At 64.0% G+C, this 43,902-nt stretch carries 35 protein-coding genes and 1 pseudogene (1 of these 36 running past the window's edge); 18 read left to right on the plus strand and 18 right to left on the minus strand.

Translation table 11 applies throughout. The features are described 5' to 3' along the window. Together ABID26_RS28520 and ABID26_RS28525 are read right to left on the minus strand one after the other, a co-directional pair. Positions 1-870 carry the 5' portion of a DMT family transporter gene (locus ABID26_RS28520; RefSeq protein ID WP_292372007.1) on the minus strand. 81 nt of this gene lie to the left of the window's left edge, so the window shows 870 of its 951 coding nt (coding positions 1-870); the start codon lies at positions 868-870; its stop codon lies off the left edge, out of view. Between the two features lie 168 nt (positions 871-1,038). Further along, positions 1,039-2,487 (minus strand): helix-turn-helix domain-containing protein, encoded by a 1,449-nt coding sequence (locus tag ABID26_RS28525; RefSeq protein ID WP_292372009.1) that lies wholly within the window; start codon positions 2,485-2,487, stop codon positions 1,039-1,041. Positions 2,488-2,733: 246 nt separating this feature from the next. Here ABID26_RS28525 and aceA point away from each other — a divergent pair, with 246 nt between their 5' ends. The 3 genes from aceA (at position 2,734) to ABID26_RS28540 (ending at position 4,993) form a co-directional block, all read left to right on the plus strand. Continuing rightward, entirely contained in the window at positions 2,734-4,023 is a 1,290-nt protein-coding gene (aceA, locus tag ABID26_RS28530; protein ID WP_126101974.1) for an isocitrate lyase, read from the plus strand. A 52-nt stretch (positions 4,024-4,075) separates the two neighbouring features. Further along, entirely contained in the window at positions 4,076-4,318 is a 243-nt protein-coding gene (locus ABID26_RS28535; protein WP_059186117.1) for an SMc00767 family acetate metabolism repressor, read from the plus strand. Positions 4,319-4,576: 258 nt separating this feature from the next. Continuing rightward, positions 4,577-4,993, plus strand: coding sequence for a response regulator (locus ABID26_RS28540; protein WP_245460091.1), 417 nt, complete (start codon positions 4,577-4,579; stop codon positions 4,991-4,993). Between the two features lie 156 nt (positions 4,994-5,149). Here ABID26_RS28540 and ABID26_RS28545 read toward each other — a convergent pair whose 3' ends face one another. Further along, the gene (locus ABID26_RS28545; RefSeq protein ID WP_126101975.1) at positions 5,150-5,863 is read right to left on the minus strand and encodes an HAD family hydrolase; all 714 of its coding nucleotides are present in this window, start codon (positions 5,861-5,863) and stop codon (positions 5,150-5,152) included. A 148-nt stretch (positions 5,864-6,011) separates the two neighbouring features. Here ABID26_RS28545 and ABID26_RS28550 point away from each other — a divergent pair, with 148 nt between their 5' ends. From ABID26_RS28550 to ABID26_RS28560, 3 genes are all read left to right on the plus strand, one after another. Next, entirely contained in the window at positions 6,012-7,448 is a 1,437-nt protein-coding gene (locus ABID26_RS28550; RefSeq protein WP_292302963.1) for a glutamine synthetase family protein, read from the plus strand. Positions 7,449-7,554: 106 nt separating this feature from the next. Beyond that, positions 7,555-8,841: an NAD(P)/FAD-dependent oxidoreductase gene (locus tag ABID26_RS28555; RefSeq protein WP_292372011.1), complete on the plus strand. Its 1,287-nt coding sequence runs from the start codon at positions 7,555-7,557 to the stop codon at positions 8,839-8,841. A gap of 260 nt (positions 8,842-9,101) precedes the next feature. Continuing rightward, positions 9,102-10,001, plus strand: coding sequence for an SH3 domain-containing protein (locus tag ABID26_RS28560; protein WP_292372013.1), 900 nt, complete (start codon positions 9,102-9,104; stop codon positions 9,999-10,001). Between the two features lie 175 nt (positions 10,002-10,176). Here the strand turns inward: ABID26_RS28560 and ABID26_RS28565 are convergent, their stop codons facing one another. After that, entirely contained in the window at positions 10,177-10,923 is a 747-nt protein-coding gene (locus tag ABID26_RS28565; protein ID WP_292372230.1) for an SDR family oxidoreductase, read from the minus strand. 456 nt (positions 10,924-11,379) lie between these two features. On the opposite strand from ABID26_RS28565, the gene zwf reads away from it, so the two are divergent. From zwf to edd, 3 genes are all read left to right on the plus strand, one after another. Then, a complete protein-coding gene (gene zwf / locus ABID26_RS28570; protein ID WP_126101979.1) occupies positions 11,380-12,849 on the plus strand; it encodes a glucose-6-phosphate dehydrogenase in 1,470 nt (489 codons plus the stop codon). After that, positions 12,831-13,547 carry a 6-phosphogluconolactonase gene (gene pgl, locus ABID26_RS28575; RefSeq protein WP_292372016.1) on the plus strand — a complete coding sequence of 239 codons (717 nt, stop codon included), beginning with the start codon at positions 12,831-12,833 and terminating at the stop codon, positions 13,545-13,547. The genes zwf and pgl overlap by 19 nt, the downstream gene beginning before the upstream one ends. A gap of 64 nt (positions 13,548-13,611) precedes the next feature. Beyond that, positions 13,612-15,435 (plus strand): phosphogluconate dehydratase, encoded by a 1,824-nt coding sequence (edd, locus tag ABID26_RS28580; protein WP_126101981.1) that lies wholly within the window; start codon positions 13,612-13,614, stop codon positions 15,433-15,435. Positions 15,436-15,675: 240 nt separating this feature from the next. Here edd and ABID26_RS28585 read toward each other — a convergent pair whose 3' ends face one another. The 6 genes and pseudogenes from ABID26_RS28585 to ABID26_RS28610 form a co-directional block, all read right to left on the minus strand. Next, positions 15,676-16,239, minus strand: a complete 564-nt coding sequence (locus tag ABID26_RS28585) for a GMC oxidoreductase (RefSeq protein WP_292372232.1) — start codon at positions 16,237-16,239, stop codon at positions 15,676-15,678. A gap of 156 nt (positions 16,240-16,395) precedes the next feature. Further along, positions 16,396-17,262: pseudogene (locus ABID26_RS28590) on the minus strand (GMC family oxidoreductase); the annotation flags it as partial. A gap of 299 nt (positions 17,263-17,561) precedes the next feature. Further along, positions 17,562-19,217, minus strand: a complete 1,656-nt coding sequence (locus ABID26_RS28595; protein ID WP_292372018.1) for a vWA domain-containing protein — start codon at positions 19,215-19,217, stop codon at positions 17,562-17,564. Between the two features lie 89 nt (positions 19,218-19,306). Next, complete coding sequence (locus ABID26_RS28600) at positions 19,307-20,269, minus strand: GlxA family transcriptional regulator (protein ID WP_126101984.1); 963 nt, start codon at positions 20,267-20,269, stop codon at positions 19,307-19,309. Between the two features lie 52 nt (positions 20,270-20,321). Then, the gene (folD, locus tag ABID26_RS28605; RefSeq protein ID WP_292372020.1) at positions 20,322-21,221 is read right to left on the minus strand and encodes a bifunctional methylenetetrahydrofolate dehydrogenase/methenyltetrahydrofolate cyclohydrolase FolD; all 900 of its coding nucleotides are present in this window, start codon (positions 21,219-21,221) and stop codon (positions 20,322-20,324) included. Between the two features lie 200 nt (positions 21,222-21,421). Continuing rightward, entirely contained in the window at positions 21,422-23,731 is a 2,310-nt protein-coding gene (locus ABID26_RS28610) for a GumC family protein (RefSeq protein WP_292372021.1), read from the minus strand. Between the two features lie 199 nt (positions 23,732-23,930). On the opposite strand from ABID26_RS28610, the gene ABID26_RS28615 reads away from it, so the two are divergent. After that, positions 23,931-25,226: a lipopolysaccharide biosynthesis protein gene (locus ABID26_RS28615; protein ID WP_292372023.1), complete on the plus strand. Its 1,296-nt coding sequence runs from the start codon at positions 23,931-23,933 to the stop codon at positions 25,224-25,226. Between the two features lies 1 nt (position 25,227). Here ABID26_RS28615 and ABID26_RS28620 read toward each other — a convergent pair whose 3' ends face one another. From ABID26_RS28620 to ABID26_RS28630, 3 genes are read right to left on the minus strand one after another with little or no spacing between them, the layout of a single operon-like run. Continuing rightward, on the minus strand, positions 25,228-26,154 hold the full coding sequence (locus tag ABID26_RS28620; protein WP_292372025.1) for a DUF6492 family protein: 927 nt from the start codon (positions 26,152-26,154) through the stop codon (positions 25,228-25,230). Continuing rightward, positions 26,151-26,945, minus strand: coding sequence for a WecB/TagA/CpsF family glycosyltransferase (locus tag ABID26_RS28625; RefSeq protein WP_292372027.1), 795 nt, complete (start codon positions 26,943-26,945; stop codon positions 26,151-26,153). The genes ABID26_RS28620 and ABID26_RS28625 overlap by 4 nt, the downstream gene beginning before the upstream one ends. Next, positions 26,942-28,114, minus strand: a complete 1,173-nt coding sequence (locus ABID26_RS28630; RefSeq protein WP_354417211.1) for a glycosyltransferase — start codon at positions 28,112-28,114, stop codon at positions 26,942-26,944. Before ABID26_RS28630 ends, ABID26_RS28625 begins: the two co-directional genes overlap by 4 nt. Before the next feature lie 168 nt (positions 28,115-28,282). Between ABID26_RS28630 and ABID26_RS28635 the strand changes: the two genes are divergently transcribed. Both ABID26_RS28635 and ABID26_RS28640 read left to right on the plus strand, forming a co-directional pair. After that, complete coding sequence (locus ABID26_RS28635; protein ID WP_354417213.1) at positions 28,283-29,296, plus strand: glycosyltransferase family 2 protein; 1,014 nt, start codon at positions 28,283-28,285, stop codon at positions 29,294-29,296. Then, a complete protein-coding gene (locus tag ABID26_RS28640; RefSeq protein WP_292372033.1) occupies positions 29,265-30,584 on the plus strand; it encodes an O-antigen ligase family protein in 1,320 nt (439 codons plus the stop codon). Before ABID26_RS28635 ends, ABID26_RS28640 begins: the two co-directional genes overlap by 32 nt. A gap of 84 nt (positions 30,585-30,668) precedes the next feature. On the opposite strand, the gene ABID26_RS28645 is transcribed toward ABID26_RS28640, so the two are convergent. Further along, positions 30,669-31,139, minus strand: coding sequence for a nucleoside deaminase (locus ABID26_RS28645; RefSeq protein WP_292372035.1), 471 nt, complete (start codon positions 31,137-31,139; stop codon positions 30,669-30,671). A gap of 274 nt (positions 31,140-31,413) precedes the next feature. Here ABID26_RS28645 and proC point away from each other — a divergent pair, with 274 nt between their 5' ends. After that, entirely contained in the window at positions 31,414-32,229 is an 816-nt protein-coding gene (gene proC, locus ABID26_RS28650; protein WP_292372037.1) for a pyrroline-5-carboxylate reductase, read from the plus strand. Positions 32,230-32,240: 11 nt separating this feature from the next. On the opposite strand, the gene ABID26_RS28655 is transcribed toward proC, so the two are convergent. The 3 genes from ABID26_RS28655 to ABID26_RS28665 all read right to left on the minus strand — a co-directional run bounded on the left by ABID26_RS28655 (position 32,241) and on the right by ABID26_RS28665 (position 34,276). Next, positions 32,241-32,633 carry a type II toxin-antitoxin system VapC family toxin gene (locus ABID26_RS28655; protein WP_126101994.1) on the minus strand — a complete coding sequence of 131 codons (393 nt, stop codon included), beginning with the start codon at positions 32,631-32,633 and terminating at the stop codon, positions 32,241-32,243. Next, positions 32,633-32,875, minus strand: coding sequence for a type II toxin-antitoxin system VapB family antitoxin (locus ABID26_RS28660; RefSeq protein ID WP_126101995.1), 243 nt, complete (start codon positions 32,873-32,875; stop codon positions 32,633-32,635). The genes ABID26_RS28655 and ABID26_RS28660 overlap by 1 nt, the downstream gene beginning before the upstream one ends. An 87-nt stretch (positions 32,876-32,962) precedes the next feature. After that, complete coding sequence (locus tag ABID26_RS28665; protein WP_292372039.1) at positions 32,963-34,276, minus strand: NAD(P)H-dependent oxidoreductase; 1,314 nt, start codon at positions 34,274-34,276, stop codon at positions 32,963-32,965. 536 nt (positions 34,277-34,812) lie between these two features. Here ABID26_RS28665 and ABID26_RS28670 point away from each other — a divergent pair. The 4 genes from ABID26_RS28670 to ABID26_RS28685 are packed head-to-tail and all read left to right on the plus strand — an operon-like array spanning position 34,813 to position 40,371. Further along, the gene (locus tag ABID26_RS28670) at positions 34,813-36,270 is read left to right on the plus strand and encodes a TolC family outer membrane protein (protein WP_292302728.1); all 1,458 of its coding nucleotides are present in this window, start codon (positions 34,813-34,815) and stop codon (positions 36,268-36,270) included. A gap of 30 nt (positions 36,271-36,300) precedes the next feature. Next, entirely contained in the window at positions 36,301-38,433 is a 2,133-nt protein-coding gene (locus tag ABID26_RS28675) for a type I secretion system permease/ATPase (RefSeq protein ID WP_292372041.1), read from the plus strand. A 17-nt stretch (positions 38,434-38,450) separates the two neighbouring features. After that, complete coding sequence (locus tag ABID26_RS28680; protein WP_292372043.1) at positions 38,451-39,740, plus strand: HlyD family type I secretion periplasmic adaptor subunit; 1,290 nt, start codon at positions 38,451-38,453, stop codon at positions 39,738-39,740. After that, positions 39,730-40,371: a ribbon-helix-helix domain-containing protein gene (locus ABID26_RS28685; protein ID WP_292372045.1), complete on the plus strand. Its 642-nt coding sequence runs from the start codon at positions 39,730-39,732 to the stop codon at positions 40,369-40,371. The genes ABID26_RS28680 and ABID26_RS28685 overlap by 11 nt, the downstream gene beginning before the upstream one ends. 166 nt (positions 40,372-40,537) lie before the next feature. Here ABID26_RS28685 and ABID26_RS28690 read toward each other — a convergent pair whose 3' ends face one another. Next, positions 40,538-41,530: a transglutaminase-like cysteine peptidase gene (locus tag ABID26_RS28690; protein WP_292372047.1), complete on the minus strand. Its 993-nt coding sequence runs from the start codon at positions 41,528-41,530 to the stop codon at positions 40,538-40,540. Positions 41,531-41,854: 324 nt separating this feature from the next. Between ABID26_RS28690 and ABID26_RS28695 the strand changes: the two genes are divergently transcribed. Beyond that, a partial coding sequence (locus ABID26_RS28695; RefSeq protein ID WP_354417217.1) for a VCBS domain-containing protein occupies positions 41,855-43,902 on the plus strand: 2,048 nt, incomplete at its 3' end.

Consider the following 43,902-nt stretch of genomic DNA (forward strand, 5'->3'; position numbering starts at 1 on the left):
CAGCGCCGTGACGACGACGGCGCCGCCGATGATGGTGCGCACCGAAGGCACCTCGGCATGGACCAGCCAGACCCAGATGGGCCCAAGGATCGGCTCGAACGTGCCAAGCAGCGCCGCAACGGCGGCCGGAACGAGCCGCGCCCCCATCGCGAAAAATGCGAGCCCGACGCCAAGATTGAGGACGCCGAAGGCGAAGAGGAAACCCATGTCGCGCCCGGAAACGGCGAATTCCGAAGCTTGCGAGGCAGCGAATACGCCGGCAAGCAACGCAGCAAGGCAATTGGCCGGCACCATGCGCACATGCGCGAAACGCCGTGTGATGACGGTCGCCACCGAAAACATCACCGCAATCAGCAGAGCCAGCCCGTCGCCGATCGGCGAGACGGCGCCGCCAAGGGATTCCGAGACCATGATGGCGACGCCGGTGATGACCGCGGCAATGGCGATCCAAGTAGCCGGGCTCACGCGCTCGCGAAACAATACCCAGGCAAGCAGGGCAGCCAGAAGAGGCACGCCGGCCTGCATCAGCAGGATGTTCGCGACTGTTGTGTAGGCAAGCGCCACCACGAAGCTCGTCGAGGCAGTGGCGAAACAGAGAGCGACGCCGAGCCCGGGCAGCCCCATGCCGCGGAACAGTTTCAAGGTGCCGCGCCCGCCGTCGCGCCAAAGCATGAAGGCGATGAGGAAGGCCACCGCCCAGAGCGAGCGCCAGAACACCACGGTCCAGCTGTCGCCGACATGGATGAAGCGGGCGATGGTGCCGCCGAAACTCCACATCAGCGCCGACAGGAAGACCAGCAGCATGCCGATCCGCTCCTCACGCGGCGAGACGGCAGGCAAGGCAACACGGGGCGAGGCGGTATCGGTCATGGAGGGGACTGTCAGCGGTTTGCGGGCGGCACGATCCACCAAGGACGACCAGACTATATTCCATTCGCGTAGCGCAAAGACTGAAGCGCGGCGTGATCCAGCATCCGCTGAAATGTAGGACAAAGCCCAATGGCGCCCGCTGAGTCCGCTACACGCTTAGCGGCGGCACTATCCCTGGAAATCGAAGGCGCTGAGGCCCGTCACCATCTCGTCGAGACCGAGCGGGCGGGTCACAGGCGGCTCGGCGCGCGCCAGGCAGCCGACGCGCTCGCAGAGCCTGCAGGCCGGGCCGACCGGCGTCGCGAATGCCGTGCCCTGCGCGGCTTTGCCGGCGGACGGTCCGGGCAGCGCCGCGCTGTAAACGATCTCGTCGCGAAAGCCGACGTCGCAGCCGAGCAGAAGCGCGGTGCGCCGCGGCCGCTCAGAGAAGGCGCCTTGCGGCCCTTCGAGCGTGCGGGCGATGCAGAGGAACTCGGCGCCGTCCGGCATTTCCACCGCCTCGACCAGGATCCGGCCCGGCTGCGAAAAGGCCGCATGCACCGGAAGCTTCGGGCAGGCGCCGCCGAAGCGGCTTTGCGGATAGCCCAGGCTGCCCGCCTTGCGGAAGCGGTTGCCGGCATTGTCGACCTCCAGCATGAAGAACGGCACGCCAGAGGCGCCGGGCCGCTGCAGCATGGTCAAGCGGTTTGCCGCCTGTTCGAAGGACACGCCGAAGCGCGAGCGCAAGACGTCGATGTCGTAGCGGGCGCGCACAGCCGCCGCGTGGAAGGTCTGATAAGGCATCATCAGCGCATGCGCGGCATAGCGGCCAAGCTCGAAGCGGGCGAGCCGGCGCGCTTCGTCGGTGCCGAGTTTCAACGCCTGAATCTCGCCCGCCACGGCCACTGTCATGCGCATCAGGCTCGCCTCCATGGCGACCTCGCGCAACTGATCGAAGGGGGAGAGCCGCTCGGACAGGAACAGGCGCTGCGAATGACGGTCGTAGCGCCTGCGCCAGTTCGGCATGGTGGCGACCGGCAGCACCTTGACCACGATGCCGTGCTCGCGCCTCAGCCAGGCCTTCAGCGCGCCGAACAAGTCGTCTCCGGGATCGAGCACCGAAATGAAGGCCTCGGCTTCCTCCTCCAGCGTCGCGAAATGGTTCGGCCGACGCTCGAAGGTCTCGTGCACTTCATCGACCGGCAGGCGGGTGCCGGACAGGGCGGTCGCCCTGCCCTCCCGCGCCAGGAGCTCGTTGAGATCCGACAGCCGCTCGGCCTGCTCGCGATAGGCGCGAAACAATTTCACCATCGCGGCGGAAGCGTTGGGAGCAATCTCGGCGAGATCGATCAGTTCCTGGTCGCCCGGCAGTTCGCCGGCCAGCAGCGGATCGCCGAACACTTCCTTCAGCGCCGCGATCGACCCTTTGGTCTCGCCCTGCAATTCGTGCGGGTCGATCTTGTAGACGGAGGCCAGCTTGAGGATCAACTGCACCGTCAGCGGCCGCTGGTTGCGCTCGATGAGGTTGAGGTAGGACGGCGAGATGCCCAGCCCTTCGGCCATCGCCGTCTGGGTCAGGCCCTTGGCGTTGCGAAGCCGGCGGATGCGCGGTCCGGCGAAGATTTTCTGGTCGGCCAATCGGCTGCCCTTGACAAGATTTTACACGAAATGGCGCGACCTGCGGCCAACCGCCTTTTACAATCGTGACAAATTTACTGCGCTTGCCTGTCAAACACAATACAGGTTTTCCCTTATTTTCGTGTGTAATCTCCGGTTTTCCTGGCCCTTTTTGCGCCCCGATGTAAACGATGTCACACACCAGCGGCGCCGAAGGACTCCCACGAACGCGCCATCCGAGCAAAGCAGACCGACCTGGAGCAACCGATGACTGATTTTTACAACCTCGTCCCGTCCGCGCCGGAAGGCCGTTTCGACGGCATCGAACGGCCCTACTCGCCGGAGGATGTGAAGCGGCTGCGCGGCTCGGTCCAGATTCGCCACACGCTTGCCGAAATGGGGGCGAGCCGGCTGTGGAAGCTCATCCACGAGGAGGATTTCGTCAACGCGCTCGGCGCCATGTCCGGCAACCAGGCCATGCAGCAGGTCCGGGCGGGGCTGAAGGCGATCTACCTGTCGGGCTGGCAGGTCGCGGCGGACGCCAACACCGCGTCCGCCATGTATCCGGACCAGTCGCTTTATCCCGCCAACGCGGCGCCTGAGCTGGTCAAGCGCATCAACCGCACGCTGCAGCGCGCAGACCAGATCGAGACGTCCGAAGGCCAGGGACTTTCGGTCGAGACCTGGTTTGCGCCGATCGTGGCCGACGCCGAGGCGGGCTTCGGCGGCCCGCTCAACGCCTTCGAGATCATGAAGGCATTCATCGAGGCCGGCGCGGCGGGCGTCCACTACGAGGACCAGCTGGCGTCGGAGAAGAAGTGCGGCCACCTCGGCGGCAAGGTGCTGATCCCGACCGCGGCGCATATACGCAACCTCAACGCGGCTCGGCTCGCGGCGGACGTGATGGGCACGCCGACGCTGGTGGTGGCGCGCACCGATGCCGAGGCGGCAAAGCTGCTCACCTCCGACATCGACGAGCGCGACCGGGCTTTCGTCGATTACGATGCCGGCCGCACCGTCGAAGGCTTCTACCATGTCAGGAACGGCATCGAGCCCTGCATCGCGCGCGCCGTCGCTTACGCGCCGCATGCGGACCTGATCTGGTGCGAAACCTCGAAGCCGGATCTTGAGCAGGCAAGGAAGTTCGCCGAGGGCGTGCGCAAGCATCATCCCGGCAAGCTGCTGGCCTACAACTGCTCGCCGTCGTTCAACTGGAAGAAGAACCTGGACGACGCCACCATCGCGAAGTTCCAGAAGGAGCTCGGCGCCATGGGCTACAAGTTCCAGTTCATCACGCTGGCCGGCTTCCACCAGCTGAACTTCGGCATGTTCGAGTTGGCCCGCGGCTACAAAGACCGCCAGATGGCGGCCTATTCGGAACTGCAGGAAGCCGAGTTCGCGGCGGAGGCCCACGGCTACACCGCGACCAAGCATCAGCGCGAGGTCGGCACCGGCTATTTCGATGCCGTCTCGATGGCGATCACCGGCGGCCAGTCTTCGACCACCGCCATGCATGAGTCGACCGAGCACGCCCAGTTCAGGCCGGCGGCCGAGTGACGACAACATTGAGAGGAAACGCCCGAAGGGCATTACGTCAGGGAGAAGACCAATGGCATCGATAAGCCGCGTCAAGGAACGCGCCGAAGAACAATCGAGCGCAATGAGCGTCGATCAACAGGCGACGATCCGCATGCTGGCCAACGACCTGCACAGACTGAACCAATCGGTGATGAAGGCAGTCGAGGCAGGCGTGTCCGTGGAACTGGTGCGTTCGGCCAGGCACCATGGCGGGGACGGCAACTGGGGTGATCTTTTGATCCCAGTGATCGTCACCCACCAGAACCACGGTTGACGCTACGTCAACAATCTTCCGCGAATGTCTCCCGCGCGCTATACGTTCGGGAGACTTTCGGTTTTTTCGAATTCCGCTTGGGGTGACGGGGAGAACTTGCGCCGAATTTTAGCAATTCTTGCTATATTCTCATTTTCCACTATTTCTGCTTGACACCGCTGGCGATCTCACGCCAATTGCGCTCAGGTTTCAACCCTGCATTGAACCAGAGCATCCGCCAACATGTCTCCCGCCGATCATGACGACCCTCGAAAGCCAATGAAACCAGCGGGCCGCGGCCCGGCTGCCCGGCTGACGGCGGATTTCTCCAAGGTGCTTGTGGTCGGCAAATCGTCGATCAACCGGGTCGTGGTGTCGAAAATCGTTGAAAAATCCGGGCTGAAGCCGATTTCTGAGTCGCCCGAGACGGCAGAGAAGGCTTTGGCCGGCTTGGTCCCCGGCGCAATCATCCTGGACGGCGGCCCCGACGACAAGGATTGCGACGGGCTGTTGTCCGGCATCGACGCGCTGCGGCGCGCCTCCGACAGGGCGCAGCCCTCGGTGATTCTGCTTTCAACCAGGAATGGCACACCGGACAGCCTTGGCCTGTCGAGCGTGATCGACGCGGTGGTTGCCAAGCCGATCACGCCTGAAAGGCTGCAACCGGTGATCGAGCGCCTGGTCGGCCGCGGCTAGAGCGTTTTACCGTTTCACGGAAACGGCAAACCGCTCTATCTCTTTGTTTTGACGCAATTCCGGACGCAAAACCGTTTCACACTTTTCCTGGAATTGCTCTAAGCATTCCAGGAAAAGTGCATACCGGTTTTCCATCCGGAACAACCTGGACAGAGCTCAGCCAGTCCGCGCGATGGTCTCGACCAGGGTCGGCAACTCGCCAAGGTCGGCAATCCGTCGGAAACGCGGCGCCGCAACAGGCGCGTCGGCGTGTTCGACAGCCCAGGTCAATTCATGCGGGACATGGATGCCCCAGCCGCCGGCCTCGATGGCGGGAACCACGTCGGACTTGAGCGAATTGCCGACCATCATGCTGTTCTGCGGGCCGTCGCCATGGCGGCTGAAGATGCGGGCATAGGTGGCGGCGGTCTTGTCGCTGACGATCTCGACGGCATCAAAGAGATCGCCCATCCCAGACTGCGCTAGCTTGCGCTCCTGGTCCAGAAGATCACCCTTGGTGATCAGCACCAGGCGATAGGCACCGGCGAGCCTTTCGACCGTCTCATGCGCATGCGGCAACGGCTCGATCGGGTGACTGAGCATGTCGCGGCCGGCGGCCAGGATTTCGGCGATGGTCGAGGCTGGAACACGGCCGTCGGTAACCTCGATCGCCGTTTCTATCATCGATAGCGTGAAGCTCTTTATGCCGAAGCCATACATGCCGAGATTGCGCTTTGCGGCTTCAAGCAGGTTTGCCGAAACCTGGCTTGCCTCGCCGTGTTCGGCAAGCATCGCGACGAAGCGCTGCTCGGTCATGCGGAAGAACTGCTCGTTCTGCCACAGCGTATCGTCGGCATCGAAGCCGATCGTCGTCAAATGGGGGACGGACATAAGCGGACACCGTTCGTTGCAGGTGGCTGGTGTAAACGTTGTGGCGCCGCACCGCCAGCCTGAAGACGGTTACCCGCCCGAGGCGCCTCCCCTTCCCTTCCCCCACGGCGCCCGGCTATACTTCGAAATCCGCAACACAATCTGGTGAATGATGCCGCCTGAGAAAAAGGAAGTCCGTCCGTCAAACCGGGGGGGACGCGCCCGCACGCCTGCCTTCCTGAAAAACGAACGCGGTGTGAAGAACTGGAAGGAAGCCAGCGCCTGGCTGGAATGGCGCGGCATCGAGGACATCGAATGCATCACCCCGGACCAGGCCGGCGTCGCCCGCGGCAAGATGATGCCGTCGAAGAAATTCACCTCCAACACATCGCTGGCGCTGCCTTCGGCGGTGTTCATGACGACGATCTCCGGCGGCTATCCGGAAGACGGCAACGGCTTCCACTATCCGGAGGATGACGGCGACCTGAAGCTTTTGCCCGATCTCTCGACGCTGACCGTCGTACCCTGGGAAGAAGACCCGACGGCGGCAGTGATCTGCGATCTCGTCCACCAGGACGGCCGCTCCGTCGAATTCACGCCGCGCAATGTGCTGAAGCGCGTGCTAGCCGCCTATGACGAGCGCGGCCTGAAGCCGGTCGTGGCGCCCGAGATCGAATTCTACCTGGTGCGCAAGAACCCCGATCCGGACTATCCGCTGACGCCGCCCGTCGGGCGCTCGGGGCGGCCGATCGGCGGCGGCGCCGGCTATTCGATCGCCGGCGTCAACGAGTTCGACGAGCTGATCGACGACATCTACCATTTCTCCGAACGGCAGGGCCTGGAGATCGATACGCTGATCCACGAGGAAGGCGCCGGCCAGCTCGAAATCAACCTGCGCCACGGCAATCCGATCGAGCTCGCAGACCAGGTCTTCATGTTCAAGCGCACGATCCGCGAGGCGGCGCTGAAGCACGAAATCTACGCCACCTTCATGGCCAAGCCCATCCAGGGGCAGCCGGGTTCGGCCATGCACATCCACCAGTCGGTCCTCGACAAGAAGACCGGCAAGAACATTTTTTCGGCCGAGGACGGCTCCGAGACGGATGCGTTCTTCCATTTCATCGGCGGCATGCAGAAGCATGTGCCTAACGCGCTGGTGATGTTCGCGCCCTACGTCAATTCCTACCGCCGGCTGACGCAGGCGGCCTCGGCGCCGGTCAACACCAAATGGGGTTACGACAACCGCACGACGGCCTTCCGCGTGCCGCGATCCGACCCCGCGGCGCGGCGCGTCGAAAACCGCATTCCATCGTCCGATGCCAACCCCTACCTGGCGCTCGCCGCTTCGCTCGCCTGCGGGCTGATCGGCATCACGAAAAAGGAAAAGGCTTCGGCCCCGGTGCTCACCACCGCCAACGAGGACGAGATCGATCTGCCGCGCAACCTGCTCGAGGCCGTCGACCTGTTCGAGGGCGACAAGGAGCTCGGCGCCATACTCGGCAAATCCTTCGCCGCCACCTATGCGGCGATCAAGCGCGCCGAGTTCGAGACCTTCATGGAAGTGATCAGTCCGTGGGAGCGGGAGTATCTGTTGCTGAATGTGTGAGAGAGCGAATAGCGAATAGAAACAACACCAACTTCATTCCCTATTCGCTACTCCCTACTCGCTATTCGCGTTCCATTACTCAAAAAGCCTCCAGTTCCGGCGAATCATGCCCTACCAATCCCCCATTTCCCCCGGCCGGTCCTGGTATGAGGACACGGCTGGGCTACGCCGTGAGTATCCTGCTCTCGATGGCGACCGGACTTGCGACGTCGTCATCGTCGGCGGCGGCTTCACCGGCTTGTCGGCGGCGGCGCATCTCGCCAAGGCCGGCACAAATGTCGTGCTGATCGAGGCGCATCGCTTCGGCGACGGCGCGTCGGGGCGCAATGGCGGCCAGCTCGGCACCGGCCAGCGCGCCTGGGCCGAGGAACTGGAGGCCGAATACGGTTTCTCGCGCGCCAAGTCGCTGTTCGATCTGGCGGAAGAGGCCAAGACGCACCTCCTCGACTTCGCCGCCGCCAACGCAATCGAGATCGACTACATGCCGGGCCAATTGTCGGTGGCGCACAAGCGGCGCTATGTCGACGACTACAAGGCCCATGCCGAGATCATGGCGAGCCGCTTCGGCTATCCGCACGTCTCTTTCATGGATGCCAACGAGACCGCGGAACGGCTGGGCTCGACGCGTTATTTCGGCGGCACGCGTGATACCGGGACCGGACATATCCACCCGCTGAAGCTGGTGATCGGCACGGCGAAAGTGGCTGCCGCGGCCGGCGCGCATCTGTTCGAGCGCATGCCTTCGACCGGCATTGCCGCGAGCGGCGGCAAGGTGAGGGTGACCACTGCGAAAGGCACGATATCGGCCGAGAAATGCCTGATCGCGGTCAATGCCTATGGCGGCAATCTGGAGCCGGTGAGCGCGTCGCACATCATGCCGATCGGCTCCTTCATCGGCGCGACCGTGCCGCTCGGCGCCGAATCCAAAGTGCTGCCGGGGGGCGAGTCAGTGGACGATTCCCGCTTCGTCGTGCGCTACTTCCGTAGGTCGAAGGATGGGCGGCTGCTTTTCGGCGGCCGCGAGGTCTATGCCGTCAACGATCCGAAGGACATCCATATCCACATCCGGCGGCAGATCGCCGAGCTCTATCCGGCGCTGAAGGACGTCGAGATCACGCATGGCTGGGGCGGGTATGTCGGCATCACCGTGCCGAGGAAGCCTTTCGTGCGCGAGGTCATGCCGAACGTGATCTCGATGGGCGGTTACTCCGGCCACGGGGTCACGCTGTCCAACTTCTTCGGCAAGCTCTATGCCGAGACGGTCGCCGGCAACCGCGACCGGTTGAAACTGATCGAGGATCTGAAGATTCCCGCTTTCCCCGGCGGCCGACGTTTTCGCGCGCCGCTGCTGTTTCTGGCACTCAACTGGTTCGCTTTGCGCGACAGGATCTGAGGCCGGACATCTCGAGGAAGCTGTTGATTCGACAAGTCTGCTTCCCCAACGGCATGTTGCAGAATCCTTAACGAACGCGCAGAATTTCGCAAAAAGGCGCAGTGATGCCATAATCAGCGGCAAAAGATGCCGGTTCTGGGCGATAAAACGGGGATTTGCGCGGGCCTGCCCGCTGGAATTTTGGGACCGATGCCGATCAGCCGCGAACTTTTTGCGGCAGGATCGAAAGAACGTCGGCCCGCTTTTTGGAGGTGGTCTAAGTGAACGAGCCCTTCAGTTTCGGTGCGCCGGAACGACGGCGCTTTGCAGTACAGTTCGGCTATGACATGCGGCCGTCTTTCTGGCAGGGCCTGCAGTCGAACGCGCATCTGGTGATCGCGGCCATCGGCACCGCGGCGCTGCTTGGCGTGGCCGCAGTGGCGCTTTGGCTGGCCCTGCCGGCCAATGAACGGCAGGCGATCGCAAGCGCGGAGCAGACCGTGCCCGCGATCCCGGTCAAGACGAAGAAGATCGAACCGGCCGTTGCGAGCGCAGCTGTCTCCGTCGCCGCGCCGCAGGTCGCGCGCAAGGCCGACGCGGTTTCGCCCGTCACTGCCGTGCGCGAAGCCGCCATCCCGGCGCTGGCATCCAACAGCCCGCGCTGGACCGGCGCGGATGCGGCGACCGCGTCCGCCGCGGCTAAGGCTCCGCCGGCCTCATCCGTTCAGGCCGCGGAGAAGCCGGCAACGCAGAACGACAAGCCAGCCGTCGCCGCATTCGCCGAATCCGCATCGGAGAACGATGCTTCGGCCGCCTTGTCGAAGGTTGCGGCGCCTGCGCCGGCCGACCAATCGGCAGACGCGAAAAAACCGGATGCCAAGATGGACGGCGCCCAGACCGCCGCCATACCGGACGCAAAGCCGCAGGCTCCAGAGACTCAGCCAGCGGCAACCGACACGGCCCAGGACAAGCCGAAGCCCCAGAACGCTGGCGCCGGCGCCAATGGACGCATCCTGCGGGCAGTCACCATGCGGAGCGGCCCGAAGAAAGGCGCATCCGCAATCATCACGGTGCCGGCCAAGGCATCGGTGCAGGTAATGAGCTGCAAGAAATGGTGCGAGATCGTCTATAACGGCAAGCACGGCTGGGTTTGGAAGACCTACCTAAAGACCGGCACCTGATCCGTTTCCTCGGCTGGAGTCGGCCGTAAAGCGCTAAAGCAGGTCGCGTGAAAAAGGATTCACGCGACCTGCTTTAGGTTCTTAATTTTAAGCATGTCTTCGTCCCGAAACCGGGCCCACTTTCGGGAGACATGCTTTGAGAGCCGCCAAAACCGCTTCGCGCTGGAGCGGCCGCTCAGATGCAGCGCCCGCCATCGACCTCCAGCGCCACGCCGGTAATAAAGGCCGCCTCGTCCGACGCCAGCCAGAGCGCCGCGTTGGCGATATCGAGCGGCGTCGAGAGCCGGCCGAGCGGGATCGAGGCGCGGAATTTTTCGCGGATCTCCGGCGTGTCGGCGCCCATGAACTTCTCCAGCATGCCGGTTTCGCCGGCGACCGGGCAGAGGCAATTGACGCGGATGTTCTTCGGCGCGAGCTCGACCGCCATCGACTTGGTGGCGGTGATCGCCCAGCCCTTGGAGGCATTGTACCAGGTGAGGCCCGGCCTCGGGCGAAGCCCCGCCGTCGAGGCCGTGGTCAGGATGACGCCGCCGCCCTGCCGATCCATGATCGGCACCACGGCAAGGGCGGCATGATAGATCGCCTTCATGTTGATGGCAGTGATCAGATCGAAGGTTTCCTCGTCGACCCCGAGCAGGTCGCCGTTGCGGTGTGTGTAGCCGGCATTGTTGACCATGATGTCGACGCGGCCGAAGGCGTTCTTGGCGGCATAGACCATCTCGTCGAATTCGGAGCGCAGCGAGACGTCGGTCTGGGTCCAGATCGCGCTGTCGCCGATTTCTTGCGCGACGCGCTCGGCGCCCTTGGCGTTGAGGTCGGCGACGACGACGCGCGCGCCCTCTTCGGCGAAGCGCTTCGCCATGCCCTCGCCGAAACCCGACGCCGCGCCCGTGATGATGGCAACCTTGTTTTCCAGACGCATGGTTTTCCCGCACATTCTAGTTCATCCGCACCCGGAGCTGGCCATGGCGCGATGTCGCGCTCATGATTTCTCCCTTAAAGCGCGCCGCGTCGAAACCTATTCAGGCGACGCGCTTTCAGTCGTTGTTTTGATGCATGTCGTTCTCCAAAACCGCTGCGCACTTTTGGGCGACATGCATCCTTGTTTTGATGCATGTCGTTCTCCAAAACCGCTGCGCACTTTTAGGCGACATGCATTGGCTTTCGTCACATTCACGTTCTATGTTGCAGCTGCGAACGCTGCCGGAAGACATCGCTTGCCGACAAGCCTTCCGGTAGCGCCAGTATCAGGGGCACGTCTAGACCCAATCAATCCCCCGCGATTGGCCCTTGATGCGACACCAAGGCACTGGACGATTTAAATCGATTAGAATATATCAGCCCCGCTACCGGCGAGCGGCATCAAACCGGACTGACCATGACCAGCCAGATCATCCCCGTCGACCCCTTCGACTTCATCATCTTCGGCGGCACCGGCGACCTGTCGGAACGCAAGCTCCTGCCCTCGCTCTACTATCGCCAGTGCGGTCACCAGTTCTCCGAGCCGACGCGCATCATCGGCACGTCGCGCGCGAAGATGACCGATGCCGAATTCCAGGCCTTCGCCAAGAAGGCGATATCCCAGCATGTGAAGCCGGCCGATGTCGATACCAAGGAGCTGGAGAGTTTCCTGGCCAGGCTTTCCTATGTCTCGGCCGACGCGACCACGGGCGCCGGTTTCGACAAACTCAAGAAGGCGATCGGCGACAGCGACCGCATCCGCGCCTTCTACCTCGCGGTGGCGCCGGCGCTGTTCGGCGACATCTCGCACCAGCTCAAAGAGCACAAGCTGATCACGCCGAACTCGCGCATCGTGCTGGAGAAGCCGATCGGGCGGGATCTCACCTCGGCGCGCGCGCTCAACGACGCGGTGGGCGACGATTTCCACGAAAGCCAGATCTTCCGCATCGATCACTATCTCGGCAAGGAAACGGTGCAGAACCTGATGGCGCTGCGCTTTGCCAATGCGCTCTACGAGCCGCTGTGGAACTCGGCTCATATCGATCATGTGCAGATCACGGTAGCCGAGACCGTGGGTCTCGAGGACCGCGTCACCTACTACGACAAGGCAGGCGCGCTGCGCGACATGGTGCAGAACCACATCCTGCAACTGCTTTGCCTGGTTGCCATGGAAACGCCGTCGTCGATGGATGCGGATGCCGTGCGCGACGAGAAGCTGAAGGTGCTGAGGGCATTGAAGCGCATCAACGGCAACGAGGCGCCCAAGCACACCGTGCGCGGCCAGTATCGCGCCGGCGCCTCGGCCGGCGGAGCCGTCAAAGGCTATGTCGAGGAGTTGGGCAAGACCAGCGACACGGAGACCTTCGTCGCCATCAAGGCCGAGATCGGCAACTGGCGCTGGGCCGGTGTTCCCTTCTATCTGAGGACCGGCAAGCGGCTGGCGACACGCGTTTCGGAGATCGTCATCGAGTTCAAGCCGATCCCCTATTCGATCTTCGGCGAAAGCGCCGGACCGATCTTCGCCAACCAGCTCGTCATCCGCCTGCAGCCGGACGAGGGCGTCAAGCAGTTCATCATGATCAAGGACCCGGGGCCGGGCGGCATGCGCCTGCGCCAAATCTCGCTCGACATGAGCTTCGCGCAGTCGTTCCAAGGCCGGGCGCCGGACGCCTATGAACGGCTGATCATGGATGTGGTGCGCGGCAACCAGACGCTGTTCATGCGCCGGGACGAGGTCGAGGCGGCCTGGAAATGGATCGACCCGATCCAGAATGCCTGGGAAAGCGCAAGGCAGGAAGCGCAGGGCTATACGGCGGGCACCTGGGGGCCCTCGGCCTCCATCGCGCTCATCGAACGTGACGGACGGACATGGCACGAGAGCAATTGAGCGGGGCCGCCTACGCCTGGAACGGCTTTGCCGACCGCCAGCAGCTGGCGGCAGCCCTTGCCGGCAACGTCGCTGCCCGCTTGACCAAGGCGATCGCCGAGCGCGGCACGGCGCTGCTCGCTGTATCCGGCGGCACGACGCCGGCAAAATTCTTCGCCGCGCTGTCCTCGATACCGATCGCCTGGGACAAGGTCACGGTGACGCTGGTCGACGAGCGTTTCGTGCCCCCCACCTCGCCGCGCTCGAATGCCGGGCTAGTGGCGGCCAAGCTGCTCCAGAGCAAGGCGGCGGCAGCGCGCTTCGTGCCGCTCTACCATGAAGCGGCCAGCATCGAGGCCGCGGCGGCTTCGGACAGCGAGGCCTTGCAGTCCTTGGCATGGCCGCTCGACGTCGTCGTTCTCGGCATGGGCGCCGACGGCCACACTGCCTCCTTCTTTCCCGATGCCGGCAATCTCGCTGAATTGCTCGACCCGTCCTCACAGCGGATCGTGGTCCCGGTGCACGCGCCGAGCGCCGGCGAGCCGAGGCTGACGCTGTCGATGGCGCGGATCGTTGCCGCCGGTTTCATCGCGCTCCACATCGAAGGCGAGGACAAGCGCACCGCCTTCGACGGCGCGATGGGAGCGGGCGTGAAGAAGCCCATCCGCGAAGTGCTCGAGGCCGCGCCGATACCGGTAGAGGTGTTCTGGGCACCCTGATTTCACCAAGGAACAGCTCCGGAGGCTGTGGGAGGACGTTTTCCGGGGCTCGAAAGGACCGACCATGACAGCCAGACGCGACATCGAAGCCATCACGGAACGCATCCGCCAACGCTCGAAAGCCGGCCGCGAAGCCTATCTCGGCCGCATCGCGGAGGCATCCGGCCGCGCCGCCAACCGCGCGGTGCTCTCCTGCGGCAACCTCGCGCACGGCTTTGCCGTCTGCAGCCCGTCGGAGAAGGTCGCGCTCGGCGGCGACCGCGTGCCGAACCTCGGCATCATCACCTCCTACAACGACATGCTGTCGGCGCATCAGCCGTTCGAGACGTTTCCGGCGCTGATCAAGGAAGCCGCGCGCGAGGCCGGCGGCATCGCCCAGGTCGCCGGCGGCGTGCCGGCGATGTGCGACGGCGTCACCCAGGGCCAGCCGGGCATGGAACTGTCGCTGTTTTCACGCGACGTGATCGCCATGGCGGCCGCGATCGGCCTCTCGCACAACATGTTCGACGCCGCCGTCTTCCTCGGCGTCTGCGACAAGATCGTGCCGGGGCTGGTGATCGCGGCGCTGACCTTCGGCCACCTACCGGCCGTCTTCATCCCGGCCGGACCGATGACGTCGGGCCTCCCGAACGACGAGAAGGCCAAGGTCCGCCAGCTCTATGCCGAGGGCAAGGCAGGCCGCGCCGAACTGCTGGCGGCGGAATCCAAATCCTACCACGGGCCGGGCACCTGCACCTTCTACGGCACCGCCAATTCCAACCAGATGCTGATGGAGATAATGGGCCTGCACACGCCCGGCGCCTCCTTCGTCAATCCAGGCACGCCGCTGCGCGACGCGCTGACCAGGGAAGCGGCGAAGCGCGCGCTGGCGATCACCGCGCTCGGCAACGCCTACACGCCGATCGGGCGCATGATCGACGAGCGCTCGATCGTCAACGGCGTGGTCGGGCTGCACGCCACCGGCGGCTCGACCAACCACACCATCCACCTGATCGCGATGGCCGCGGCGGCCGGCATCGCGCTCACCTGGCAGGATATTTCCGACCTCTCGGAAGCCGTGCCGCTGCTGGCCCGCGTCTATCCGAACGGGCTCGCCGACGTGAACCATTTCCACGCCGCGGGCGGGCTCGGCTTCCTGATCCGCGAGCTGCTTGACGAGGGCATCCTGCATGAGGACGTGCAGACGGTGTGGGGCGAAGGCTTGCGGCCCTATGCGGTCGAGGCGAAGCTCGGCGCCGACGGCAGCGTCTTGCGTGAAGCGGCGCCGCTGGAGAGCGGCGACGAGAAGGTGCTGGCGCCGTTCGCGAAGGCGTTCCAGCCGACCGGCGGCCTGAAGGTGCTTGCCGGCAATCTCGGCCATGCCGTGATCAAGACCTCGGCCGTCAAGCCCGAGCGGCGCGTCATCGAGGCGCCGGCAAAGGTGTTCGACAGCCAGCAGGGGCTGAACGATGCCTTCAAGGCCGGCACGCTCACCGGCGACTTCGTCGCCGTCATCCGCTTCCAGGGGCCGAAGGCCAACGGCATGCCGGAACTGCACAAGCTGACCACCGTGCTCGGCATCCTGCAGGACCGCGGCCAGCGCGTCGCGCTGGTGACGGACGGGCGCATGTCCGGCGCCTCCGGCAAGGTGCCGGCGGCGATCCATGTGACGCCGGAAGCGGTCGAGGACGGGCCGATCGCCAGGATCCATGACGGCGACATCATCCGCCTCGACGCCGATGCCGGCACGCTGGAAGTGCTGGTGCCCGGGACGGAATTCGCGCTGCGCCGGACAGCCGATGCCGATCTCATCGGCAACGAGTTCGGCTTCGGCCGCGAGCTGTTCGCCGGCTTCCGGCAGTTGGTCGGACGCGCTGACCACGGCGCCGCAGCGTTCGCAAACACCTGATTTCTTCCCCAATGTGCCTTACAAAAAAGGCGGCTCCGAGCCGCCCTTTTTCTGCCTAGTGGTGAAAATCTGACGCTTGATACCCGACGACACGACCGCAACGGGTGGTTTCTTGTCGTACGTCCGATTAACCAGACAACCAACCAGCGCCAGAAGCGGCTATTGCTCCGTGGGCCAAGCATGTCGCTTCCGTTTGGTAGTATTTGGCAACAAAGTAGCGCGTTCGCTCACGATCGCGGCTTATATACGTCTCGACCTCAGTATATCGGCACCTTTTTCAGCTATCATGACGACGGGCGCATTAGTGTTGCCGCTCACCATTGACGGCATCACTGACGCATCGCAGACGCTGAGCCCCTCTAATCCGTTCACGCGCCGGTCGGGCCCGACAACGGCGCGCTCATCGATTCCCATCCGGCAAGTGCTGGTTGGGTGCCAAGTGGTTGACGCGTTCTGACGGACAAAGGTGGCGATCCCTTTCGGATCATCGGTGTCAGGCGTTGCGTTGCCCCGCCGGATATCGTTGAACGGCGCTGCGTTCAGGATTTCGCGGTCTTTGCGGACCAGTTCGATTGACAGGCGCAGGTCGTTCGGATCAGAGAAGTAATTTGGGTCGATAATCGGCGGGTCGAGCGGGCTGCCAGAGGCAAGCGTCACACTACCGAGGCTGCCTGGTTTGCAGACGTAGCCGCCTACGCCAAACCTTCGTCGATCAGGTACGCCATCTGTGCGGCAAAATTCGGAGATCCCCGGATAGAAGAAGGTCTGCAGAGATGGGTAAGCCTCGCCGGGGTCAACCGACATAAAAGCGCCCACATCAAGATAATGGGTTGCCAGCAGGCCACCCCCGGTTTCCTCAAACTCGGTCACGGCATCATCGAACTTCAATGGAACCTGGCCGTAGACGGCATCCGGGTCCTTGACCCAGCCGCTTATGGTGCCCGGGCTGATGTGATCTTGGAGGTATTGTCCAACACCCGGCAGGTCTGCGACGACCTCCACATCTTTCGCCTTTAGATGGTCGGCGGGTCCTAAACCTGAGAGCATCAAAAGATGTGGAGAACCTATCGCGCCGGCCGCCAGGATGACTTCGCCGTCGGTGGAAGCGACCTCGAGGCGGCGGCCGTCAGCGAAGTATTCGACGCCTCGAGCACGGCCTTTCTCGACGATGACGCGGGTGACGAGCGCCTGCTTTATGATGGTCAGGTTGGGACGAGAACGCGCTGGATCGAGATAAGCCGAAGCCGTACTGCAGCGTCGTCCGTTTCTCAACGTCGCCTGATAGTAGCCACAACCAGCCTGAACCGCGCCGTTGAAGTCGGGATTGAACCGATGGCCGACGGAGACCGCAGCCTCGATGAACTTCTCGCAGAGCGGGTGCCGATGCGGGTTGGTCTCGACACTGAGCGGACCGTCTGTCCCGTGGTACATGTCGTCAATCGCGGCGTTGGCTTCTGCACGTATGAAATAGGGCAGGACGTCATCGTAGGACCAGCCGTGGTTGCCGAACTGGGCCTACTGGTCGTAGTCACCCGAGTTGCCGCGGATGTAGACCATGTAGTTGAGGATGCTTGAGCCGCCTACAACGCGACCTCTTGGATAGGCGATGCGCCTGTCGAACAGTTCACGCTGATGCGTAGTGGAAAAGGCCCAATCGGCCCTGGAGTTCTGCATCCACGAAGCGGCTCCCGGAATGTGAGCGAGCCTGGGGTCTGGTTCGCCGCCCGCCTCGATCAACAGGACCGTGCGATCTGAATCTTCGGTTAGTCGGTTGGCCAACACGCAGCCGGCTGATCCGGCGCCGACAATGATGTAATCGAACGACATCAGGACCACCCTTGGGCCGACGTGGCACGGCCCATGCGAACTCTAGCCCCCCGGCGCCGCATAAGCGAGCGCTAATATTCCAGCGAAGGGTGAAAGGGAGTTCGCGGCCTTTACTGCCTTGCTCATTCGGTTAGTGATGACCGCCAGGCCCATGCGCTGCCGTAGGCGCGAGCGGGGCGAACGTCCGAGTTGGGTCACGACCCTCCCTTGACCCGCCTTCAGGGAAGGTCTGCAAGGGGTTGTTTCCCGCCATTCCCTGTGGGTATCAAGCGTTAGGTTTTTACCACTAGCTACAGCGCCTATTGCACCGTGATCTCGGTCCGCTCGCCGGCCTTGATCGTCACCGGCATTTCCTTGTCCTGACCTTGGTCGGACATGTGGCGCACGACGACATAGTCGCCGGCGGGAATCGTCTGCTGCCAGCTATCGCCATAGCTCAAGCCCAGCGACTTGCGCTTGCCTTCGATGTCCTTCTTCGATGAGAACACCTCGATCGAATAGGCGCCGGGCGCCGACATCGCCAGCACGCCGGCGTCGAGCGCCACCTTCACGTCCTGATTGTCGCCCGCCTTGATGCTGAAGGGCTGCTCGACGACGGCGAGATCGAGCGTGGTGATGGCGACATAATCGTCCGGCGGCAGCCAGAACTTGCTGTCGGGACCGTAGGAGTGCTCGACGCTCTCGCGCGAGCCGTCGATCTGCTTCTTGGCCTTGACGATCTCGAAGCCGATGCCGGAATTGTCGGCCTGGTCGCCGCCGGCGGTGTAGTAGGCGTTGAGCACCGCATGACCGACGCCGACAACGACATCCTTCTCGACGGTCTGTCCGGCGGCAAGCTGGACGGTCTCCGTTGCGGTGCCCGCGCCGATCTGCACTGTCACCTTCTGCTCGCCCGCAGGCACGGTGGCCTTGGCGTCGCCATAGTGGGTGGTGTTGCCACCCGGATAGTTGAAGTCGACGCGCGCCTCGCCGCTGATCTCCGAGCCCTGGCTCGCATGCGGGTGGATGACCAGGGTGCCGGCGTTCAGCGTGAACAGCGGGCTGTAGGTCTGTCCGGCCTCGACTTTGATCTTCTGCTCGCTCCTTGCCTCGTCGTCACGCCCGACGACGACATAGTCGCCCGGCTCGAGGTTGGTTTTCAGCTCGCCATACTCGGTCATGACCTGATCGCCGCGCGTGCCGTCGGCCGCGGCTTTATAGATCTCCCAGGCATTGCCGTCGGTGATCGGATCGCCGCCCTCGGCCATGACCACGCTCGGCATGAAATTGAATTCAGGCTTGGCCGGTTCGGGCGCCGGCGCGGGGGCTGGAGCGGGCTCAGGCGCGGGAGCCGGCGCCGCCACGATCTCCACCAGCGCTTGCTGCAGCGCCTTCTCGTCCGACGCCTGGATGTATTTGCCGCCGGTATTTTCGGCGAGACAGGCGATCTGCCTGCCTTCGTCGGCGGTCAGGCCGAAGCCGACCACGTCGGCGGTGAAGTCGATGCCGGTTTCCTTCAGCTCCTTGCCGAGCGCGCACGGATCGCCGCCGCAGGTCTCGAGCCCGTCGGTGATGAGGACGACGGTGGCCTTGTCCTCGGTGTATTTGAGCGCGTCCGCCGCCTGCTTGACCGCGGCCGTCAGCGGCGTCTTGCCGAGGAATTTCATGCTGTCGGCGGCGGCCGAAATCGCGCTTGCCGAACCCGCCTGCGGCGGCACGATCAGCTCGATGTCCTCGCAGCTGCCCTTCTGGCGATGGCCATAGGCCATGAAGCCGATCTCGTCGTCGGCCGGCACCGACTGCAGCACCGTGCGCAGCGATTCGCGCGCGATCTCCAGCTTCGGCTTGCCGTCGATCTGGGCCCACATGGAGCCCGATGCATCGAGAATGATGATGACCTTGTTGGCGGCAAAGCCAAACGTGGTCGTCAACAAAAGGAGGATCGCCGCAGTGACGCTCCGTGCCAGTCCCGCCATGAAAATCTCCTGAGTGAGCCCCCGTGTCCGCGCCGGGAAAGCTATTTGAGGCGGCCTTTGGAGACAAGCCCGACGGCCAGCAAAGTCGCTCAGTAGGTGGTGCGGCGCTCTTCCGACGGCGGACGGCCGAACTGCAGCCGGTAGCTCTGCGCGAAATAGGAGTGCGAGGTGAAGCCGGTGGCGATCGCTACGTCGAGGATCGGCATGTTGGTCTGGCGCAGCAATTCGCGCGCCCGCTCCAATCTCAGCCGCATATAGTAGCGGCCGGGCGTGACATTGAGGTGGCGCAGGAACAGCCGCTCGACCTGGCGCACCGACAGGCCCGCCGACTTGGCAAGCTGCACCGCCGACAGCGGCTCATCGAGATGGTCGGCCATCAGCTCGACGATGCGTCTCAGCTTCTCCGACTTGCCGGTGAGATCGCGCTCGGGACCGACACGCTGGCGGTCGCCGGCCGAGCGGATGCGCTCATGCTGGAACTGGTTGGCGACGCCATTGGCAAGGTTGGAGCCGAAATCGCCGCGCACGATCTCCAGCATCAGGTCGATCGAGGTGGTGCCGCCGGCGCAGGTGTAGCGCTTGCGGTCGATCTCGAAGACATTGCCGGTGCAGGTGATGTCGGGGAAGCGCTCCATGAAGCCGGCGCGGTTTTCCCAATGGATGGTGCAGCGGTAGCCGTCGAGTTGTCCGGCCTCGGCGAGCAGGTAGGAGCCGACCGACAGCGCACCGAGCGCATTGCCGCGCCGGCCCCAGCTGCGCAGCGCCGCCAACACCTTGCTCTTGCCGGGGAATTCTGTGGTGAGCCCGACCGAGACGAACAGGATGTCGACCGGCGGCATATCGGCGACGGAATAGTCGATCTTGAGCGGCAGGCCGTTGGAGGCCATGACCGCGTCGCCATCCGCCGAAATCGTCGTCCAGCCGTAAAAGTCGCGACCAAGCAACCGGTTCGCCGAACGGAAACAGTCGATCGCCGCGGCAAGCGAGAACATCGAGAACTTGTCGACCAGGAGGAAGCCGAACTGCCGCCCCCCTTGAACGGGATCGTTCATGACCGGCCGTTCAACGGAGGCAGATAGGTTCGGCAACGCTAAGGCTTTCTGATCAGAAGGACGGGCGCTTCAATCCGGCCGCGAGGTAGGCGGAAGCTACAGTGTTGGCCATCAGCATGGCAATGGTCATCGGCCCGACGCCGCCGGGCACGGGCGTGATGGCGCCGGCGGCCTTGGCCGCTTCGGCATAGGCGACGTCGCCGACCAGCCGCGACCTGCCTTCGCCCTTTTCCGGAGCGGGAATGCGGTTGATGCCGACATCGACGACAGTGGCGCCGGGCTTCACCCAATCACCCTTGACCATTTCCGGGCGGCCGACGGCGGCGACCAGGATGTCGGCGGTGCGGGCGAGCGCCGGCAGGTCTTTGGTGCGGCTATGCGCGACGGTGACCGTGCAGTTGGCGGCGAGCAGCAGGTTGGCCATCGGCTTGCCGACGATGTTGGAGCGGCCGACGACGACTGCGTTGAGGCCGGAAAGATCCTTGCCCCGCACGCGCTCGATCAAGAGCATCGAGCCGGCCGGCGTGCAGGGCACGAATGCCGTCTCCAACTCGCCGGTGCCAAGCTTGCCGACATTGATGAAGTGGAAGCCGTCGACATCCTTCTCCGGCGCGATCGTCTGGATGACCTTGCCGGCATCGATATGGCCAGGCAACGGCAGCTGCACGAGGATGCCGTGAACCGACAGATCGGCGTTCAGGTCGCCGATGGTCTTGAGCAGCTCCGCCTCGGTGGTCTCAGCCGGCAGCGTGTGCTGGAGGGAATGGAAGCCGCACTCCTTGGCCGTGCGCGACTTCGAGGCGACATAGACCTGGCTTGCCGGATCCTCGCCGACGATCACCACGGCCAGACCGGGCCGGGTCGCGCCCTTGGCCGACAGCTCTGATGTCAGCGCCTTGACCTTTTGAACCACGTCTTCGGCGACACTCTTTCCGTCGATCACTTCGGCCATCATTCACCTTCAACACTGTTCCACGGCCGCGCTTGCAAGCAGCCTGATCCTCAATCCAGCATCGCGATCCGCCAGGCGCCGAGCGCGAACGATCGAATGCCGCGCGGCATTTTCACGAAAATTCGACCACGCAATCCCGTCAAAACGTCGTCGGATGCCGTAAACCCGAAACCGGCCGCTTTTATCGGAGGCTGCGCCCTTTAGAAATAGCGACGGCGCGTGCGACTTTCGGTCAGGTCGCGCACCGCCTCGCGGAACTCGCGCAGGCTGGCGCGGAGCTCGTCGACCTGGCTCTGCTGGTCGTCTGGAGCCTGGCGCGCCTCGGCGACCGGCGGTTGCGGATGGGAAGGTGCCGCCGACGAGGCGTACGCGTCGTCGGATGGCCCCGCGGGTTGCGCGTAATCCGGACTATAGGTGCGGGTTTGCACAGACGGCGCCCCGAAGCCAAGGTTCGATGGCGGCGCGTTCCGGGCGCCAGCACGCGGGTCCAAGCCGGCATCAATCGGCTCATCCGACCTGCGCAGCATGAAGTTGCGCAGCGAAGCCAGCGATCCGAAGAAGCCCGGCCGGCCGGCCTCATTGGCAGGGACAGGCGATGATGTGAGCGGTGCAAACGGCGGGGGCGCTGGCGGCGGAGGGCTCGGCGGCGCCGCGCGATATGCCTTGTCCTCGAAAGCCGGGGCACGCTCTTCGGGTCTGCGGCGTGAGCGGATGTCCGCCGTCTCGCGCAGGCTGGCATAGACGCCGCGCAGCGCGCCGAGGCCGACACCGGCGAAGAAGCCGGCAAGCAGGCCGGCCAGCGCCTTGACGGCGCGCGACGGCCCCTTGGCCTCGAGCGGCGCATAGGCTTCCGAAATCAAGCTGATGTTGGCGGTGTTGATGTCCTTCTGTTCGCCGGTTTCCTTGGCGCGCAGCAGGAACTGCTCGTAGACCGAGCGCTTCGCGGCGGCCTCGCGCTCGAACTCGCGCAGCGAAACCAGGTCGTTGTTGACGTCGCCGCTCTGCACCTTGGCCTGCGCCAGACGCGAGGCAAGGTCCTGCTCGAGCTGCACGGAGCGCTTCAGCTCGACCTGCAGCGAGGACGCGATGCGCTGCAATTCGGCGCCGATGCGTTCGCGCGCGCCGGCAAGCTGGGCGTTGAGCGCCTGCAGCTCCGGATGCCGCGGCCCGAACTTGATGGCGGCACGATCGGCTTCCTGTTTCAGCGCCGCATATTGCGAGCGCAGCTCGCCCATCGTGTTGGAGTTGATCTCTTCCGGCAAGGTGCCGTTGAGAACCGAGTTGACGTTCAGCGCGCGCGCCGAGGCAGCGCGGGCGTTGAGCTCCAGCGTGCGGGCGCGGGCGACGGAGAGCTGCTCGTTGAGCTTCAGCATCTGGTCGTCGCTGATCAGATGACCCTGGGCGTCGACAAGGTCATGCGTGGCCCTGAAATCCTCGACCTTGCGCTCGGCAGCCTCGACGCCCTTGCGCAATTCGTCGAGCCTGGCCGTGAGCTCGTCATTCGCGCGGCCCGCCGTGTTGGACTGGAGTTCGCTGGATATCTGCTGGAAGGCAGTCCTCATGGTGTTGGCGATCAGGGCCGACTTGTCGGGGCTCTCGGTCGTCGCGGTGATCGAGACGACGAAGGTCTTGCCACCGCGCTCGACGTCGAGGCTCTCCGCAAGATTGCCGACCGCCAACGCACGCCGGCGCGCCTCGTCGGCGGGGCCTTGCGCATCCTGCCGTGACAGGATCGAGCGGAGCATCGACATCAGGCCGATGCCGCCCTTGCCCTGGCCGTTGAACTCGGGGTCGTTTGCGAGGTTGAGATCCGTGACGACCTTGTTGAGGACCGCGCCCGAGGTGAGGATGCGGGCCTGGTTCTCGACGATGGCGAGTGTGGCATCCGAGGCGATCACGTTCTGCGTCAGGTCGCGGTCGGTGAGCTTGAGGTCGCGCGGGTCGACGATGACCTCGGTGGTGGCTTCATATTTCTTCGGTGTCGACAGCGCGATGGCGATGCCGAGCGCCGCGCCCAGGATCGTCGTCGAGAGGATCAGAGCCTTGGAGCGGGTGATGCCGCGAACGACCTGCATCGGGTCGATCAGCGGTTTCCATTCCTGTGCGTCGGTGCCGGCCGACGGCCGGCTTGCGTAGCGAGGTTCCGCATAGCGCGGTTCGAACGTGGCCGGAGAGGAATTGTCCGGCGGACGGTTCTCTTCGCGCTGTCCGATCTGCGGATGGACTTCTCGCTCGGCCCAGCCGTCCTCGGCCCGGATCGTTTCCGAAATCGGATCGACCTGAGGTTGGCCGGGTTCGTCGGTGTTCGCGGGCTGCGGGCTCGACCGCCCTTCGCGCTCGAAGCGCGCGGCGCGGTGGCGCGCGGCGGCATCCTCGCGCCAAGACGGGTTGGCCTTGTCGCCGATGGAAACCAGCGATGCGTCCGGGCTGTCCTCGCCGCGCACGGCCCGGCCGAGCGCAAGCAAAGAGCGCTCGCGCTTCCAATCGTCACGGTTATCCCTGTCGACCATGTCCTGGAATTTACTCTCTGGCGGCTTGGAGCGGCGGTCGGCCAATCGTTAAGTCACGCTAAACAGGCATGGAAAATAAAAGGTTAATTTTGGAGCCCGGGAACCACAGTTTCTCGTCCTGATTGCAGCCTTTTCCCAAGCCGCGGGGGCACCGCCAGAACGGCACGTTAAGCTTTCCGGCCTATGCTTCGGCTAATCTATGACCCAGACCAGCGACATACCGCAAAGGCGGACGCTCGCGCGGATCGGCCATTTCGTGGCCGCACGCCGGAAGCTGGTTTTCGACTATTTTTCGGCGATCAGCGGCGCCGGCGGGCGGCTGGTGTTCTCGCTCGCCTATTTCGTGGCATTGGCCAACACTCTGTCGATCAGCGAATTCGGCATGTTCGCCACCGCCTCGGCGGCAGGCGTGATGCTGTCGCGCATCCTCGCCTTCGGCTTCATCTCGGCGCTCTATCGCACGGCGACGATCCGCCGAAATCTGATCGGCACTTTCACCGCCGGCTTCCTGCTGCTCGGTGTGGCCTCGCTGCCGGCGCTCGCCGCCGCTTCTTATGGCGTCTATCTGATCTTCTTCGCCGGCACGGTGCCGCTGTCGGTCTTCGCCGCGGTCGTCTTTGCCGAAGCGCTGCTGTGGCGACCGGTCGAGGTGGTGCTGATCGTCAACAACGGTCTTGGCAAGTTCGGCCGCGCGGCGGTGCTCACGATCCTGGCGACGGCGCTCAGGGCAGTCGGCGCGGTGCTGTTCATGCTCGCCGCGCAACGCACCATCGGCGTCTGGTCGTGGTTTTATATCGGCGCCAACGCCGCCTCGCTATTCGTCGCCTTCGTCTTCTTCTACCCGCGCCAGCGGCTCAGGCTGCGCACCGAGCTCTATTTCAGGCGCCTCGCCGATTCCCTCTATGTCGCGGGGGCCGAGGTGCTGTTCTATTTGCAGATGGAGTTCGACAAGCTTTTGGTGCTGTCGATCGGTGGACCGCACCTCGCCGGCATCTACGCCATCATCATGCGGCTGGTCGACCTCACCGCAATCCCGATCCGCACCTTCTCGATGATGCTGGTGCAGCGCATGATGCGCGCGCCCGAACTTCTGTCCCGGTTGGCGGTCAAGAGCGGCATCGAAGGCGGCGTGTTTCTGGTCTCGACGCTGGCGCTCCTGTCGCTCGGCATCGTGTTGCATTTCTTCCCCAATGCGCTCGGCAAGAATGTCGCCGAGGCAGCACCCCTGGTGGCGTTGGCGGTGTGCGTGCCCGGCTTGCGCAATCTCGTCGAATACCAGGCCGAGCTGCTGTTCGCGCGCGGCCAGACCGCGGTGCGGGCGATCAATCTCGGCCTGCTCGCCGGTTTCAAGGCGGTGCTGCTCACCTATGTGCTGACGACGATCCCCGACACGTCCAACCTGGTGTTGTCGCTCAACATCGTCTTCCTGCTGCTTTATCTCGCCTCGATGCTTTTGACCTACTCGGCGATGCGCAGGCCAGCCAAGGCAATCTGATTTAGCGGTCGAGCCCGATCAGCCGGCGGATGCGGCCGACATCGGTGCCGATGAAGGATTGCATGCCGATCGCCACCTGCTCGGGCGCCATGGTGTCGACGAAGCGGCGGAACTCGTCATCCGACAGCGCCTGGCCGTTCCAGTGGACGCGGCAGAATTCTTCTGAGCCATTGAAATGACCCGCCCCTTCCAGCACGTCGTCGACATAACGGCCGTAGAGCATGCATTCGGAGAATTTGCGCGCCGAGCCGACGACGCTGACCCAGTCGCGACCGTGCGTCTCTTCGATCCGCTCGCGCATCGCATTTACCGTCTCACGGCGCCAGGCGATCAGCGTCGAGATGTAATCGTGGGTCGGAAGCTTCGCCGGGTCGATGCCGAGCGTGGAGCCGGCATTGCGCGACCAGATGTGATGTTCGTCGTGGCCGTCGTCGGCCAACACGCCGTCGCGCCGGAACAGTCGCGCCTTGCCGTTGCGCCAGAAGGCGTTCGCGTCGAACGGCTTGAGGAAGGCGACGTCTGAATCGCAAAAGACGAGCACGTCCTCCCTGGCATGCGCGGCAATGGCGATGCGGCGAAGCTGCTGCACGTGCCAGCCACGCAGCGGCTGGGTCCTGAAACTCAGCCAGATACGGCGGCGGAACAGGCTGAGCGGATCGTCAAAAACGTGTAGCCAGCGTGGCAGCAGGTTCCGCTCGTCGACGATCGTGCGGCGGCTGCCCTCAAGCTGACGAAACAGCGCCATGTCACGGGGCTCGACGAGGATGTAGTGCCGCGCGACGCCGGTCACATGGCGGTCCATCGTCTCGCACAACAGCCGGCAGCGCTCGAAATCCGGGGCGTAGCTCGCCGTCACGACCGCGGCCGAAGGCGTGCGCGGCAGCGGCTCGATCCTGGCGGCGGCATCGGGCACGATGCGGCTGTTCAACGGCGCGCCTCCGCCGGCCGCGGTCCGTGCGACAATTTCTGTTTGAGGACACGCCACAGGAAGAGCGGATTGCCGACCACGTAGCGGCGCCACAGGCGGCCGGGTTCGATCCAGAGGCGAAACAGCCATTCGAGCCGCACGCGCCGCATCCACAGCGGCGCGCGCGGCACGGTGCCGCTCAGAAAATCGAGCAGCGCGCCGACCGCGATCGGCAGTATGCAGTGACGGGCATCGATATGGCGCGCGATCCACAATTCCTGGCGCGGCACACCCATGGCGACCAGCAACACGTCCGGCCGCAGCCGGGCGATGCGCTCGACGATCGCCGGCTCCTCGGCGGGGGAGAAATAGCCGTCATGGACGACCACGAATTTGTGCTGCACGGCGAGCGCCGAAAGCTTGACGGACGCCGCCTCGGCATTGACCCGCGTCGCGCCAAGCAACGCCACGGTCAGCGGCCGCGTCGATGCCTGCAGAAAGGCGGGCACGAAATCGGTGCCGTTGAGATTGTCGGGAAAAGGCGCGCCGTAGAGCAGCTTTGCGGCAATGTCGACGCCGACGCCGTCCGGCAGCACGAGGAAGTCGTCGAGCGCTTCGGCAAACACCGGATCGCTGCAGGCGAGGTTGGCATTGTGCGCGTTGAGGAAGCTCACCTTGGTGAAGCGCCCATCGGCGACCAGCCGGGAAAGCAGTGCGACGGCATCGTCCCAGCGAATGGCAAGGACGGAGATGCCGAGAATCGTCTTCAGCGTGTCGAAGCCGAAGGCGGAGCGGGCGGCATGCATGTTCATGCCGCGACCTCCCGCCTGATGGCGCCGAGCTTCTCCAGCCCAAGCCTGATCGCGGCATCGAGCGCCCTCGCCTGCCGGCGATGGAAGGCGCTGCCGTCGACATCGCGGACATCGGCCGCCGCCGCCTCGAGCGCCGAGGCGAAGGCGACAGGATCATCGGTCACGACACAGTTTTGCGGCCGATAGCCGATGCCACGCAGCGAGCGGCTGGTGGCGACGGAAGGCAGGCCAAGCTCGAAAGTCTCGATGGTTTTCAGCTGCACGCCGCTGCCTGCGGTGCTGATCAGCGGAACGACCGCGCCGCCGCGCGCGAAAGCCTGGGCGTCCGGAACCCTTCCGACGAACTGGATGCCGGGATGCGTCGACGTCACGCCCGACGGCATGTTGCCGGCGATCCTGATGCGGAAATCCGCCTTAAGATGCGGGGCGACCTTGGTCAGGAACCAGTCGAGCCCGATGCGGTTGGGCTGCCAGGTCCAGGTGCCGATCAGAGCCGCGTCGCAGTCGACGCGGCGCGGGCCTTTGTTCGCCGGCGCCTCGGCGCGCGTCACAAGCGGCAGCACTGCCGAGCGGTCGTCGGACGCAACGCCGAGCGCCGCGCGGTCCTCTTCGGCCAGCGTGAAGACGAAGCGCGCTGCGCGGCACAGACGCTTCTCAATGACCTCGAGCAGCCTGGCCTCACGGCGGAACAGGCAGCGTTGAAGGACGCTGCCGGCCGCTGCGGCGTTCTCCTCAGCCGAGCGGTGCTCGACATTGTGCGCGACGAAGATCGACGGCCGGTCGCCCAGGACACTTTCGAAGGCGCCGGCAAATTGCACGGAATTGAGGACATAGCCGTCGAACGGGCCGGCGTGCTCGATCGCCGCGTGGACATCCGCAGCGGAAACGACGCGCAGCTTGACGGAGGCAAAGGTAAGACCCATGCGCATCGCCTTGCCCACCCAGGCCAGCTTCTGCAGCGGCGAGGCGCTTTCGGTACGCACGTCGATGGCGCCGAGGACGATGGTGTTCTCAGGATCGACGGCAGGCTTTCCCGGCCAGCTGAAACCGATCACCGTCACGCGCGCGCCGGCACGCCGCAGCGCTTCGATGATCGCGGCGTTGGCAATCTCATAGCCTGAAGCGAGGGCGCCGTCGGGCACGATCGATGTGGCGAACAGCAGATGCATCTCACCTATCCATTGGTGTAGCCGGTAGCAAAACGCGGTGAAGCCTTGATTAAATGGCACCGTCAAAGGCTGAAAGCCGAGGTTTCGCTGACCTCGCCGTGAAAGGTGATTAACGAAGCGTTATCATCGGGCTGCTATCGAGGGCCGGACCCACACGGCTGGAAACGGATGATCCCTTTGCCATCGGACGCTTTTGTATCGATCGCGGGGGTGTCGATCGCGGGGCGGTCTCCGGGGCTTGCCGCCGAGACCGTCGAGGCTGTCGTCACGCTGCCGACATTCAAGCGGCCGCAACTGCTCCTGGAAACGCTGGCCTCGCTCAAGGCCCAGAAAACCGCGCGCCGCTTCGCCGTCATCGTCATGGAGAACGAGGCCGAGGCGCGCGAGGGCGCCAAGGCGGCATTGCCGCTGTTCGAGCGCGGCGAGATGCCGGGCCTGGTGATCATCGCGCATGAGCGCGGCAATTGCAGCGCCTACAATGCCGGCTGGCAGACGGCGATGCTGCACTTCCCCAACTTCAAGCATCTGCTGGTGATCGACGACGACGAGATCGCCGAGCCCGACTGGCTGGAGCGCATGTGCAAGGCCGCCGAGACGCTTGGGGCCGACATCGTCGGCGGGCCGCAAGTGCCCGTCTTCGCCGATCCCTCCCATGCGAGATGGGCCGATCATCCGGTCTTCGCGCCGCCATACCGCGAAACGGGCCGCGTGCCGGCGCTCTATTCGTCCGGCAATCTGCTGGTCGGACGCAATGTGCTTGTCGCTATGGGACCGCCCTTCCTCGATCTCAGGTTCAACTTCATGGGCGGCGGCGATTCCGATTTCCTGAGCCGCTCGGCGCAGAGGGGTTTCGCGCTCGGCTGGTGCGCCGAGGCAAGGGTCAGGGAAACGGTCCCGGCCCGGCGCGTGGAAGCCGGCTGGATCCGCGCCCGCAGCCTGCGCAACGGTGTCATCTCCACCCTGGTGGAAAAGAAGAAGCGTGCCGGCACGCCGTTCTCCGGGACCAAGGTTTTGCTGAAGAGCCTGGCGTTGCTTGCCGCCTCGCCGCTGCGCGGCGCCATAAGGCTGGCGCGCACGGGGTCGCTGGCAACAAGCCTCTATCCCGTCTATGTCGCGCTCGGCCGGGTGCTTGCCGAATTCGGATATGCCAATGAGCAGTACCGACAGCCTGAGAAGAACTGAGCGCGCGCCGCTCAGCGCCGCTTTCACGCGCGAGGGTGTTGCGACGGTAATCGCTGCGCTGCTCTTTACCGTCATCATCATCTCCTTCCGTCCCTTCCAGCCGGCCGGCGCCGAACTCACCGGCGATGGCGGCGACATCGTCAACCAGCTCGGCTTCGGCTCGCTCGGCGCCATCTCGATCTTCTCGCTGCTCGCTTTCGCCGATCCGCGCGTGGTGCGCTCGATCGTCAGCCCGTCCTGGGCGCTGATGCTGGGCTTCTTCTTCCTGTCGGTGATCCTTGCCACCGATCCGCCGTCGGCGATGCGCGCCGCCTCCTTCACCATGATCGGCATCATCACCATGGCGACGATCCTGGTGCTGCCGCGCGATGCAGACTCCTTCGCCAGGGTCATCATCTTCACCGCCGTCGTGGTTATGGGGCTCTCTTATGTCGGGCTCATCGTCTTTCCGCACGAGGCGCTTCACACCGCCGACTCGCAAGAACCCGAGCATGCGGGCCTGTGGCGCGGTGTCTTCACCCACAAGAACATCGCGGGACCGGTAATGGCCTGCTTCAGCTTCGCCGGGCTCTATCTCTGGCGGCGCGGGCAACGCTGGTGGGGCATCGGCATCTTCTCCGCGGCGATGATCTTCATGCTGCACACCGGCTCGAAGACGACCGTCGGACTGGTGCCGTTCTCGATCCTGATCGTGGTGCTGCCCAGCCTCATCGGCATGCGGCTCGGCACGCCGATCCTGTTTGTGTCGGCGATCGTCGCGACCGCGGTCGGCACGCTCGGCATCGTTTTCATTGCGCCGGTGAAGCATCTGGCGGCGGTCTATTTTCCGGATCTTACCTATACCGGCCGCACGACGCTATGGGAGTTCGCCGGCGAGATGCTGGCGAAGAGGCCCTGGACCGGCTACGGCTATGAAAGCTTCTGGGGAACGCCGCTGCTGCTCAACCAGGACCAGCCCTTCGACCGGCCCTGGGACATCCGCACCATCGTGCACGGCCATGATGGTTATCTCGACATCGCCGTGCTGATGGGCATCCCGGCGCTCTGCGTGGCGGTCTACACCTTCCTGATCGCGCCGCTCAGGGACTACATGCGCATCCCGCTGCGCAACGAGAACATCTATCTCGGCGACTTCTTCATGATGGTGGTGCTGTTCGCAGCGCTGAACGGTTTTCTCGAAAGCTTCTTCTTCCGCCGCGCCGATCCCGTCTGGCTGTTCTTCGTGTTCAGCGTGCTCGGCCTGAGGCAGGTTTCGCTGCGGCCGATCCCCGGGCGTCGCTCCTACTAAATCAGCAGGCTGTTGACTGGAGCCGATGGCGCCGCAGAGGTTACGGACCCTTCGTCGACACCGGTTCCTTTGCGATGGGTTCCGTCACCAGAAATCCTTGTGGCCGCTTGCGATCTCTTCTTCGAGTTCGGGAAATGGGCCACGGATCGCTACATGGCGCCGTCCGGCGGCGAACACCTGGTGACAGCTCAGATCGAGGGTCAGATTCTCCGGATTGTCTCCGGTCAGCTCGGCCAACCGCCTTTCGCTCAGTCCGTAGACCACGGTGCCGATGCCTGCCCAATAACAGGCCCCTGCGCACATGCAGCACGGCTCGACGGAGGTCACCAGCGTGCATCGCTCGAGAAAGGTCGGGTCGTATTGCCGCGCGGCGGCGCGGGACACGTTTGCCTCTGCGTGGCCAACACCCCGATCCCGCGCGTAGGTGTTGCCCGATGAAAGGAGCACGTCGCCCTCCGGCCCGACCAGGAGCGCCCCGAAGGGATGATTGCCATTGGCCCGGCTTTCGGTGGCGATCTCCACGGCCAAACGCAGATATTCGGTATCGCTCCTCATGGCCGCCTCCTTGGAATGCCCATTCGTAACTGCGCGCGCATAGGCCTAGTATCCATATTCTTGGAGCGCTTGGGAACTGTCCAGTCATGGGCATTGAATTCATGGCTGCGCAACGTGGCTAGAGGTTCGGTCTGCCGGGATAAGATGCGGAAGCGCTCCGAATGCCATTCCCCCATGCCTGGAATTACTTACCCTGGCCGATCGATCTCCTTAAGACTGGACTTTTCCGCCGCCGCGCAAGCGGCTAAGGAGAGCCGTCCTTGCGGAGGTTTTCATGACCATCAGGCTCGTTCTCGCCGGTTGCGGCAATATGGGTTACGCCATGCTCTCGGGCTGGCTGAAATCCGGCAAGCTCGAGCCCTCGGCGGTGTTCGTGGTCGAGCCCAATGCCGAATTGCGCAAGCGCGCCGAACATCTCGGTTGCAGCAGCGCCGCCGACGCCTCCGCCATTCCGGCCGATGCGGTCCCTGACCTCGTCGTCATCGCTGTGAAGCCGCAGGTGATCGGCGATGTGACGGAAAGCTACAAGCGTTTCGGCGATGGCAGGACCACCTTCGTCAGCATCGCCGCCGGAACGCCGGTCGCCACTTTCGCGGAGATCCTCGGCGATCTCGCGCCGATTGTCCGCTGCATGCCGAACACCCCGGCGGCGATCGGCAAGGGCATGATGGTGGTGTTTTCCAACCCGCTGGTCTTAGACGACGTCAGGCGCTTCGTCGCCGAGTTGCTCTCGGCGAGCGGCGTCGTGACGACCATCGACGACGAGAGCCTGATGGATGCGGTGACAGCGGTTTCCGGTTCCGGCCCAGCCTATATCTTCCATTTCATCGAGGCTCTGACGGTTGCCGCCGAGAAGGCCGGCCTGCCGGCCGAGACGGCCAAGCTGCTCGCCATGCAGACCGTCTACGGCGCCGCCTCGCTCGCCGCCGAAAGCGACGAAGAGCCCGGTGTGCTGCGCCGGCAAGTGACCAGCCCCAACGGCACCACCGCCGCGGCACTTGCCGTGCTGATGGGCGAAGACCGGCTGACGAAGCTTTTGACCGACGCGGTGGAAGCGGCGCGGCTCAGGTCGATAGAGTTGGGGAAGTAAAGTCCGTCCAGTCACGCAAGATCTGTGTGTGAGAAATCATTACCCTTATAAAGCAGTGGCATCCCGCGACTCTTCGCTGAGGCGTATGAGAGGCAATCGGCAAGGTTGAGTTGGGCCGGATGACCACGACCCTTGCCATAGTCTGAAAAGGCCTGGATCGCGAGTTTCGCATCGCCGCTTTCGATCGGAACAACTTCGATTTCGGCTTGGCGAAGAAAGGCCTCTATCGCCGTTTCCACAATGCGTGGCTCCACTGCAAGCAGTGAAGAAAGTCGCATAGCTGCTTCGAGCACGACTAGTGGTGACGTTATCCTCCTCGCCGCCTGTCCTATCTTGCCGCTCCAGTCGGTGGCGTCTTCCTCGTCCGCCAAGATGGCGACCACCACAGAGGTGTCGACAAACATCAGGAATGGCCCCACATCTCGTCGATCTCGTCCTTGCTCAAGGCCCTACCACCGGCACCTGCCTTGGATTTGAGTTCTTGTGCGATAGCCGCCAGGCGCTCAGCCAGCGGGATTTGTTCGTGCTCGCGTTGCAACTCCGACTCTAGTGCTTCGATGACCGCCTCGGTCATTGAGATTTTGCGCTTTTCGGCGAGCTGCCGGGCAAGCTCCCTTGCCCGCGGGTCCCTGATCTGGAGATTCATCCGAACAACCTCCGCTTCCTTGTCACTACAATATAGTGGACTTGTCATGACAAAGCGAGTGCGCTCGTTGTGGAATCGCGCATTAGGTCAGGTGCCGTAGAGCATCTCATCTTGCAGTTGACGCAAAGCGTAAAGCCTGGTCGTCTTATCGGGCGCGGCGTTCTCGGCCGTCAGCAGCTCGCCCTTCCTGACCGGCTTCAGCACCCTGCCGCCTTCGAGCAGCCCGACGGGCACTGCGCGGCTGGCGCGCGCCTCGGCGGCCGTCATGGTCCAGGAGCGGTAGCAGGTCTCGCCGATGGCGTCGAAGGTCTCGCCGGCGGCAAGATCGCGCTTGGCGACGGCGCAGACCTCGGCCACCGGCTTCGGCAGCGGCACCATGTCCGGCCTGCCGTAGAGCATAATGCGGGCCGCGGTCAGCGGCACCTCGAGCGAAGTCAAGTGGTAAGGCCTGAAGAAGCTATAGTAGGGGCCGTGGCCGACATGGAGGTCGTCCATGCGTTCCACGACGCGCGGATGCGTCGCCTCGACGATGACGAAGACGCCCGGCGCCACGCCCTTGCCCACGGTGTAGTCGACGACGCCCTTCCTCGACAGGATGCCGCCGTCCTCGCGCGGGACGAGCACCTTGGCGAGCTGGTCGCGATCGGCCTTGGGGCCATGCATGCCCGGGACATCGGGCACCAGGCCGGTGGCGTTGGCGATGGCGCACATCTCGACCATGGTCTTGGAACCGTCGACGAATTCGACCAGCATGCGCGGGTTCATGTTCCGGCGCAGCGCTTCTTCGCGATAGTCGTCGGGGACGGCATCGTGGTTGAGCGGGTTGTTCTTGCCCTTGCCGGCCGAGACAATGGTGTAGCCGAGCGCCGAGGCGAACTCGATCAGCTCCATGCAGCTCGACGGTTCGTCGCCGGCGCCGACCGAATAGACCACGCCCAGTCGGTCGGCCTGCTGCTTCAGATAGCAGCCGATGGTGACGTCGGCCTCGACATTCATCATCACCAGATGCTTGCCATGCTCCATGGCCATCAGGTCGAAATCGGCGGCGACGCCGGGTTTTCCAGTGGCATCGATGACCACGTCGATCAGCGGACTGGTGACCAGCATCTCGTTCGAGGTGATTGCGATCCTGCCGCTTTCGATCGCTTGGCTGACCTTGGAGGCGGTCTCGGCTTCCGCAGCCATTGCGTCGTCGCCATAAGCGATGCGGATTGCGTCGCGGGCCGTGTGCGGGCGGCGCGTGGAGATGGCCGCGACCGAAATGCCCGGCATCAGCATGCCCTGGGTCACCAGGTCGGTGCCCATCTCGCCGGAGCCGATGACGCCGATGCGCACGGGACGGCCCTCGGCGGCGCGCCGGGCGAGATCGCGGGCAAGCCCGGTCAGGGCGACATTTGTCATACAAGAACGTCCATTCTTTGCTTCGGCCCGCAATACAGGGAACGACCCCCGTTTGCCAACAAAACCAGCCACAGATGGCATTTTCCGGTGCATGCCTTAGAGAACCGGAGCAGATTTGCCGCAACAGTCCGCGGCGCTCGGGCTTTCGCACCGCGACCGGCCGGATGCACCGGCAAGCAGACTTTCAGGAAGGACGCGATGGCAAAGCTCGCGCCCGGGACCCGATTTTGCCGAGGGAGGCGGCGCTGATTACGAGCGCCTGGCGATTCCTTAAGCGGGCCCGTTATTTGTTGAGGACAATCGTGATCGCCGTCGGTTTCAGCCCATTGCAATCCAGACCGGCACCGTTTCTGTGCCATTTTTGCTACAACCGTCGGGACTAATGGTCCGAATCTTCGCTTTTGTGCGCCTCTAAATCATTAAGCGCTCACATCCTCGAAAAATCTGATAGATACTCATCGCAAGCTCCGGTGGCAGGCTTGGGCAAATAAGCGTCGACAAAAACAAAAAGGCGCGGGGATAGTCACGGGGTAAAAATGACCAGGACGGGTAAAGTGACCGTCGGCTGGCGCGTTGCGCTTGCCATGACGGTGTCGATGCTGACTTGTGGAAGCGCCAGCGCGCTCACGCTCAAGGAAGCCATAGCAGTCGCCGTAGAGTCCAATCCTGAGATTGGGCAGGCGATCGAAAACCGCGAAGCCATCGAATTCGAGCTGCGCCAGGCAAAAGGCCTCTATCTTCCCAGCGTCGATCTGGAAGCGTCGACCGGCGTTCGCCGCCTGGACAATTCTTCCCGTCGCGCGCTCGGCGAGAAGGATGACGCCCTCTCGCCGAACGAGGCCGATCTCACCGTCACGCAGACGCTTTATGACAGCGGGGCAAGGCGGGCCGAATTGAATCGGCAAGCCTCGCGCGTGGACGGGGCTTCCTTCAGGGTGCTGGAACGGTCCGAATTCATCGGACTTTCCGTCGTCCAGGACTATCTCGAATATATGCTGCAGGCGTCGATCGTCGCTGAAGCAAAGAAGAACCTCGCCTTCCATCAGTCGATTCTCGGCGATATCAAGCAGGGCATCGCGGGCGGCGCGCTCAACGATGCCGATCGGCAGCAGGCCGAGGAGCGCCTTTATGCCGCCAAGGCGCGGATGCAGGAGGCCACGGAAGAACTGGAGGCGGCCAAGATCCGCTTCTTCAAGAATGTCGGCAAGCCGCTGACCAATCCGTCGCGGCCGGCCGATGTGGCCGGCGCGCTGCCGCGGTCGCTCGACGACGCGATCGGACTTGCCAGGCAGAACAATCCCCGCGTCCATATGGCCAACAGCGATATCGACGCCGCCGCGTCACTGGTCGACGCCGCGCGGGCGAAATTCGGCCCCACGATCACTGCCGAGGGCGTCGCCCGGGGTGGATATGACATCGACGGCGACGACGGCGACACCAGCGACCTGCAGGCGCGCGTCGTGCTGCGCTGGAACCTCTATCGCGGCGGCATCGACAAGGCCAACGAGCAGGAGCAGATCCGCCGCACCAGCGAGCAGCGTCTTGCGCTGCATCAGGTGCTGCGCGAGATCGAGGAAGCCGTGCGCACCTCATGGGACCGCCGCTTCCGCCAGGCGGAACTTGCGCAGACGCTGCGGCTGCAGGCTGCCACCAACGAAAAGCTGGTCGCGTCCTATCGCGAGCAGTTCAAGGTCGGACAGCGCTCGCTGCTCGACGTGCTCGACGCGCAGAACACGCGCTTCAACACCGCGACGCTGGCCGACACTTCTTCCTATGCGTCGCTGTTCGCCGAATACCGGCTGCTGGCCGCGACCGGCGAGTTGCTGAAGACGCTGAACATCCAGCCGGCCAGGCAATCGGCGGCCTACGCGCGAACGGAATTCGGTGTGCCGGCAACGGCCGACACCGAAACCTATGCGCGAACGCCGTCGGAGCAGAAGAACGATCTGCCGTTCGATATCCTCGCGCCGGTCAGGAAGAAGCAGCCGATGTAAGCATCGATCTCAGGTCCTTCGGGGCGGATCGTGAACCAACAGCCTAACATCGTCTCGCCCAAGGAGGCTTTCAAAGCCTGCTTCTCGGCGATTGCAGCCTATCTCGGCCGGCCGAGCGCGGAGACCGTGCTGTTTGCCGGGGTGCCGATTTCGGAGACGCGCATCGAGCCGGACGACATCAGACACCTTGCCGAACGCATCGGTCTCGAGGTCCAGGCGTTCAGCCATCGCGATTTCGTGCGCGGCCGCGTCGACCTGCCGGCCATCGTCTTCCGCGCCAGGCAGTTGCCGGTTGCGCTGCTTGCCGAGACCGGAACCGGGCAATATCTGACGGCCCCGCAGGAAGACGGCCGCACCGCGATCGGCAAATCGGAGCTCGCCGAGAGCTATATCAGCGGCGGCGCCTCATTCTCGATTACCTATGCCAATACCGCCGAGGAGATGACGATCGGCACGGCGCCGAGGATCGAAAGGCGCCATTGGCTGACCGGAACGATGGGAGCGTTCTGGCGCACCTATTCGAAGGTCGTACTGTCGGCGGTCTTCATCAACCTCCTGGCGATCGCCTCGCCGATCTTCACCATGAACGTCTACGACCGGATCCTGCCGAACAAGGCGATCTCGACGCTCTGGGTGCTGGCGCTCGGGATCGGCGCGGCGATCGTGTTCGACCTGTTGCTGAAGACGGCCCGCGCCTCGCTCATCGACTATGCCGGGCGCAAGGCGGATCTCAGGATCTCCTACCTGCTGTTTGAGAAAGTGCTCAACTCCTCCTTGTCGGCCAGGCCCGGATCGACCGGCGAATACGCGAACCGCGTCACACAGTACGAGTTCGTGCGCGAGTTCTTCACCTCGAACACCATCAGCGTCTTCATCGACACGGTTTTCGTGTTCGTCTTCCTGCTGGTCATCTACGCCATCGGCGGCTGGCTGGTGATCATACCGGCTGTGGCCTTCGCCATCGCCGTCATCGTCGGGCTGGTGACACAGCGGCGCATCGGCAAGCGGGTCGCCGCTTCGATGAACGAGGCAGCGCAGCGCCAGGCGCTGCTGGTCGAATCCATCTCCACGCTGGAGACGATCAAGTCGCTGCGCGCCGAGGCCTATCTGCTGCGCAAATGGGGCGAGCACTCGAAGAACGCAGCCAACACGTCGGAAAAGATCAAGGAGCTTTCGGCCGCCGCCGGCAACATCACCGGCGCCATCCAGCAATTGGTGACCGTCGCCCTGGTGGTTGCCGGCGCCTACGCCTTTTCCGAGGGCCAGGTCTCGACAGGCGCCATCATCGGCACGGTCATGCTGGCGGGCCGGGCAGTCGCGCCACTCGGCCAGATCGCCATCACGCTTTCCCGTTTCCGGCAGGCCATGCTGTCGCTCAGGATCGTCAACACGATCATGTCGCAGCCGGAGGACCGGCCAGACACGGTCGGCTTCGTCAACCGGCCGATCCGCAGCGGCGCGATGCTCTTCAAGAATGTCGGCTTCGCCTATCCGGGTACCGAAAACGAGGTTCTGAACGGGCTCAACATCGCAATACGGCCAGGCGAGCGGATCGGCATCATCGGCCGCATCGGCTCCGGCAAGACGACAATGGGCCGGCTGATCGGCCGGCTCTTCCTGCCGACTTCCGGAGAGCTGCTCATCGACGGCATCGACATGCGCCAATACCACCCGTCGGAAGTCCGCGCTGCGGTCGGCATCGTCGCGCAGGCGGGCGACCTGTTTTCGGGCACCATCAAGGAAAACCTTTTGATGGCCGCTCCGGAAGCGACCGACGAGGAGATCATCGATGCGGCGAAGGCCGCGGGCGTCGACGACTTCGTCTCGCGCCATCCGCGCGGCTACGACATGAATGTCGGCGAGCGGGGCACCAACCTCTCGGGCGGCCAGAGGCAAGCGGTGGCAATCGCGCGGCTGCTTTTGACCAAGCCGAAAATCGTCTTCCTGGACGAGCCGTCGGGCTCGATGGACCTCGCCTCGGAACGGCAGCTGATCAGGCAGCTCAAGGTCGCATTCGACCGCAACACGACGCTGATCGTGTCGACCCATCGCTACAGTATGCTGGAGCTGGTCGACCGCCTCATCGTCATCGAGCAGGGGCGTGTGGTCGCGGACGGAGCGAAGGAACAGGTAATCCAGGCATTGCAAAAGGCGAATGCCTGACCGGGGTACGTTGGGGAATGCTTGCAAAAGAAGACCGGCCGCCGCTTTTCGCATCGGCGTCCGTCTACATCATAGGGGCACTGTTCGTGGCCTTCACCGCCTGGGCATCCTTTGCCGAGGTCGACGAGATCGCGCGCGGCGACGGCAAGGTGATTCCTGCCTCCAAGACGCAGATCATCCAGGCGAGCGAAGCCGGCGTCGTCCAGGAAATCGCCGTCAAGATCGGCCAGACGGTGAGGAAAAATGATCTGATCATCCGGCTCGACAACTCGGGCAACACGTCGAGCCTGGGCGAAGAGCAGGCCAAGTCTCGGGCACTGCAGGCGCGTATCGCCAGGCTGAAATACGAGCAGAGCGGCAATGTCGAGGGGTCGTTTCCCTGTCCAGCCGACATCCAGAAGACCGCGCCGGAAATCTGCGACAACGAGCAGAAGCTGCTCGTGGCGCGGCGCGAGAACTTCGAAGTGAAGCTCTCGGTGCTCAAATCGCGCCTCGATCAGCGCGAGAAGGAGCTGGACGAGGCGACCGCCAATGCCGATCGCCTGTCGAAGAGCCTGGCCGTCAGCGACCAGGAAACGGCGCTGGTCGAACCCATGGTCAAGAAGGGCCTGATGGCCAGGACCGAGCAGATCCGCGTCGAGCGCGAGCAGACCGACCTCCGTGGGCAGCTCAACCTTGCCGGCGAGACCATCAAGAAGACGCAGTCGGCGATCACCGAGGCACAGCTGCAGGTCAATGAGCTCGGCCTGCAACTGCAGCAGGAGGCGCTGAGCGACCTGACGCAGGCGCTGGCCGATCTCTCGGTGGTCGACGAGACCATTCGCGGCGCCACCGACAAGGTGGCGCGGACCGACATCCGCTCGCCTGTCGACGGCATCGTCAACACGCTCGATGTCAACACGCTCGGTTCCTTCGTCCAGCCGGGCGCGGTGGTGGCCGGTATCGTGCCGACCTCCGAGACGCTGCTGGTCGAGGCGAGGGTTTCGCCGCGCGACGTCGCCTTCATCCAGCCGGACCAGGACGCGCTGATCAAGGTCACGGCCTATGATTTTTCGATCTTCGGCGGCATCGAAGGCAAGGTCTCGAACATCACCGCCGACAGCCTGGTCGATCAGAAGACGGGCGAGCCTTATTACCAGGTGCGCGTCGCGACCGAAAAATCGACGCTGCAAAGGAACGGCAAGACCTATTCGATCATCCCTGGCATGATCTGCTCGGTCGATATCAAGACCGGGCGCAAGACGATCCTCAACTATCTTTTGAAGCCCATCAACAAGGCGCGTCAGGAGGCGATGAGTGAGCGATAGCTCCGCACGCCCCGACACTCCGCGCGACCGGCTTTTGCCGTCGCTCGCGGCCGAGGATTTCGGCCCGGAGTTCCGCGTCGTGGCGCGCGGCGGGGTGCGCCGCGGCATCCGGCTGGAGCGCGCCTTCTGGGCATCGCTGAAGCAGATGGCCGAAAGCCGCAAATGCACGATCGGCATGCTGGTCGAGGAGATCGCCGAAAGCCATCCCGACCAGGGCAATCTCACCTCGGCGATCCGGGTGGCGTGCATGCGGGGGCTGGCCGAGGAAAGCATGGAGCTGCGCAAGCTCGCCTCGATCCGCACGATCAACGCGATCCTGGTCGCCTGCCCCTCGCCCGCCTTCGCGCTGTCGTCGTCGAAGAAGATCCTGACCTTCAACACGTCCTTCCAGCAATTGGTGAGGCGCCAATTGCCGAACGCACCGGGCGAGGACGGGCGGCAGGACCTCAAGCTGGCGCTGGACCTCAACGTCACCGACGTCTTCGCCCGGCTTGATGCCAATGGCGACACGCCCGTCACCACCGGCTTCGTCATCGGCACCGGCGAGCGCCGTTACCGGGGCCAGCTCAGTGCCGTGCGCGCGCCGGTGACCGAGCCGGAACTTCTTATGGCATTCGTCTTCAACGGGTAGGTCGGCTGGCCGGATAGCGTTTGCGCAGGCGCGTCGAGGGCGGTGGAAATCAGTTGGAGCGGTGCAGAAGTCCGAAACGCTGGCGGGACAGCACCTCCCTCTGTCCTGCCGGACATCTGTCCGGCAGGACAGAGGGGGGTGTGAAGGAACGCAGCATCACAGTATCTTAATCGTCCCATCCCAGGGTCTTCGCTTCGCTCTGGATAACAGTCACGTCAGGCGAAGCACCCTCTCCCGGCGCCACCGTTGCAAAACCGCCGTCTATATCGGCGATCCGCGCGCCCGACTTCGATCCGTGGATCCAGGCGCGATCGGTACTGAAGGAATAGAGCGGGACATAGTCGGGAAGATCGCTGTCCATCGCCACATTGTTGCTGAGACTATCCAGGATGAAGGCGCCGCTTCCGGTGCTCACCGACAGCACGGCATGGAAAAAATTCCGGCGGCGATCCTGCAGCACGACGAGCGACATGCTCTGCGCCGGGATTCCGGCACGCAACAACGCCGCCATCTTCAGTATGGCGAAATCCTCGCAATCGCCGGCGCGATGCTCGAGGATCTCCGAAGGCTTTGCCCAGTAATCGAGCTTGCCGTAGACGGCGCTGTCCTTGCGGTAGGCGATCAGGCGGTTGATGGAGCTGTTGACGAAGGCCAGCTTGTCGCGAAAACCCTTGCTGCCGGCAATGTCGATGATCCCGCCAAAAGCCGCGTTCTCGCGGTCGCAGGCGCTGCCCGGCGTGCAGTCGAGGATGGCCTTGTAGACAGGCGCCCAGCGCGCCGCGACCGGGAAGTTGCGCATGGACAAGGCCACCGACCCGAACACGCCAGGGATGATCGCCCCGGTCTGGATCGGGTCAACCTGGATCGGATCGATGCCATGGGCGCCCTCTCCGCTCGAAGAGTCCACCGCAGGGTAAGCTTCGAGGGGTCCGTAGGCGCTGTCGACACCGGTTATCCGGTAAGCGGTTACGGGCTGCCAAGGCTGCAACCTTGCCAGCGAAACGCCGCCGAGATTGGCAGGCGGGGGCATCGTTCGAGAGGCGGGATTTCCGACGGAAATCGCGCTGGCGGACGACGCGTTCGGCAGACCGGCGAGGCCGATGGCCAGCAGCAGAACCTTGATCCCCGATGCCGCCAGAGCAGCTTTTTGTATTTTCATAACGCCCACCTTTGACTGTGGACGTTACCGATCTTGTCTCAAATTATCGGAAAGGAAGGTGGGTAAAGTTCCGCGAATCAATCTATTCTGCTTTGTGTCAAATTTTATTTAAATTTATACTTTTGCTAACCGAACCTGCGCCGCATTTCCCAACCGGTCCGACGGCGCCTCCAACAATACATAACTGGATATATCATGACGATTTACCAAGTGTAAAAAATGCAAATCTCTACATATTCAAGTATATGAAAAAGATTGAAGGTGTGTTGCAAAGTTCGACGCTCACATGTCTCTTTCCGGGAAATGCCGAAGGGGGCTTGAGCTATGACGACCAGTATCGAATTCGACGCCGTTTCAAATTTCTCGGACGAGCACGCGACTGTTGGCGAACATCCGATCTCGGCGGGCGTGCAAGTCGCGCAAGCCGCCAGCGGCCAGGCCGCGCAGAGCGGTGAACCTGTACCGGTCGATGTAGGCAGCGGCGCACCGGCACAGGGCGCGGACAACGCGCAGAATGCACAGGGGGCAGACAAGCCGGCGGCGGACGCCAACGCTCCTGCCGGAAACGCGCCGGCGGCGAACGCGGCGGCTTCGAACGTTCCGCATGAATACCATGCCGAGGCCGGCAATGTCGTGAAGCTTCCGGCCAATGTCTCGATCGACAACATCAAGGTCGACGGACACAATCTCGTGCTGGTGCAGCCAGACGGATCCGAGATCGTCATCAAGGACGGCGCGCTGAACGTGCCGACCTTCATCATCGGCGACGTCGAGGTGCCGCGCGTTGCCCTGATCGCGGCCCTTGAATCCAGCCATGTCGATGTCGCCTTCGGCGCCGACGGCTCGATCTCGGCCGGCGGAAATGGCGCGCCAGGCAGCGCCGGCGGAAATTTCTCTGTTCCTCCCGGCGGTATCGGCGACGGCTTCGGCCTGACGTCGCTTTTGCCGCCGACGGCATTGCAGTTCGGACAGCCGGAGAACCGCGAGCTGTTCCCGTCCGTAGTCGATAGGGGCATTTCAGTCGTGGCCGTGTCGTTGCTCAGCCCGGACGAGGCGGCCAGCGAGACCGGCCTGAACGGCGGACAGGGACAATCACCGGGCAGCGACGCGCCGAGCAACGCGGAAACGTCAAGCATCGGAACGATCAGCATCGATGCGCCGGACGGCATCGGATCGATCGTCATCAACGGCGTCACCGTCACCGGCACCGGCCAGCAGATCCAGGGCCAGTTCGGCTACCTGACCATCGTCTCGTTCGATCCGAACACCGGCGCTATCGAATACAATTATACGGTGACCGAGTCGGTCACGCATCCCAAACAGACGGACGGATTCGATCAGACCGACACGGTTCCGGACAATTTCAGCATCACCGTCACGGATTCAGACGGCGATACGGCCAGCACCACCTTTGCCGTCGCCATCATCGACGACGTGCCGACGGCGATCGCAGACGTCGACAGCGTCGCGGCCGGCCAGCTCGGCCCGGCGACCGGCAATGTGCTGGTCGGCGGAACGGATGCCGGCGATGCCAACGCGACGGACGGCGTTGCCGACACCCAGGGCGCCGACGGCGCGACGGTGGTCGGCGTTGCCAAGGGCACGACAAATGCCGATCTGGACGACGCGAGCACGCTTAACACGGCGATCCAGGGCGCCTACGGCAAGCTGACGCTCCACGCCGACGGCAGCTACACCTATGTGCGCGACGCCAACACGCCCGGCGGCGTCAACGACGTCTTCACCTATACTATCAAGGACGGCGACGGCGACACCTCGCACACCACGCTGACGATCTCGATCGGCAACTCGACGCCCGAGATCAGCGACCTGACGCCGGAGGCCAATGGCGGCGACGTCGTCGTCAACGAAGCGGCGCTCAATGTCGGCACGCCGGGCGGGCCCGGATCCGATCCGGCAAGCACGGCCGAGACCGGCACAGGGAGCTTCACCATCTCCTCGCCCGACGGCGTCGCCTCTCTGACGATCGACGGCCATGACTTCATCACCAACGGCGTCTTCAGCGCGGGCTCCTTCACCACAGCCCTTGGCAACACGCTCACCGTCACCGGCTACAATGCCGCGACCGGCGTCGTCAGCTATACCTACACGCTGCTAGACAACGAGACCCACGCAACAGGCGCCGGCACCAACAGCCTGTTTGAGAACATGACCGTCTCGCTCACAGACCAGGACGGTCAGAACGCTACTGGCACGCTCTCCGTCAACATCGTCGACGACGTCCCGACCGCCACCAATGACGGGCCCTACACGGTCGTCGAGGACGGCGCCGGCGCGGCCAACACGCCGCCGACCAGCACCGTGTCCGGGGACGTGCTTGCCAATGACGCCTCGGGCGCCGACACGCCCCA

This window comes from Mesorhizobium shonense (assembly GCF_040545255.1).
Lineage (GTDB): Bacteria > Pseudomonadota > Alphaproteobacteria > Rhizobiales > Rhizobiaceae > Mesorhizobium > Mesorhizobium shonense.

Bases quoted from the DNA above. Each gene is read 5' to 3' on its own strand.
- ABID26_RS28545 (WP_126101975.1), bottom strand. From the start codon at position 5,863: ATGTCCGTCCCCCATTTGACGACGATCGGCTTCGATGCCGACGATACG.
- zwf (WP_126101979.1), top strand. From the start codon at position 11,380: ATGACCAGCCAGATCATCCCCGTCGACCCCTTCGACTTCATCATCTTC.
- pgl (WP_292372016.1), top strand. From the start codon at position 12,831: ATGGCACGAGAGCAATTGAGCGGGGCCGCCTACGCCTGGAACGGCTTT.
- ABID26_RS28610 (WP_292372021.1), bottom strand. From the start codon at position 23,731: ATGGTCGACAGGGATAACCGTGACGATTGGAAGCGCGAGCGCTCTTTG.
- ABID26_RS28630 (WP_354417211.1), bottom strand. From the start codon at position 28,114: ATGCATCTGCTGTTCGCCACATCGATCGTGCCCGACGGCGCCCTCGCT.
- ABID26_RS28640 (WP_292372033.1), top strand. From the start codon at position 29,265: ATGAGCAGTACCGACAGCCTGAGAAGAACTGAGCGCGCGCCGCTCAGC.
- ABID26_RS28585 (WP_292372232.1), bottom strand. From the start codon at position 16,239: ATGTCGGTTGACCCCGGCGAGGCTTACCCATCTCTGCAGACCTTCTTC.
- ABID26_RS28665 (WP_292372039.1), bottom strand. From the start codon at position 34,276: ATGACAAATGTCGCCCTGACCGGGCTTGCCCGCGATCTCGCCCGGCGC.
- edd (WP_126101981.1), top strand. From the start codon at position 13,612: ATGACAGCCAGACGCGACATCGAAGCCATCACGGAACGCATCCGCCAA.
- ABID26_RS28655 (WP_126101994.1), bottom strand. From the start codon at position 32,633: ATGTTTGTCGACACCTCTGTGGTGGTCGCCATCTTGGCGGACGAGGAA.
- ABID26_RS28600 (WP_126101984.1), bottom strand. From the start codon at position 20,269: ATGAACGATCCCGTTCAAGGGGGGCGGCAGTTCGGCTTCCTCCTGGTC.
- ABID26_RS28645 (WP_292372035.1), bottom strand. From the start codon at position 31,139: ATGAGGAGCGATACCGAATATCTGCGTTTGGCCGTGGAGATCGCCACC.
- ABID26_RS28625 (WP_292372027.1), bottom strand. From the start codon at position 26,945: ATGAACATGCATGCCGCCCGCTCCGCCTTCGGCTTCGACACGCTGAAG.
- ABID26_RS28680 (WP_292372043.1), top strand. From the start codon at position 38,451: ATGCTTGCAAAAGAAGACCGGCCGCCGCTTTTCGCATCGGCGTCCGTC.
- ABID26_RS28565 (WP_292372230.1), bottom strand. From the start codon at position 10,923: ATGCGTCTGGAAAACAAGGTTGCCATCATCACGGGCGCGGCGTCGGGT.
- ABID26_RS28635 (WP_354417213.1), top strand. From the start codon at position 28,283: ATGATCCCTTTGCCATCGGACGCTTTTGTATCGATCGCGGGGGTGTCG.
- ABID26_RS28540 (WP_245460091.1), top strand. From the start codon at position 4,577: ATGAAACCAGCGGGCCGCGGCCCGGCTGCCCGGCTGACGGCGGATTTC.
- proC (WP_292372037.1), top strand. From the start codon at position 31,414: ATGACCATCAGGCTCGTTCTCGCCGGTTGCGGCAATATGGGTTACGCC.
- ABID26_RS28670 (WP_292302728.1), top strand. From the start codon at position 34,813: ATGACCAGGACGGGTAAAGTGACCGTCGGCTGGCGCGTTGCGCTTGCC.
- ABID26_RS28595 (WP_292372018.1), bottom strand. From the start codon at position 19,217: ATGGCGGGACTGGCACGGAGCGTCACTGCGGCGATCCTCCTTTTGTTG.
- folD (WP_292372020.1), bottom strand. From the start codon at position 21,221: ATGGCCGAAGTGATCGACGGAAAGAGTGTCGCCGAAGACGTGGTTCAA.
- ABID26_RS28690 (WP_292372047.1), bottom strand. From the start codon at position 41,530: ATGAAAATACAAAAAGCTGCTCTGGCGGCATCGGGGATCAAGGTTCTG.
- ABID26_RS28660 (WP_126101995.1), bottom strand. From the start codon at position 32,875: ATGAATCTCCAGATCAGGGACCCGCGGGCAAGGGAGCTTGCCCGGCAG.
- ABID26_RS28555 (WP_292372011.1), top strand. From the start codon at position 7,555: ATGCCCTACCAATCCCCCATTTCCCCCGGCCGGTCCTGGTATGAGGAC.
- ABID26_RS28535 (WP_059186117.1), top strand. From the start codon at position 4,076: ATGGCATCGATAAGCCGCGTCAAGGAACGCGCCGAAGAACAATCGAGC.
- ABID26_RS28550 (WP_292302963.1), top strand. From the start codon at position 6,012: ATGATGCCGCCTGAGAAAAAGGAAGTCCGTCCGTCAAACCGGGGGGGA.
- ABID26_RS28615 (WP_292372023.1), top strand. From the start codon at position 23,931: ATGACCCAGACCAGCGACATACCGCAAAGGCGGACGCTCGCGCGGATC.
- aceA (WP_126101974.1), top strand. From the start codon at position 2,734: ATGACTGATTTTTACAACCTCGTCCCGTCCGCGCCGGAAGGCCGTTTC.